The following is a 57,671-nucleotide window of genomic DNA, read 5'->3' as shown; positions in this document are numbered from 1 at the left end:
CCTGCTTACGAGCAGGTTTTTTTACATCCATGAAAAGTAAAAATCAGCGCAAATTCACAGGATTGGCATATATTTCGCTTACGCTTTTACATCATTGAATTGAATACTGCATTTTTTAATGCTGGAGTGCGATGAAACGAGAGTTTAAAAAAGTCGAAAACACTTTAGACCACATCGGGCACTATCTGGTGGAAGCCTTTCATTATCTGATGCTGGCGCTAATTGGCTGTATGGTGATTTGGTCTGCGGTACACACCACGATTGATATTTTTACCGTCAAGAAATTTGCAACGATTGATGATATTTTACTGCTCTTTATCTATTTGGAATTGGGGGCAATGGTTGGGATTTACTTTAAAACCAATCACATGCCTGTACGTTTCTTGATATATGTGGCGATCACTGCGCTGACTCGCTTGCTCATTGCTGATATTCAACATGATCACAAAGCCGATTGGGATTTGCTCATTGTCACTGGGGCGATTTTATTACTCGCTGTGGCGATATTAATCGTCCGTTTTGCTTCGTGGCACTATCCATCGGTGATTCGTGCCAAACATCGTGAGCATGAGCTTCCGCTAGGCAAAACGCCACGACCAGAAGATGACGAGCTGGCTTAGCCCATCATCTAAACAGCATATTTAATGCTTTGCTATTTTAGTAACCGTGACCGAGCAAAATGCTGGCAATCACACCTGTTACCACGGAAATCAGGATATATTCACCGTCAATCTCGACCCAACGATGTCCACGTGGTGGTTTAGACAAGTGATGATCACGCCAATCATCGACATAGTATCGGTTATTACGATATTGGCTTGGTAGGCGATCGCCCTTGCTAAAACGGCGGTCATCTCGATCATAGCGCCCACGATCATTATGACGGTCTTGATGGTCATCACGATCATCTCCACCGTGATTTTTATCATAGCCCCACGCTGGCGCATGTGATGGCGGTGCAGCAAAAGCAACGGTTGAACCCGCAAGCATGGTCAGACTGAGTACAATGGCACGCATTGGCTTATTCATGATGTTCTCCTCTTGGAATAATTCCACTATAGCGAAACAAATCTCAGCAAATATGGACGTTGGTTAAGCAGATACATTGAAATGTAAGGCTGTGTACAAACTCGGCGAATCATGAAGATTTATCAAATCGGCATGGTTTAAGCACGTAGATCACTCATCTGTGCGCTTTTGGGAAATTCGTAATACGCACATTTCTGCATCAAAAAAGCTGAATGTCCGAAAACATTCAGCTTTTTCAAATCGCTTTGGTTCGTGTTCCAACCAGATTAATTTACATATTACAACGATTCAAAAACGATATTAAGAACCTAGAATGATGCTCGCAATCACACCAGTCACGACAGATATCAATACATAGTCACCATCTACTTTGACCCAACGTTGGTTTTTACCTGGTTTAGGCAATTTGTGTTTTTTGTAGTCGACATGGTTATCACGATATTGCTTCGGCAACTTTTGACCACGTTTGTAATCGCTATGCTTGGTACTTTTTTTCACTTGGTGTTGCGGTTGTGATTTATGCGCACTTTGTTTTGGTTGAGATTTTTGCTGGGTTTGATGCTGTGCTGGTGCTTTATGGTCATTGCCCTGCTTTTTAGAATCCTGCTGTTTTGAATTCTGCTTTTTCGCATCATGTTGCTCATGCTGATTTTGTTCAGGACCTTGTGGTGCTGCAAACGCAACCGTTGACCCTGCAAGCATTGATAAACTTAAAAGTACTGCGCTAATTTGTTTGTTCATTAGATCACTCCTCTTGGATAAGCACAATTTAAATGAGAATCTCCGAGTGAATATGGATATTGGTTATGTTCATGCATTAAAATGTTAAACAATGTAGCTGATCTACATAAAATAGAGGTGTAGCGTTGAATTTTGAACAAATTACGGATTTTTTAAAGCGTATTCCGAGTATTGGCGATGATGGTCTCATCGCACATGGCGCAGATGGTGAGCATGCGTGGTGGGTCAAATTTAAAATTGATGTTGAGCATCCACTGGCTTGGCAGACGGTACAAGAGCTTGGGCATGTATTAAATTATCTGTCGACCAATGAACGCTTGCCAACGCAGTTTTTGCCTGTTTCACCGCCACCGTATATGAATGGCGAAGCGAAAGAGTTTCTCGCTTGGGTAATTCAGTGCAATCATGCCGAGTTTTCACCTGATGTGGTTTGTGAATGGCTTGAAGGTCGCTTGCCGAATCCTGTCGACGATCTGGAAAAGTGGAAAATCGAAACCGATATTAACAATCTCGATAAAATCATCGAAGATCAAAAAAGTTAAACCGTGCTGAATGCGTTTAATGTGAATACGCATCAAGATAGGCTTGAGGCGATTCACAATACGGTAAGATCAAATAATTATTTTCCAAGATCAATGTCTTGAGTTTATCCTGATCTGCCACAGCGAGCGGATACACTTGCGCAAGGTCGTGCAATATTGTCTCGACCTTGCTGTGATCAAAGCGCTCTGTTTTGATCCAGTACAGTAAACTTGCGCCAATCCCGATAAACTCAAAACCATAGGTTGCCAGATGACGAATTAATGTGAAGTTTTCAAAGCTATTAAAATCCGCACTGAAATAGCCGTTGGGAAATATCGCAATTTTTTCAGCATCATCTGTAAGTGTTGCCACTTTGACAATGATCTGAGTATCTAATACAGGAAGTGGATGCTCGTTGATGCGTAAAATCGCTTGGATATCGTCTGCATCGTAGTATTTGGTTTTTTCAGCAAGCTGTTTGAGTTGTTTTTGATTCGCCTGCGCATGCAATTGCTGAACATAATGTGCAACAGCTAAGGGCTGAATATTTTTATAGGCAATGTCCCACGCCTCATCGTCATCGCCAACATCCTCAAAATGAGCTTCACTGTCAAAATACAAGGCTTCATCTTCGATGGCATGCATCGAGGTATATTCTGCCTGTGGGATGTCATCTAAGATCAGCAAAACCTTTTTCGGCTGGAGTTGCTGTTTGATTGAGGCATAGTCATTGAGTATATCTTGCCAATTACTCAGCTCTGTGATGGTTGCATAGCGCTCAATATGCTGTGCTTCAAGATTAATACTTTCATCCGTTGCTGTAATCTGTATTTGCGTCATGCGATCTTCCCTTTGTGTGGCTATGCGTGATCTATACCGCTTTGCTATCGTTTATAACAAGCAGAATCACTTCTTGGAAGTCGTGGCAAGTTTTTTTAACACTTCAGCCACAGCGACCATGGCAAAGCTACTGGTCACCACCACCGCAGAACCATACCCACCACAGCGCAAACCTGCACTTGTATCAACATCACAGGCATCTACATTGGAAAAAGGATTATCCACTGAATACACGCAAGTAATGCCAAATTTTTCTTTTGGCTTTTTACAAATCCCTTTACTTCTAAGCTGTGTACGCAGTTTGGCAAGCATCGGGTCTTGTTCGGTTTTGGATAAATCCGCCACACGAATCTTCAGCGGATCCAATTTTCCACCTGCACCGCCTGATACGATCAACGGAATCTTGTTAAATCGGCAATGTAGCATCAACGCCAGCTTGGCTTTGACATCATCAATACAGTCTAAGATCACATCAGGACGATCTGCCAATAAATCGGCGACGTTATCAGGTGTGAGAAAATCATCAACCAGTTCAATCTGTATCTGCGGATTAATCTCACGGCAACGCTGTGCCATCACGTCAATCTTGGCATGTCCAAAGGTTGAACTGAGCGCAGGCAGTTGACGATTGACATTCGATGCGACAATCACATCCATATCAATCAAAGTCAGTTTGCCGACACCTGAGCGAGCCAATGCTTCCACCGCCCAAGAGCCGACACCGCCAATACCAATGAGCATGACATGACTGTTTTCAAACGTCTGAAAACTCGATTCGCCATAGATTTTATTGGCACCTGCAAAACGGCGTTCATAATCCGTTTGATCTATTGCTGATAGGTTGGAATCCTTTGGATTGTCTTGGTTTGAGTTTTCTGGGCTTGGCAATGTGTTAGACATAGGTAGAGTTTAAAGTTAGGCATTAAAACATGAAGCATGATTATACGTGAAAGCTATGTCGAAAAGCAGTGTGGTGAATCTTTAGCAGTTTTTTTAAATTTATTTTGTTTAATTTTTTACTGAACTATTAGGGTTTTGATAAATGCAAACATTCCAAACTATTTTGCCAAAGTTGCGCAGCCAGTGTGGCTTTGTTCATTTTCAAGTGTTTTAAATCCAAAGCCTCAGCCAAACCATCGAGCACATAAGGCAAATTGGCAGGCGTATTGCGGGTTCTAGTTTCTGTAGAAAGCTGACAACACAGTGGTGTCATATCAGGACAATCTGTTTCTAACACCAAATCTTCAACCGCTACACTACGCACCACATCGTGCAAGCGCTTGGCATTGGGGTTGGTGATCTGCCCTGTCACACCGATTTTAAAACCCAATTTGACAAAGGCTTTGGCTTCCTCCACGCCACCGCTAAAGGCATGCGCAATACCGCCATGTTTGAAATGATGTTGTTTTAAAATTTTCAAGACATCGCCATGTGATTTACGAATATGCAGTAATACAGGCTTGTCGAACTGTGTTGCTAAATCCAGTTGTGCTGAAAAATATTCGGCTTGAAGCTGTTTGACCTCATCGGTTTTATGACGTTTTTCAAAGCTGTCTAAACCAATCTCACCAACCGCAACACAGTCATGTTGTTTGAGAAAATTTTCTAAATCCTCCAAATGTTGTCGCTGATGTTGCTCGATATAGAACGGATGCAAGCCAGGCGCAAGATAACTTTTGGGCACATCCGATAACTGATCTAAAAATTGATGTATCGCCAAAAGGTCTGCAAAACGATTTTGTAAAAAGCCAATGAGAATCAACGCTTGCACACCACCTTGATACGCCTGTTCGGCGAGCTGTTGCCGATCTGGGTCAAAATCCTCCACATCAAAGTGAGTATGCGTATCAAACAGTTGAATCATCGTGATTCCGCCATCAAGGCTTTATTTCGATGCTGATTTTTCAGCTTGAACATGTGTACTATCAGCTTTTTGCTGTTCAGCTTTTGCCAATTCCGCTTTCGCTTGGATCGGCAAATATTGATCTTTAATCACACCGTGTAAATATTCATACGGAATGACTAATCGAGGTAATCCAACCACATAGGGACCGATTTCATATTCGCCATATTGCAAAATTAATCCTGTCGGACTCAAATAAAAATTATCCGTCGAGGTGAATTTCCACAACTTCTGATATTCATCGACATCCATATCAGGCTGAGTCGATTTGATCCATTGCTCAAAGGCTTGATGCGCAAGGTCATTAAACTTGGCACGTTGCCCTTGCTCTAAGATTTCATCCAAGCTCAATAAGGTTTCGGTCTCTAGCTCAAAGTTAAAATATTGCTGTGCAGCACTACCATGTGCACCGCCGACATAGTTTTCCGCATTGACCACCACGGTTGCGATAGGTCCTTTCGGATTGAGCACTTGGGGCTTCAAGAACAAGGTCAGCTTCGCCGCAGAGCCGAGTTGTTTCACTTCATTGGACAATAACAAAAATTGATCCAGATACGGTTGCAGCTCATTTGGTTGATTATTGGCTTGGGTCAGGGTTTCTGCTTTCTCAGCCTCGATGCGATTAATCGTTTTATTTTCTGCTGGTTGCGGTGCACTTTCAGCGGCTTTGGCATCGGCTACAGGATTCTTACCATCTGCATTTTGATCATCTTGACGCTGTTGATGGCTGACTGTGGTCATATCAAAGCCACGCACCAAATTTTTCACATAATTTAAAATATACAAATCCACCGCTTGATCGAGCTTTGGATAATTACTGCTGAGATGCTGAATGGTGATCTCGGGACAGACTTCGCCTTCACACGCTGGAATTTGAACTGGCACATCTTCAATCTTGGCTTGTAGACCGACTTCGGCAGTTTGCTCGGTGTGTGTGCTTTGCTCAGGTTTTGCTTCAGGCTTTTTTTGACAGGCACTGAGACTTAACGCCATCGCCAGACTAAGCGCCAGTAGCTGAAAGGGTTTAAATTTTTGTCTTGTCATTTGAGTTGCATGTTGTGTGTTCGCCAACCCATGACGTGATGCATGCTGGCGAGATGCTTGCGCTGTGCTTGGCACATGTTTCATAGTCAACCTTTTAATTTTAGAGCAATAAAATTTTTATTTAGCATAGCATTGCCGCGCATAATTACACGTAAAGTATTGTGTTTTAAGGTGCAAAATTGAGCTGTTTTCGTAGCCCTGCTTTGAACCATTGTTGTGATTGTGTAGGGTTGAGATAGATCGTGAAATCTTCACCCTGTATTTCTTCACATTGCTTACATAAATCGTCAAAGCGATAATAGATGGCGATACCCTGCTCATCAAAAAACCAATCTTGATTTGCCCAATAAATTTTTGCAGGCAGTTTGCTTTGGATCGCAGTCGATTGCTTGTCTCGCCATGCTTGATATTGAGTTTGTAGAAAGTTGCTAAAGGCAACACGTTGATTTTCATTGATCACATCATACAGCCGTAATTGTTGCTGTGCCTTCCGATCCACCACGTAAAAATATTGCCGCTCAGGCACGCTGTCTTCGCCAAGTTGATAGCTACTATTGATGATCAATAATGCCAGCTCGTTCTGTTGCATAGCGACTCGTGGCTTGAGATACATCGACCATGCTTGCGGTTTCTCATGTTTATTTTCGGCTAACTGTGTTTCACGCCATGCATCGGAGCGCTGCACAAATTCATTGACTGCTCGTTGTAAGCTGAGCTTCTGTGAAATCCCCAATTGCTGACGGATCAAATCGGCGGTTTGCGCTTTGACAAAAGTATTAAACCATTGATCCTTACTTTTAAAACCAAAGACTTCAACGTCGATACAATATTCATCTTCACAAAACGGCAGTGCATAATCGGCAATCACAGGCATCGCCACCAAATTGGCATAGCCTTGCTTTTGCACTTGTTCTTGTTCGACTTTTTCCTGCTTCTGCTCAGCTGTAGGCTCATTACAGGCGATGAGGTTCAGTATCAGTGGAATGATTGCAACTTTCAGCAGAAACCCATCAAAACTTGTTCGTTGATCGTGCGCCCGCCGATGAAGTTTTAATTTATTATTGATTTGACTAGATATTTTAATTTGACTAGATATTTTAAAATGCATGTTGTCCTGTTACCCCAATGCGAATTTATGACATTTTTCTAAATTCGCATGTCCAAATCGTATCATTTTTTGATTTTGTGTTTCGATGCAATGTATAACAAAAAAGAGTGTATTGTCACACTCTTTTTTGTACTTTACGGTCTTGATTTTGCCTAATAAAGCAAACTTCGATTAATGCTCACGTGTCGCACGGAACTGTATATCAGGATAACGCTCTTGCATCAGCTGTAGATTGACCCGACTCGGCGCAAGATAAGTCAGATGACCGCCACCATCAATCGACAATTGATCATGCGCTTTCTTCTTAAATTCATTGAACTTTTTATCATCATCACAATGCACCCAGCGCACGGTATTGATATTCACAGGCTCGTAAATACAATCGACCTTGTATTCTTCCTTCAGACGATACGCTACCACGTCGAACTGGAGCACACCGACCGCACCAACGATCAAATCATTGCTATTTTGTGGCATAAAGACTTGGGTTGCACCCTCTTCCGAAAGCTCCTTTAAGCCTTTTTGCAACTGCTTAGATTTCAAAGGATCTTTTAAACGGACACGGCGGAACATCTCAGGCGCAAAGTGCGGAATGCCCGTGAAATGCAGATTTTCACCGCTGGTAAAGGTATCGCCAATCTGAATCGTGCCGTGATTGTGCAGACCGATAATGTCGCCTGGCCATGCCTCTTCGAGTTGTTCACGTTCACCCGCAAGGAAAGTTAAGGCATCGCTAATACGCACGTCTTTGCCGATGCGCACATGATTCATTTTTAAGCCTTTTTCATATTTACCTGAGCAGACTCGCATGAAGGCAATACGGTCACGATGTTTTGGATCCATGTTGGCTTGGATTTTAAAGACAAAACCACTAAAGCCTGATTCAGTTGCCTCAACCACACGCTCTTCCGTTGGATGCGCTTTCGGTTCGGGCGCCCATTCCAAGAAGGCATCCAAGACATGATCGACGGCAAAGTTACCGAGTGCTGTACCGAATAACACAGGCGTTTGCTTGCCTTGTAAAAATAATTCACGATCCAGTGGTTCATTGGCAAGTTGGACTAATTCCAAAGATTCTTCAAAAGCAGCAAATGCGAGATCGCCCACTTTCTCCCGAATATCTGCATGGTCATAGCCATCACGTACTTCGATCTCGGTAATGGTCGAGCCAAAACCTGCCTTATAAATGTACAGCTTGTCTTCGAGTAAGCTATACACACCAGCAAAATCACGTCCCATACCGAGTGGCCAAGTGATCGGCACACATTGGATTTTCAGGACATTTTCGATCTCATCAAGGAGCTCAAGCGGTTCACGGATTTCACGATCCATCTTGTTGACGAAAGAGATGATCGGCGTATCACGCATCCGACACACTTCCATCAATTTAATGGTTCGTTCCTCGACCCCTTTTGCCCCATCGATCACCATCAAGGCAGAATCGACCGCAGTCAAGGTACGATAGGTATCTTCCGAGAAATCTTCATGCCCCGGTGTATCGAGTAGGTTAATGGTGTGATTTTTATATGGAAATTGCATCACCGAAGTGGTGATCGAGATACCACGTTCCTTTTCCATTTCCATCCAGTCAGAGGTTGCTGAGCGATCGGACTTACGGCTTTTCACCATGCCTGCGACCTGAATGGCTTTACCCCATAACAGTAATTTTTCTGTCATGGTGGTCTTCCCCGCATCGGGGTGGGAAATGATCGCAAAGGTGCGACGTGATTTAACTTCTTGAATGAGCTGTGTATTCGACATGGGTAAAATCTACAATAGCGATACCGCCATGTGTCAGCGATAGCCAACTAGAGCACGGTAAAATGAAAATTAAAATTGGCGCAATTGTAGCAGATTTCCATCACTTTTATGTGATGTTGATCAGTTCAGAATTATCCACAATTCATGCTCTTAATAAGAAGCAGAACAACCTGCTCCTTAACCTTATATCAGCTTGTCCAAGCATTCGATAACATTTCAGCCTGCTTCATTATTAGTTCAATCGCTTCAGCTGCTTTATCAGGTGGATATTTCCAACGTTGTAAAGTACGACGCACCAATATTTTAAGCTGAGCACGTACACTATCTCGAACTTGCCAATCTACAGTTGTCGATTTACGCAATCTCTCAGTGATTTCACGAGCAATTTGTTTTAACGTATCATCACCCAATTCACGCACCGCACTTTCATTGTTTGCTAAAGCATCATAGAAAGCGATTTCATCAGGATTCAAACCTAGCGAAGCTTCACGTTCCATTTCAGCTTGAAACTCTTTCGCCATTTGTATCAGTTCTTCAATGACTTGAGAGGTCTCAATCGCACGGTTGTTATATTTCCTTAGCGTTTCTTGTAAACGATCTGAGAAGCGTTTTTCTTGCACAAGATTATTACGAGTTTTTGCCTTGATACCATCATTCAATAATTTTTCTAATAATTCGACTGCCAAGTTACGATATGGCATTTGTCGAACATCTTCTAAAAACTCATCTGACAGCAAACCAATATTGGGTTTATCTAAACCACATAGAGCAAATACATCAGCCACACCATCGGCAACAACAGCATTATCCAAAATTTGTTTAAGCGTACTGTCCTTTTCAGCTTGTGATAATTTACGATCAACAGAAGTATGCTTACTAATCACCGATTTAATGGCTGAATAAAATGCAATTTCCTTATGTAGTGTTTTGGCTTCATCCAACGTACCACACAATGAAAAGGCTTTATTGACTGCAAGCACTAAATCCAAGAAACGTTTTTTGCCATCTTTAAGACTTAGCACATAGTTAGCTGCTGGAATGATCAAACGATGTGCTTGCGTTTCATAACCACTTAGATCTAATCCAGTTTGGTCATTGGTCTTCGCAAACATTCCACGAATGGCATCCATTTTTTCAGCAAGTACGGCATAGGCTTCTTCCGCACGTAAGGTTGGCTCACCTTTTCCTTTGGCATCAGTATAAGTTTTTAATGCCTGCTTTAACTCATTGGCAATCCCAAGATAGTCAACGACCAAACCACCTTGCTTGTCTTTAAAAACACGGTTGACTCGTGCAATTGCCTGCATGAGATTATGCCCTTTCATTGGTTTGTCGATATACATGGTATGCGTACATGGTGCATCAAAACCTGTCAGCCACATGTCACGCACAATCACCAAATGCAAAGGATCATTCACATCTTTAAAACGTTTCTCTAAACTTTTCTTCACTTGCTTATTATAAATATGAGGCTGTAGCAATGGCTTATCCGATGCTGAACCTGTCATCACAATTTTGATTTTTCCTTTTTTCGGATCATCATCATGCCAATCTGGGCGCAGAGCAATAATTTCATTATACAAATGCACACAAATTTCACGGCTCATAGTCACAATCATGCCTTTGCCTACTATAGCTTCAGTACGGGCTTCAAAGTGCGTCACCAAATCCACAGCAATCTGTTTCAGGCGTGGGGTTGCCCCCACTAATTTTTCTAAGCGACTCCATTCCCCTTTGGTCTTTTCACGATTACCGACATCTTCTTCATCTTCTACCACTTCATCGACTTGATCAGAGAGCGCCTCGATTTCAGCCTTATTAATATCCAATTTTGCCAAGCGGGATTCATAATAGATTGGCACGGTTGCGCCATCCTCTACCGCATCTTGAATATCATAAATGGAAACATAATCACCAAAGACAGCTCGAGTGTCTTTATCTTCACTGGAAATAGGCGTACCTGTAAAACCAATAAAGGCTGCATTCTTTAAAGCATCACGCATATGCTTGGCATAGCCAAATTTATAAGTCCCGTCATTAGACAGTTTGGCCTTGAGTCCATATTGGCTACGGTGGGCTTCATCTGACATCACCACAATATTGTGCCGACCATTCAGTAATGGATGCTCAGTTTCTCCATCAAGCAAAGCAAACTTTTGTACCGTGGTAAAAATAATTCCGCCTGATTCACGTTCAGCAAGGAGTTGTCTCAGCTCATCACGATTATTGGCTTGTACTGGCGTTTGTTTTAATAATTCTTGTGCTTGACTAAAGGTTTCAAATAGTTGTCCATCCAAGTCATTACGATCAGTGACAATCAATAATGTCGGGTTATGCATAGCGGGTTGTTGAAGTAGCTTGCCTGCATAGCAACACATCGAGATACTTTTACCTGAACCTTGGGTATGCCAAACCACGCCTGCTTTCTTACTACCTGTAGGATTAGCGGCGGCAATGGTGGCTTGAACAGCTTCACGCACTGCATGGAACTGGTGATAGCCTGCAATTTTCTTAATGGTCTTTTCGCCATCGGTTTCAAACAACACAAAGAAACGCATGTAGTCCAAAAACAATTCACGATCAAAAAAGCCACGTATGACGGTTTCTAGCTCCCATTCTAACTGAGGCTTATCATCTTCATTTTTAATGGTACGCCAAGGCAAAAAGCGTTCTTGGCTTGCGGTCAATGAACCGACACGCGCAGTCACGCCATCACTAACTACAAGGGCTTCATTAAAAATAAACAGATCGGATATTTCTTCTTTATAGGTTTGCAGTTGGTTAAAGGCATCCCAAATATCTGCATTTTCATCGGTGGGGCTTTTTAGCTCAAGTACAGCAAACGGAATACCGTTGATAAAGCAGATGATGTCAGGGCGTCTAGGTTGTTTGGTGCCTTGGATAGTAAATTGATTGATTGCGACAAAGCGATTTTGGTAAACATGATTGAAATCGACCAAAAAAGCATGGTCATTCACCCAGTCATCTTCTTTTTTATAGCTGATGGGCACACCTTCCAGTAACATGTGATGAGAAGCACGGTTATTGGTCACTAAGTCCAGACTTTCAGGCTGATTCAGCTTTTGTAAGACTTGCTCAAAACAGCTTGCAGGTAAATGCGGATTCAAGCGTTCAAAGGCAGCATTTAAGTCGGATTCAATTAAGACTTGTTTATAGTCTTTGCGTAAAGGGTTACTGCTGTCAGGGGCAATATCGACACCATGAACAACGTCCCAACCATTTTCGGAGAACCAGTCTAAGCATAGGTTTTCGAGTTGTGTTTCGTTCATAAATCAACCTTAGAGTGCATGCTACTTTTTATCATTTATAAAGCTCGCCTTTACTTTGACAATGTTTTCTGACTTCATCTAACCAACTTTCATACCAGTACCATTGTTTCCCACCAACCATTACTCCAAAATTATTTTTTTTATTCTTGGCATCTTTTAATTTCCAAAAATCTGTATGCTTATGCATCGTAAATTTTGAATAACCCTCACCTTGCATTATATCTATAATTTGTTTTGGTAAAAATTTCGCCTTCTCAGTTTCTTTAATTACGGTATATTCTTTATTAATAGCGCTCGCTAATGGGGAATCACTTTTCACAAATTCAATAACCCTATCTGCCTGCCCTTTTCTATTTGCAGTTTTAGCTACAAATAACACTCTATAAGCATAATTAGGATGTCCATATTCATCATCAGATAAACTTTCATCGAAATCTCTGATATAGCCCTGGATATTGCCAGGTAGATTACTTTGATCTTTTAAAAGATCTTTCTGTTCAGTGGAAATTGTTGAAAACTGTAGACTAAATGACAGATGTTGATCTATTCCAAAGTCATTTGAAAATAAATTTTTTATGTACTTATTATAATTCAAACAGCAAGCTTGAAATCTCGCACTCAATAGATCATCAATTCTCGATGTCATCTGATGTTCAATTTCATGACGCAACCCAATCAAAAATTTTAGGTTATTAATAGCATCCCTATCTATAGGACAAGCTGTATCATTTAAACATCTTTCAAGTTCCCAATGCTTACATGCACCGTACTTTGTTTTATCAAAGACTCTGCGCCTCCCTTTTAGGGTGAAAAATCTATATTCGATACCTTTGTCTCTGAAATAGGCATGTAACAAATAAGTCCAAGCAATTATGATGAGAACAGTGAATGCTTCAGCTTTAAATGTAATATTTGGATTATTAAAAATCTGTACAGCAGATAGCGCGGCCTCTCTCGATTTTTTTATTAATTCTAACTTTACTGAATTTACACGACGGTTTCTAGCCATCAATTACATCCCCTAGAGCTACCTCACCCGACAATAATTTTGGTAATAGAGTATCTCTTAACATTGCCAGATTTATAATTTCTTGTTTCAACAATGATTCTTTTTCATAGAAGGGAGCTACTATTTTTGCATATCTCAAAAAAAGATGCTCTTCTGGTTTAATCACCTGTAAGCTTTTCATATCTGCTACAGTAATATGACCCAATCCTGTAGTTTGCTTATTTGTAGCCAGACGAATTAATGTAGGTTTTAGATATTTCAATAAATAATAAACAAAATAAGTTTGTCCTTTATTTTTAGTGTTGATTTTAAAAATATGCTGATTTAACCAACCATCTCCACCAAACCACTTAAAGACGTCTAAAGAAGTCTCTGGGCTACCAGACCACGAGTAAAAAATGTCCCCAGAGCTAACTTTATATTTCTTATCAAAAGTTGAATTCGTATATTTTGTTTGAGCAGATAATCCTTGCTTCAACTCAGCAATTTTTATAATTGGTAATCCTTTAGTATTTGAAGAAAAATCTTTCGCTTTAAATGCAGCTCCATTTACAAACTCTGCTGTATCATAAAGTGATTGTAGTCCCCACCCCTTCGGCACTTCCCCCAACTCACTCTCTATCAACTCATCTGGAAATAATGCGGCAGTGGCTTGTAACTCAGCAAAATCTTCCTTTGCCATTTGCTCAAGCTCAGCTTCACTTTTACCACTAATCGCACACATAGCGGCAAATTCAGGGTCTTGCCCTGTTTGTTTTGCAGTAATTTTGGCACGGACAGGGTCAAAGTCGATAAACCAGCTTTTAAAGATAGCTTGGGCGATAGATTCTAAGGTTTGGTTGAGTTGATCATTGAGATGAATTTTGTCATCTAAAGTGGAAAGAACTTTAGCTATCTTTTTCTGTACATTTATAGATATAGGTATATTGACATTGATATGTAAAAAAGTTTCTTTAGTAATAGTATCAAATACAGCTCCATGTGTTTTCTGTTTTAACTCTCTAACCTTTATCTTTAATAAATAGTATAAATAATCATTAATAATTACATTATTTTTTCCTCTTAAACCATAACAAGATTGATTAAATGCCATTGGCATTGATAATTGAGCAAGACAACCGACAGTGCCTCTTGCAGATATAATTATATCTCCAGTATTTAATAATTTAGTACTACTACCAACTAAGCCTTGTTGAGTAATTCTTTCTACAGTCGATGCAACGTATCTCTTATCATTATTAAAATCTACAACTGACAACCATGGAATATCCCCTCCCCAAAAACTAGGATTATCTCGTTTTGGTGTACCTCCACCAATAATTTCTATAATTTCGTTTAATTGATAAGTAGCAAAATCATTCACGCTTCACCCCCAAATTCTTTCTTAATCGCCCAATAGCCACGAGTTCCACCCACACGCTCAAGCCAATCCGCATCTTTTAAATGATTCAGATGCTTTTGTAAGGCAGACTGATTAATGCCAAGTTGCTCTGCCAAAGAGCGATAAGAAACTTTCGGATTACGCTGAATTAAAACTAAAATTTCTTGTTGGCGTTCGGTGAGTTGATTTGCTTCGATTGCACCACCTAAACCCTCTATTACACCACTTGAATGATCAATTGCACCACCTATTGCACCACTTTCCAAATCAATCACAGGACGGTATAGCTTCACATCAAAAAAATCATTGGTTTCTAAAAATTCAGGTGTTGCCAGTTTTTCAGCTTCACACATCTGCCTGATCCGTTGCAGACCACTACCCCAATGCTCAATATAACCTAGCTCTCGGAATACACGAGCCAATACCCGATTACGAATTTCCGAACGTCCCTGTAACAAGTCCGCTTCAGTTAAACCATTGGGTAATCCACCTGGGGAAACGATATTGACCAAATCATCATACACAGCCACTTTAATATTGCGTCCAAAGTTGCTGTAATCTCGATGCACATAAGCATTGACTAAGGCTTCACGGATGGCATTTTCTGGAATTTCCAAAAAGTCATAACGCTTTAAGCCACGAATTTCGGCACGTAGTGACAAATGGTTTTTAATAAAAATTTCGGCTTGCTCAATTTGTGAAAACAAGTCACCTGTATATTCTTTACGGTCTAAAAACACGCTCATATTGGTGCCTTTAAATCGGGCGCATTGGGTCATCACATGCTCATATTGACCGAGCAAGATCAATAAACCATGACTGGCATAACGCTGTCCTTGCTCTTCAATCACCAGTTTCAGATTCAACATCTTTTCTAAAGTCAGTGTTTTATCAGCAGCTTTGAACGCTCCTTCCAAGACCGTTAAATCGAGCTTTTCTAAAGGATATTGATAATTGGCTAAGGCATCAAAACTGATATTCAACCTTTGCAATTCCAGTTGTTGAATATGCTCAGGCGATGCTACACGGTTACTCGCACCTAGGCGGATATATGTGCCTTGCTCACGTCCTACAGATTTAAGGTAATACGGAAATAAACTACCTCGTGCGACTTCCACAACCAATAGTTCAACACCATCTATATTCTCAATATAGATTTGTGCTGCAAGTTGTGGGGCACACAACTCATAAATCATGGACGTGATTTTATCTTGCAACTCAAAAATATCATCTTGAATCCCAACCAACTGCCGATCATCAGTGACTCCAACAATCAACTTACCGCCACTACTATTGGCAAAGGCAATTAATGTCTTGGCGATCTGCTGTCCTTTCGGTAACTGCTGTTTAAACTCTAGCGTTTTGCTTTCGCCTTTTTGAATCTCAAGTAGCAACGGTTGATCAGAACTCATAACCTAAGCCTTTTAAGTTCTTTTTGATTTCACTTTCCAGTACAGCACTTTCAGCAAATTGCTGTTTCAGTTGCCCTGTTAAGCGTGCCATCTTCTCGGCAAAAGGTTCTCCATCATCTTCCTGCTCGACTGCGCCCACATAACGTCCTGGGGTCAGTACATAATCATGCTTCTGAATGTCTTTTAACTCAGCCGAGAAACAAAAGCCTTTTTCATCCTGATAAGCTTCACCTTCAAAATTTTCACCTTGTTGCCAAGCGTGTAAGGCATTGGTAATTTTGGCAATATCTGCATCAGTAAAGTCACGCAGTACACGATCTTTCATATAGCCCAAGTTACGAGCGTCAATAAATAAAGTCTTGCCCTCACGATTGGCTTTCTTTTTATCTAGGGATAAACCATTCTTTTTATCTTTGGTCAGAAACCAAATACAGGCAGGGATTTGCGTATTGGTAAACAGTTGCCCTGGCAATGCCACGATACATTCGACCAAATCTGCTTCAATCAGGTTTTTACGGATTTCACCCTCATTGTTGGTATTGGAACTCATCGAACCATTGGCAAGCAAAAGTGCCATACTGCCCGTTGGTGATAGATGGTGCAGCATGTGCTGCATCCAAGCAAAGTTGGCATTGCCTTGAGGAGGTGTGCCGTATTTCCAACGTACATCGCTTTCCAGTGAAGCATGCCACCAATCTTTGATATTAAACGGTGGATTTGCCATGACGAAATCAGCACGCAAGTCTGGATGCTGATCATCTAAAAATGTATCGGCATTCTTTTTACCAAAGTTAAAATCAATGCCACGAATTGCCATATTCATGGCAGCAAGTTTCCAAGTAGTTGGATTGCTTTCTTGTCCGTAAATCGAAATATGCTTTTTCTGTTCAGATGCTTTGTAATGCTTTTCCTGTGCGTGTTGTTCAATGAACTTTTCACTCGACACAAAGAAACCACCTGAACCCATTGCAGGGTCATAGACTCGACCTTTATAAGGTTGCAGCATTTCTACAATCAAGGTCACGATACTTTTAGGTGTGTAATATTGCCCACCTTGTTTTCCCTCAGCTAACGCAAACTGCCCTAAAAAGTATTCGTAGACATGCCCGAGAATATCCTTACTGTGCAGACTGAGTTTTTCACCATTGTATTCAGGCTTGGTAAAACTTGTATCTGAAAATGTATTGATCAAATCCAACAGCTTGTCGTTATCTAGCTGATACTGCCCGATTCGATTCAGAATACCTTTTAATTTAGGGTTGGCTTTCTCAATTTCATCAAAAGCATTATCAACTAACCAAGAGATAGAACGTAGTTTGACATCTTGTCCATGTTCATCTTGCCAAATAATCGAACCAATTGCTAAAGCTGCTGTATTTTGTAATGTTGTCCAACGTGCTGCTTTTGGCACCCAAAACACATTTTTTTCTTGATAATAATCAATAATTTCTAATTCATCAGCGATTGCTTGTTGATATTCTTCTTCTGTGTCGTATTGATCACGAGGCATGTAATAGATGTTGTGATCATCCGCTTGAGCAAATAAATCTTTAAGTTCAGACTGACGTTCATCAAAAGCATCTGATACATATTTTAGGAAAATTAATCCAAGCACAATATGCTTGTAGTTGGCAGCATCTAAGCTACTACGTAATTTATCAGCGGCTTTCCAAAGCTTATCATCTAAGTCATTTAGAAACTTTTGTTCCAATGAGTTCATTCTTTATCCTCGATCAATGGTCAACCGCTGTGGTTTTATACTTAATGTTCAATAGTTTATTACGTTAGCACATCTAAGGCGAGAGAAAAGCCATATACCGCACAAAAAACAAAGAGATATACTATTTTATATTTTAATCGCTTGCTTAAGTACAAATTTTGGCACTTCTGCACTAGTACGACTGGACTGATCCCAGTATCTTAGACATAAGACAGCTTCACTTTGAAGCTACCTCAAAGGCTTCTAGACTCATTCCATTAAGATGCGAATGGTGCCTAATTCGATTGTAAAATAACTCGATGTAATCAAACAGATCGACTCAATATTTGGATCGTATTTTTTAATCAGATAGTAGATGCATATAGAAATCAGTAACACATAATTTGAGCATTCAAACCGTTACATTTACACCTTTGTCCTCTGTATCTGTGCAGACTATGATGGATTACATGGAAGATCAAAAATACTGAACACTCACAGAATAAGGCAAAAATAAAAATGGGATACGACATCAGCTACCATCCAATCGATGCACAAGATATACAGACTCGCTATTTCGAGGTACTCTCACAGCCAGAACGCTTGGGCACACTATGCCAAGATGCGCAGATTGATGCCTTTTATCAGGACAAATATCAACAGATCATCGACATTGCGAAGCAGGCAAGCTCTGAGCAATTCTTTGACAATACGCACGGCTATTATATTGCCAATATTCAGGGGCTATTTGCGCCGTATAACTATGTGCGTGGTGGTGCGTTTACATTTTTAATGGAAATTTATCCACATTATCAGCAGTATACCCAGCCGTGGTCAGTCCTTTTAGAACAAACTATCAATCGTCCAGAACTCATAACGCATCAGCATATCCCAAAGCAACGTATTGAAAATCGAATCAGTCAAAATTACAGTTCAGGTGTTTATCTCAGCCCTGACGCTGTGGTGCAGCTCTTGGCGGATTATGAAAATGACAACATGATTCGCTCAGAGCTAGAGACTTATTTTTCACATGGTCGAATTGCGGTATTTTTAAAGGCATTACAGGCAGCCAAAACTGCGCAAAAAGGGCTACTTGAAGCCACAGAAGTGATCGAACCAAATCCGTTTCAGCTTGATCAAAGCCAATGCTACTCCGACCTCAGTCATGTCGATCCTAGCGGACTCGCCCTCTATGCGCAGGCTGCACATGATCAGCTTGCACAAGTACAGGAGAGTGCGCAAGAAACAAGTCCCACACAGGCAAACGCTTTAGAGCAACAGTATCAGCACTATGTTACACAGATACTAGACGCTGATAGCGAACAACTTCCAGAGATTGAGCCCCAGCTTAAGACACTGCTTGCGGAATATCCAAATCAAGGCAAAATCTATTTTGCTTTAGGTTGGTTAAATACTTTATACGATACAGCACAGTCGTATCAGAAGAGTCTGGATTATTTTCAGCAAGCCATTGATCAAGGCTATCGGCATTTTTACTTAGATCATCTGATCGGTACGGCGCATCAAGCACTTGGCAAAAATCCAGAAGCCATCAGCGCATATCAGCATAGTCTGATGCTCTACCCTTATTTTGAATTAAACCATGTGCGTATCGGCGACATTTATGAACAAGCGAACGATTGGCAAAATGCCAAATCTGCTTATGAATCTGCGATACAGTGCAATGCTGGACGAGCTGAATATTTTAATAATCTCGGCGTGTATTGTGGCAAATTAGGCTTGGCAGATCAGGAAATCGCACATTATCAGCGAGCGCTGGCGATGTCGCCACATTATTATGATGCCTATAAAAATCTCGCTTGGGCACTGTATGCACAGCAAAACTATGTGCAAAGTCAACGGATTGCGACACAGGCTTTGGCGCAGACCACCGATCACATCGTTCAGTGTCACGATGTATTTTATGATGTGCTGGGTCGTAGTGCAGTAAAGTTAGGCGAAACGGCGCAAGCAGTCGATTATTTTCAGCAAGGTATTGCGAAATATCCACAATACGGCGCCAATTATTTTGAACTTGCCAGCATTTATGACCAGCAAAAGCAGTCGCAAAAAGCCCTTGAATTATTCAATCATTATCTCACGTTGAAACCGTCGGATGGCTTTGCCTATTATAAACGTGGCAAGTTATACAGCCGTGCTGAGCAATACGCTCTCGCCGAAGCCGATTTTCTCCAAGCGATTGCCCATCACGATCAGAGCGCAAATACCTATACCAGCTTAGGCTATGTTTATGATGCACTGAAACAACCTGAAAAAGCTGTGGAAGCCTATCAGCAGGCGGTGCTGCTTGAGCCAGACTATGCAATGGCACATGCCAATATGGCGATTAGCTACTGGGATTTGGGACAGCACGATTTGGCAATACAAAAGCTCAAAGATGCACTCGCCATTCAGCCTGACTACCAATCTGCTTTATTTAACCATGCGATTTACTTGCAGAAATTAAATCGTGTCGATGAAGCGATTGCTGCCTATTTAACGCTGATCACCCATTATCCACAGCACAAATTGGCGCACCTTAATGTCGCTTATCTGTACTATGATCGGCAACAGTGGCAACAAGCCATTGATCACTTTCAGGTGGTGTTAAACTTAGAGCCAAACCACTATCATGCGATTACCCATATTGCCTCGAGTTATTATCGCTTGGCAAATGATGAACAGGCGAAAATATACTACAGCCAAGCCATTGAACTGAAACCAGACATGGCGCAAAACTATTACAATCGAGGTCTGTGTTATCAAAATCTCAGTGAATCACAACTCGCCATCGCTGATTTTGAAACCGTGCTCAAACTCGATCCAAATCATGAAAAAGCCAAAGCCGCATTGGCAAAATTAAAGCCCCCAAAGAAATCATGGTTTTGGTAGGGAGAGATACATGATTCTAAAAATGGACTCTATGAAAAAGCACACAGCGCAACTGCTGATGCTTGCCCTGCTCTATGGCACTACCTTTGCCACATGGGCATGTGACCCTGCATCGGTGCAATGGGAACAATTGTACAAAGACTATGATCGCAATCATGATCAGCAATTCGATACTGTGGAATGGGTTTCATTAATAGAGCTTAAAAATCAATCTTATCAATGGCAAGAGCCATTGAATCCCCTTGATCCGACACGTAATAAAATTTTTCTCGAACTCGATCAAGATCACAACAAACTGCTCAGCCAAGAAGAAATGTACAATATTTATCGTTTTTTTCCTGATCCTTGCGCCGACTGGAACCGTGAGCAAAGTGAAAAACTTCATCAGCAAAATAAGACATTCAGCTGGTTAGACTGGCTGAAATCACACCTCAACTAAACAAAACTGCTTCGCCTTAAGTGTTTTTTAAGGTTCAAAACGTACATTGCCTCTATACCGTTGTAACGAGGCTGTCGTGTCTACTTCAAAAACTTTTCATTTATGGCAAAAACCAATTCGACTCAGTACGTTTATTTTGCTGTTTTCGATATGGTTGACCTTGAGTTTAAATTTTATTTTTTTCCAAAAACTATATACTTTAACACCTTATGGTGGCTTGCCTGCCTTGGGTTTTATCGTGGTGATGGTGATCGTACTGATCGCCTATTTCAACCTCATTTTCAACCTATTGATGTGGCGCCCGACAGCAAAGTTTTTTGCCATTTTTTTCCTCCTCATCGGTGGTGCAGCCAGTTACGTCAATAGCCTTGGTGTAGGCATCGACGCCTATCAAATCCAAAATCTAGTGGAAACCGATCCACGAGAAGCCATGGACTTGATGTCCTCACAGGTGCTACTGTGGGTTGTGGCGCTTTTGGCTGTGCCACTGATGTTTTTTCTACCGATCAAAATTCAAAAAAATAGTCTTGGAAATACTATAAAAAGCAAACTGATCATAGTGGTAGCGAGCTTTGCGGTGATTGCCTCAGGTGCTTTTATGTACTATGCCGATTTAGCAGCCATTTTTCGAGAACATCGAGATTTGAAAAGTTTTATCAGTCCGCAAAACGTCGTGGCTTCCTCATGGTCATATTATAAAAAATTACAGCCGAAGAAAAACTTACCCCTAGTCGCTTATGGTGTAGATGCGCATCAAGTCAAAACTGCCAGTCAAACTACACCTAAGCTGTTGGTGTTAGTGATAGGTGAAACTGCACGTGCAGAAAGTTTTTCTTTAAATGGTTATGCTCGAAATACCAATCCTGAACTGTCCAAATTACCCATCATCAATTTTAGCCAAGTCAGCTCGTGTGGCACATCCACCGCTGTTTCTGTACCATGCATGTTCTCGGGCATGCAAAGAGCTGACTATGACGCCAAACTGGCACGGCATCGGGAAAATTTACTCGATATTCTACAGCGAGCAGGCTATAAAGTGACATGGATTGATAATAATTCTGGCTGTAAAGAAGTCTGCAATCGCATCGAGCAATATCAGCCTTCAAAAGCACTACAAACCAAGTGGTGCAAAGATGGTGAATGCTATGACGAAATATTGAATGACACGTTGAAAGAATATGTCCGTCAGATTCCAGCCGACGATCGCCAGCCTCGGGTCATCGTCTTGCATCAAATGGGCAGTCATGGTCCCGCTTACTTTAAACGTAGCACGGCACCCTATCAATATTTCAAGCCATTTTGTCATAGCAATGCCATCCAAGGATGTTCCCATCAAGAGCTGATCAATGTCTATGACAATAGCATCGCCTATACCGATCACGTCTTAGCACAAACCATTGACACATTGGCGCAGTTTAAGCAGTATCAGACTGCGATGTGGTACCTATCAGATCATGGTGAATCCACGGGTGAGCATGGCTTATATTTACATGGCACACCCTATATGATGGCACCCTCACAGCAGACGCATGTGCCGATGATTCTTTGGTTTTCACCCGCTTGGCAAGCCGAACATGCGCAAGATGTACAATGTTTGAATCGCATCAACCAGCAAGCGCTCAGCCAAGATCATTTATTTTCGACCGTCATGAGCTTACTGCATGTCGATAGTCAGGTAAAGTCAAAACAATATGACCTCTTACAACAATGTCATCAGGTGAATGCTTAATATGAGCGACATGAACACTTTGCATCAGCCACTCAACATCTTGTTGATCGAAGATGACTTTCTGATTGCACAATCCGTGCAACAATTGTTAGAGCTTGAAAATATGAAAGTACACTGGGTCAACAATGGCATGGATGGCTTGAATCATCTGCAACATTTTGGCGTTGATCTGGTGCTATTAGATATTGGCTTACCGAGCATGAATGGCTTTGAAGTCTTGCGCAAGATCAGACAGCGCAATCAATTGCCCGTGATCGTGATTTCTGCACGAGATCAGATACGTGATCGTTTGGACATTTTGCAAAATGGTGGTGATGATTATTTGGTTAAACCCTTTGATTTTGACGAGCTCATTGCCCGCATCTATGCTGTTATTCGACGTAGCCGACCAGAACATCAATTGATTTCCGAGAGTCTGAGCTACCTCGATTTGCGTATGGATCTCAGTACACATCAAGCCTATTGGAAAATGGAAATGGTAGATTTTTCCAAAAAAGAATGGCTACTCCTCGAAAGTTTTCTCAGCACACCGTATAAAATCTTTAGCAAATCCGAGTTAGAAGAAAAACTCTACCAAGAAGATGATGATATTCAGAGCAATACCGTCGAAGTCTATATTCATAAACTACGGCAAAAGCTCGATAAACACTTTATCAAAACCATTCGTGGCATTGGATATAAATTGGGCGATGATTTATCACAGTGAGATAGGTGAAATACAGCATGACCAAGACCACTTATTCGATCCGAAAGCGTGCCTTGTTGATCAGTATCTTGATCAGCCTCTTGGTTTTTATTGCGATGTTCTTCGCAGCCTATCGCATCTCATATCATGAAACCGAAGAAATCCTCGATCAACGACTGCAAAGTATGGCAGAGTGGATCGCAGAAAATGCACCCAATCCACAGCAAAGCCATTTCGACACCTCAAAAACTTATCATGAAGAAGATGTTTTTATTGATATTACCCTCAACACCAAATTAAATTCGCCTCAAAACAGCATACTTTTCAAACAGCAACAACAAGCAGGCTTGTATCGTCAGCCACAAGATCAGCATCAATTTATCGCTTACATCATTCCTCTTGCCGATCGACAAATTCAAGTCGCACAGCCCCTCTATGTTCGTCGTGAGTTGGCAATCGAATTGGCAGGTTCGATGTTAATCCCTTATCTCATCGCCCTCCCTTTATTGTTTATTCTGTTGTACTGGGGGATCGATCGTGCTTTTGCACCAATTCGACAGTTACAAGGTGAGTTTTCTCGGCGTCAATATCATGATCTTAGCGCATTATCAAAAGAGGACTATCCGCAAGAGCTTTCTGCAATCATTGCCGAAACCAATGCTTTATTCTCAAGGATTGAAGTTGCACAGCACGCACAAAATGAGTTTATCGCCCACGCTGCGCACGAACTACGTTCACCACTGACTGCGGTCAATTTACAAATTAAAATGCTTCAAAAAGAAGTGCCTGATTCTAAAACAGCACAACAACTGATGAGCAGTATTTTACGTTTACAACATTTGGTACAACAACTGCTCGACCTTGCAAAGCAAGGCGAAACCACACAATTGGATGCGGAGCAAGTTACCCTACAAGCCCTGCTGCTCGATGTGGTACAAGACCTCTATCCGTTGATTCATAAGAAAAAAATTGACCTCTCGCTCGAGGCACCAGATGAAAAAATTGAACTTTTAATCAATCGCCATGCCCTACATTTAACTTTACGCAATTTGCTCGACAATGCGGTGAAATACACACCTGAGCTAGGTAAGGTGCAGATTAGTATCAACCCACCGAGTGTTGTTTCAGCGCGATCTATGATTGAGCTGATTATTGAAGATTCAGGGATAGGCATTGCTGAACATGAGTATGCGAACATCATGCAAAAATTCTATCGCATCAATAATGTGGGTATTGGTAGTGGTTTGGGCTTATCCATAGTCGAAAAATCGTTAGAAAAACTCAATGCCAAAATCCAGTTTGAAAAAAGCACCACATTAAATGGCTTAAAAGTTACTCTCTGGATTCCGCTACACTCTTAAAATTATGGCGACAGATGGTGTTTCTTTTTTGATACTGCGCTCGAACAAGCATGCCACAGCAACATAAAAATCCGACTAAAAAGCACAGCCACATCGTCCATAGGTTATGGCTCATAAAATGTGCACCACGCATCGTCTGTACCCACCCCATCCCTGTACCCAAAATCAACCCACTGAACAGATAAAATAATGCAAGCCGTTTTTGCACAGGATAAAAGGCAAAAAAACCAGTCAGCCACGCATAACCCAAACTCGCATGCCCACCTGGGAAGCAACCGCCCTCACCCAACTTCGGTAGAAATTGAACAATACCCGACGTCTGCAAACTGGTTTGATCCAAAATATCCCACGGACAAGAATGACTAGAATAGTGCTTAAAAATTGACACCACGCTCATACTCAGGAGTGCCATCATCAAAAAGGTCGCATATTGCGCACGATACCGAAGTTGTAACGATTTGGGCAAAATACGATGCAAACACAGACGCACTAGCAAAAAAACCAAGATAAAAGTCAGCCAATGTTTAAGATAACCATGTGCAAATTGATCATACCACCAATATTTTTTCAGCTGAAAACCCAAAGGCACATTGACAAAAGGATGGATGAACTGCTGATCTAAGGAACCACCCACAGGCATCAGCCACAGCAAAGCACATGCTGAACAAAGTAAAATCAGCGCATTGCACAATATAAATTTTCTTGACATCGTCTCACATCAGCACACCGTCGATGGCAGTACATTGTCCTGAGTTTTCTTAATTTTGACTTAAATACCAATATTTAAAACAAAAAAAGCACCGCTTATCGCAGTGCTGATTTCGTTCAGTTAAAAATCAATTAGCCAAAGAATTTTAATAAGGTCTGGATCACCACCACATTCACCAAGTCAATAAAGAACGCACCTGCTAGCGGCACGATCAAGAATGCTTTGTGCGAAGGACCATACATATTGGTAATTGCTTGCATATTGGCAATCGCCGTCGGCGTCGCCCCCATACCAAAACCACAATGACCCGCTGCAAGTACCGCCGCATCATAGTTGCTCCCCATGATTTTAAAGGTCACAAAGGCAGCAAAAAGCGCCATCACCACCGTTTGAAGTGACAAGATAATCACCAAAGGACCAGCCAAATCCACCAATTGCCACAATTTTAAGGACAAGAGAGCCATCGCTAAGAACAGACTCAATGACGCATTACCAAATACATCAATCGCACGGTCAAAAATCGGTACACGCACCACAGACTCAAGGAAGTTACGCACGATCACACCGCCGAGCAATGCCCAAACGAATGTTGGTAGTTCAAAGCTGGTGCCTTTGGCAATATCGGTCATCAAATTACCAAATGCCAAACACGCAGCAAACATCGCCAAGGTACTGATCGCATTATCTGCAGTAATCAGACGTGTCTTATGCGGAAACTCAAATGTCGTATGTTCACCCGTCGGCGCCACTGGAATTTTATCATCACGAATTTCTTCACGTACGCTACGACCAGTCGCTAGACCGTGACGCTCGATCAAGAATTTCGCCACAGGACCACCGATCAAGCCACCGATGACCAGACCAAAAGTCGCACTCGCCATACCCAGTGTGGTTGCGCCCTCTAGACCGTATTTAGTTTCGAGAATATGTCCCCAAGCACCTGCCGTACCATGCCCACCCGTTAATGTAATCGAGCCTGTGATCAAGCCCATCAATGGATCCAGACCGATGACACTCGCCAAGCCCATACCCACCAAGTTTTGAATCAAGATGTAGGCACTAATCGCCAACAAAAAGATAAATAATCCAAAACCACCTTCTTTGAGCTTAGACAGGTTTGCACCCAAACCAATCGAAGCAAAGAACACCAGCATAAAGCCCGTTTGTAACTCAGAACTAAATTTCCCACTGACCCCAAAGACCAAATACACCAAATATGCCAAAATCGCTGCAATCAATCCACCAGCAACAGGTTCAGGGATATTGTAGTTTCTTAAAAATGGAATCTTGTAGACCAATAATCGACCCAGCAACAATACGAATGTGCCTGCGATCAAGGTATAATATGCGTTAAAAGTGTATTCCACTCATAATCTCCCTATTTTCAATCTGCTGTAGCAAATAGCATGCAAAATACTCACCAGTTTGATCACGTCAACCGATAAGGCGCAGCTAAAAGGTTAAACATTTGATACAGACGCTCATCCAATCCTTTTATCACGAATATATTTAACCTTAACCTAGACTAACCAATGTCGATTCAACGAGCAAATGAATATTTTACAAATACAATGTTTCATCTAAAAAAAACGCACCGAGATGATGCGTTTTAAAAATTTGTGGCAATTCTACTCGAAAAAACAAGCAAAATGTCAAAGTGCTTTTTCTTTGATCAGCATTGTGCTGAACCTGTCATGCGATGTTCAGCGTTACTCCGCATGATACAGTAAATAGATTTCTGTCAGGTTATCAGGAATTTCTTGAGCTAAATCATCCATCAACTGACCATTACGGCGAAAAGATTCCATTTGTGGATCTTCTTCATCAATGCCGCTAAATACCATAATCGGCAAAGTGAGTTCGACTAAAGTTTCTTCAATTTCTTCGTTAAACCATGCTTCTTCATTGACGAACATGGCATCAACAAAGCCCACACTCCAGTCACCAAGACTCGAATCGACATCCGCCTCTTCAATCTCAAATGGAAATTCGATCAATTCCTCATTAGCCAAAGTCGATTGAAGCTCTTTGAGCCAGAGTTTGATTTGTTCGATGATTTCTTGAGGGACTTTCTTTTGATTTTGATCAAATAAATATCCAAGCCAATCGCTCAGTTCAGGACCCACCGCACAGGCACATAAAAAACCATGTGTTGCTGCAAAGTCCAAACCATACTCATTATTTTCGCCATCGAGGTAGTCACTCAATTGGTCTAAATCCAGCATTGCCATGTGTTGCCTTTTTCAATCATCGTGTTTAAAGGTGCCCATCATACCTGATTCAGGCTCGATTTTCATTGTCGACGATAACGCCTAGAATAGCTTATGCGTCTTCAAAATCATCTTCTTCAAAGTCATCGTCATAATCATTATCCAATGCTTTGAGCTCGCGTTCCAACTTGCGCTGTGCCAAGAGATCATCGATGAGACGACGCTTTTCTAAGGATTCTTTGGCGCTAATCTTTGCCGATGAATCATCAAAAGACGAGTCATCTTCGGCGTAGTTATCGTCCAGTTCAAAATCTTGTGTATCTGCCACGCAAACCACCTCAGCGAAAATAAAATAGGAGCTTTAAGCGCTATTTATAATTGCCACGTTTTTTTGTCAAGAAGTATTTACTATCACCTTGTTTTTTATCAGACTATTTTGGATTTAAAAGTCATTTTTTAAAGCTGTACAGATTTCAAATCGATTACTATCACCTCCATTGTAGATGGCATGATTGCGAATAAAAAGTTTTAACAGAAGATTGCAAATAAAAATTTCAACTGAAGATTACTAAGGCAGATTTTGAGGACAGATTTTTAGGAAAAATTTGATCGAAAATCTCAGCTGAATATTTCCCCCCAACTTTAAAGAAAGTCACTCGACATACAAGTATCGGAAAAAGCATTGGAAAAAACCATTGACACAAAGGCGCAAGTTTTACCCGCAGTGCTTGAAAATTTTAAAAATAGCCCAATATTGATCAATATTAGACACAAAGTGCCCCGTAGATCACAAGATAAAAATTCATTGCTACTAATTTTTCTGTCTTGTTTTTATGCTATGATGCGCTGTTTCACAGTCATTTGATTCAACCCCTTTTGATTCAAGCATTTTTTTGATTCAAAACATAAATAAAGTGAGCCAAGATGAGCGATATGCAATCCCCGACGACCTCTCAAATTGCGGTACTGATTAGCCGAGGCAAGGAACAAGGCTATTTAACTTATTCAGAAGTTAACGATCATCTCCCTGACTCTATCACTGAAAGCGAGCAAATTGAAGACATCATTCAAATGTTGAATGATGTGGGTATTCCTGTGCACGAGCGTGCGCCAGAATCCGACGACATGATGATGGAAGATTCACCTGATGCAGGTGATGATGTTGCCGCAGAAGAAGCAGCGGCTGTGCTGGCATCGGTTGAAACTGAACCTGGTCGCACCACTGACCCTGTGCGGATGTATATGCGTGAGATGGGTACGGTTGAGCTCCTGACCCGTGAAGGTGAGATCAGCATTGCCAAACGCATCGAAGACGGTATCCGTGATGTATTACATGCCATTGCCTACTGGCCAAAGACTGTTGAAGTCGTGCTCAACGAATATAAAGAAACCTTAGAAGAAGAACCACAACGTCGTTTAGCCGATGTGTTATCAGGTTATCTCGATCCTGAAACTGAAGAAGCAGTGCCTGAAATCGAAGACGACGCATCATTAGATGATGACGAAGAGAGTGACAACGACGATAAAAAATCGGGCAAAAAAGACGTCAATCTTGACGACGATCACGACGAAGATGGCGATGACGACGATTCTGATGACAGCGATGGCGATTCAGGTCCTGATCCAGAGATCGCACGCCAGCGTTTCGCCGAGTTAGAAGCGGCTTGGAATGAAACCAAAGCAGTACTTGCGGAACATGGTCGTCATAGTGACGTGGGACAGAAGCAACTCGAAGCGATGGCATCAGTATTTATGATGTTTAAGCTCACCCCACGTCTATTTGATTTGGTCGCAGAAATGATTCGTGGTACACACGATCAAATCCGTCACAGTGAACGAGAAATCATGCGTTATTCGATCCGCCGCGGTCGTATGAGCCGTGATGCATTCCGTCGTTCATTTCCTGGCAATGAGTCCAATATTGCATGGTTTGAAGAACAATTCTTGGCAGCAGACGATGCAATCAAACCGCATTTAGACAAAGTCCGCCCTGACGTTTTGGCATTCCAGCAAAAGATCGGTGATATCGAGTCTGAACTTGGTTTGAATGTCAAACAAATCAAAGAAATCTCAAAACGTATGGCAATTGGTGAAGCCAAAGCACGCCGTGCCAAGAAAGAGATGGTTGAAGCCAACCTGCGTTTGGTGATTTCGATTGCCAAGAAATATACCAACCGTGGCTTGCAATTCCTTGATTTGATTCAAGAGGGTAACATCGGTCTGATGAAAGCGGTAGATAAGTTTGAATATCGCCGTGGTTATAAGTTCTCAACTTATGCCACATGGTGGATTCGTCAGGCAATTACACGTTCAATCGCCGACCAAGCACGTACTATTCGTATCCCTGTACACATGATCGAAACCATTAACAAGATCAACCGTGTACAACGTCAGCTTCTTCAAGAAATGGGACGTGAGCCAACTCCTGAAGAACTCGGCGAACGCTTGGATATGGATGAAGTGAAAATCCGTAAAGTGCTGAAAATCGCCAAAGAACCGATTTCGATGGAAACGCCGATCGGTGATGATGAAGATTCGCATCTTGGTGACTTCATTGAGGACTTAAACATTACCTCACCTGTAGAAGCGGCAACCTCAGAAGGTCTACGTGAAGCGACTCGTGAAGTGCTTGAGAACTTGACTGAACGTGAAGCCAAAGTGTTGAAAATGCGTTTTGGTATCGACATGCCAACAGATCATACCTTGGAAGAAGTTGGTAAACAGTTTGATGTGACCCGTGAACGTATCCGTCAGATCGAAGCCAAAGCATTGCGTAAATTACGTCATCCATCTCGTTCTGAACACTTACGTTCGTTCTTGGAAAATGACTAATTGACTGCTTGCTAGAATGTGGTAATGCCCTTGAAAATCAAGCCATACACCCCATATAGTAAAGCATGAGATAAATCAGAAACGCCTGCATTTTTGCAGGCGTTTCAAATCAAACTATTTAATCATTTTCAAACTAGGAGAAGCATAATGATAGATCGCACCCCTTCTCGTGAGTTACAAGAGCATCTTTGGGTGTTCCCGATGGACTATCCGATCAAACTGATTGGCGAAACTTGCGATGAGCTGAACAATGCTGTAGTTGAGATTTTGGTCAAGCATTTTCCTGAGTTTGATGAAACGACGCTGAAATCACAGCCATCTCGTACAGGCAAATATAACTCGATCACCGCACAGTTGCGCTTTGAGGAGCTAGAACAAGTCCATGCCTTGTATGCAGATTTGGCAGCTTGTCCATATATCAAAACTGCGCTGTAATTATGCCCTATCACTAAACTCTCAATCCGTTGGGAGTTTTTTATTTTGTGCTTATTCATTCTCACTTATTTTGTCATGTTTAAAAATTTGATAACCTTAAGCCGAAATTTTCAAAAGCGTTTGAGTTAAAAAATGGAAAATAATCAGATGGAAAATCGGCAAGCCAACGCCGAGCAAATCAAGAAATATACTGCACTCGTCAAAACCTCTAAGATTAATCTATTCCTGACCCCAGTGATCTTGGCGATTCTCGCCTATTTTATCGGCTTAGATAAAATTCTTCGTGGCGATTCAATGTTACCTTTTGTCCTCGCCATTATGATCATTATCAATACATTGCAGTTTTTCTATTACCGCCATAAGTTAAAACAACTCCAGCAATCCGATAAACCCAAATCAGGCGGTGGTATCGAACGGATGTAATGCGCTTAAACTGCGTTACAATAGACCATCGCAGACAGGTTCATCCGACTATACTGTTGTTCAATGACGACTAAGCCGTATCGTTCAAATCAATGCTTTTAAAACCATCTTCCCAAGTTAATGTTATGCAAAATCAGCCCCAACTCATCATCAGAACATGTCGTGATCCGCAAGATTACACTGCACGCTTTGAAGCAATGAAGCGTTTTACCGAACAACGTGCTTTGCCAAGCAGCGATGCCGATATTCCCGATGAGCTGTGGCTATTGCAACACAACGATGTATTGACGCAAGGTCAGGCAGGAAAAGCAGAACATATCTTGATTCACTCTGATATTCCTGTGGTACAAAGCGACCGTGGCGGTCAAGTGACATGGCATGGTCGTGGGCAATTGATTGCTTATTTTTTGTTTGATTTGAATCGCTTGAAATGGCATGTGCGGGATTTGGTCGATTTTGCTGAAGAAATGATGCTGTGGTTATTGGCACAGTATGACATCAACGCTTACGCCAAAAAAGATGCGCCAGGGGTTTATGTCGATGAACGAAAAATCGGCTCACTGGGTTTTAAAATCCGCCGTGGGCGAAGCTATCACGGTTTTTCGCTCAATGTCGATTGTGATCTGAGTGGTTTTCAAACCATTAATCCTTGTGGCTATGCAGGATTGGAAATGGTGCGACTTTGCGACCTGCTAGATACAGCGCCCTCTTTTGAGGATTTATATGAAAAATGTCAGCAGTTCATCACTGAAAAACAGATTTTTGCAAATATTTCGGTAGAAGCTGATCAATAACACTTGCGTTCTTGTCAAAATCATTTAGAGTAATTACTCTAAATAAACATAATCTTTGACAAGGAACTGCATGTGATCAATAGCAAAGACGTCAAACCTCAATTACAACAAGGCTATGTCAAGCTGATGATGGATGTCATCGGGCGAGGTTTAGTGATGGCGAGCCAAGTCGATTCAGAGGTCAAATCTGAAATCGCAGGCTTTCCCGCCAACTTTACATTTTCCATGAGCGTGTTCCCTAATGGGCCGCAATTTGTGGCACGTGTCGATGAACAACATCGTTTAAATCTGGTGAAAAATCCGCAACAAAAGCCTGATCTAACCATCACCTTTAAGCATATTCATCATGCGTTTTTGGTCTTTTCATTCCAAGAAGGCACAGCGCAAGCCTTTGCCAATGACCGCATGGTGGCAGATGGAGAGCTGTCGCATGCCATTCGGTTGGTACGTTGCTTAAACAAAATGGAAGCGTTGATCTTGCCAAAAGTCATTGCCGACTTGGCAGTGAAAGAATATCCAAAACATTTATCATTAAAAGACAAGCTGACTGGTGCAGCGAATATTTATCTGAAAGTTGCTCAGTCATATTTTAAAGGAACTGCATAATGGCTAAACCATATTACGAATTTTTCTGCCCTGTCAAAGTCATTGCAGGCAATGCGGCGTTAGAACATATCCCCTTTGAACTTGCCACTTTGGGCGCAAAAAAACCACTGATCATCACCGATAAAGGCGTTCGTGCCAATGGATTATTGACGCCGATCGAAGCGGCTTTTGCTGAAGCAGATGCCAAGATTGCAGCGATCTTTGATGATGTACCACCCGACAGTAGTTTGCAGACCGTACGTGACGTGGCAAAAATGTACCGTGACAATGGTTGCGATGCGATCTTAGCGGTTGGTGGTGGTTCGGTGATTGATACCGCAAAAGCGACCAATATTCTGGTCTCCGAAGGCGGTGATGATCTGATGAAATACTCAGGTGCGCACAATCTTCCTAAGCCACTCAAACCATTTTTCGTGATCCCAACCACCTCTGGTACAGGCTCAGAAGTGACCATGATCGCTGTGGTGTCGGACACTGAGAAAAATGTCAAATTGCCATTTGCCTCATATTATTTGATGCCACATGCAGCGATTCTTGATCCACGCATGACCTTGACTTTGCCACCGCATTTGACCGCAATGACCGCAATGGATGCCATGACGCACGCTGTTGAAGCCTATACCTGTTTGGCTGCCAATCCGATCAGTGATGCCTATGCAACGGCGGCGATTAAAAAAGTCAGTCAGAATTTATTTAAAGTTTTGGAACGCCCTGAAGATGCGCAAGGTCGTCTTGAACTCGCTCAAGCATCGACCATGGCAGGCATCGCATTCTCTAACTCGATGGTTGGGGTGGTGCATTCGCTCGGTCATGCGCTGGGTGCAGTTGCGCACTTGCCACATGGCTTGTGTATGAATCTATTCTTGCCGTATGTGTTGGAATACAACCAAGATGTCAATGGCGACAAAATTGCCGACCTATTATTGCCACTTGCAGGTGCAGAAGTGTATGCGCACACCCCTGCTGATCAACGGGCTACTAAAGCAATCTCGGTGATCCGTGGCATGCGTGATGAGTTGCATAGTAAAACCAAGCTACCACGGACTTTGCAAGAAACGGGTAAGGTGAAGAAAGAACAACTGATCGACGTGGCGAAAAAAGCCCTCGATGACGGTTCGATTATCTACAATCCCAAAGAAGCCAATCTTGATGATTTAATGGGAATTTTGGAAAAAGCGTGGTAAGGCGAAATTAAAAAAGCATGCTGTAAAACAAAAGCCCTGATTGGTCAGGGCTTTTCATTTATGCTTTTCATTGATAGTTTTTTGTATAAATGCAAAATGAAAATACCCTGATCATTCACAGCATAAAATCATGTTTATTTTTGAGATGATTGATTAAAATCAATGTTCACCAATCACAATAAGAACCGCAGATTATGACCACCGCAATTCTCAACACCATCATCATCTATGCCAAAGACATGCAACGTACAGCGCTATTTTATCAACAACATTTTGGCTTGATCAGCACAGGTGAAATTGTGGATGGTTTAATTGAATTGAGTGCAGAATCTGGCGTGCAAATCTTAATTCATCAAGCTGCAAAATCGATCAAACTCGGTCAAGTTGCAGTAAAATTGAGCTTTAGCGTTACTGATGTCGAGCAGTTTATCCAACAGTCCACATTAAATTTTGGCAAAATTCATCAGGCAAATGGCTATCAGTTTGCCAATAGCAAAGACCCTGATGGTAACTTGATTAGTATATCGAGCAGAGCCTATCGAGTTCAATAGCTACTGATTAAAGCAGATCTGGAAACTCGGAATGAATCAAAACAACTCCGAGTCACCCCGTTCACCTGCGCTAGCACTAATTGCAAAACTGCACTTCTGAAAAATGATCTTTGAGGTGCAACGTAAAATAACGATCATAGTCCGCATGACTCATCTGCCCAAAGATAAAGTGCGGCTGCAACATTCCTTGATAGGATTGAAATTGCGCAATACTCTGTAACAGCACATCAATCGCCGACTGCGCATTGATTTCTATTGGCTTCGCCCCGACCAATGGTGCTTGCAAATTATGGCTCATCTTGCCACGAAACAAAAATATTTTTAAGATCAAGGCTCCGATACTATGCCGAAACCACAACGGCTTGAGCGTAGGATAACCCTGCATCGAACACAGTATCGTCTGCGCGCAGTGTTCGCAGATTTGCGCCAGAGTCCAATGTAGAGTTTGTGCAGTCTTGCCCTGTTGCGCCATTAAAAACTGCTTAAATTGCGCTAAATTTTGTATAGATGTCATGTCTTGCATAAACCACTCATTTTTCCAAATTACAAATGCTTCGGTTCATTTACACAGCGTGTTTGCTTGTCGCATTCAACTGACGGCGTATCTGAACCGCCTGTGTGGTGATGTCTTTTTCAAGCTGTGGACGGTAGCCAAGTTTGAACATGATCTCTGCCAGTACAAACATCGGACCAATGAGCAGACCTTTTAAATCATCAAAAAATGCAGGTTTCATTTTTTCATAAGCATGTCCGATAAACTGAATAATCCAACCCACTACAAATAAACCAAGCGTACTGCCCAACCAGATCATGAGCGACGCATCGGCTAAGGGCTGAATCAGATAAGCGGTGCTGATTAAAATCAAAAATAAAATCCCGCCCATCACCCGATCTAGACTTAAATAATAGATTGAGCTGATCACAATCATCAGCTGTGCAAAGTCCATCTCCAGCCCTGCGATACTCCACTGCCAACGGGCAAACAGCAAAATCACCGAAGTCACAATCAGCGGTACACCCACGATATGCGTGGCAACATTTTTTTTGCTTAAGTGATAGGCACCATACTGGCTCAGGTTTTGTGTTAATTTATCCATGATCTGCTCATCCTTGTATTTCAACATTGGCTTAGGTCTGGGCAGTATATGACGATGCAGAAGTGCCAGTTGTCAGTTGGATGACAACTCTGACCGATCGAAATATTTAGTAAGCCAAGTCAACAAAGGAACTGCATGACGACCTCATTACATCAACAGCTTTGCGCTAACGCATGGTATGCCACCCTACCTGAGGATTTTCAGCAATTTATCCTCAATATGCATAAAACCGTACAGCTCGAAAAAGGTCAGGTTTTGTTCTTTCGGGGCGATGTCGATGATGGCATGTATGCGATTTTAAACGGCGCAATTCAGCTCGGTTTTAGTGATGCCGAAGGTCGTGAATCACTGATGCTGATTGCTGAAGCCAATCTGTGGTTTGGGGAAATTTCTCTGATCGATGGCAAGCCCCGTACTCATGATGCGATAGCCTTACAATCCACCACGCTCATGCACTTACCCAAAGCCATTTTGCTGGATTTTTTACATCTACATCCTGATTATTGGCGCCACATTGCCTTATTACTCAGCCAAAAAATTCGTCCCCTATTACTCGAGATCGAAGTGCTCCAACACGGCTCCTTGACGCAACGCCTTGCACGTCGCTTATTGATGATTCTGCACAGTTATGATGATCGTAATGCCATTCAAAACAGACAGATCGAACTTTCCCAAGAGCGTCTGGCGCTGATGCTATCGCTTTCTCGACAACGGATTAACGGCTTACTCCATGAGCTCGAAGATGCACAGATCATCAAACGTGAATTTAAAAGTATTCACATTTTAGATATTGAACGATTAAAACAATTGGCAGAAGCAAGTACGGAAACAAATGATGAATAACTTTTATCGCCTTCTCTTTGAAAATCAGGTTGGCAATTTAAAATAACTTTGTCTTTTTAAAATCACTTTTCTTTTAAAATCCTAGATTCTCAAATGAAGTGCTCTTTTAAAACCAATGTATGTCTTGTAAAAGATGTGTGCTGGGATAAGCCACCGTCAGCATCGTATGTGCTGTGATGATATTTTGATAATAAAAACTGCCCAATAATTCGTGTTCCACCATACCAAAATCCCACGTCGGATGGGCATGGGTATTTAAGGTATTCAGTGATAGACGAATGCCCATACCATGCGCTTTGAGCACCGCTTCTTTGATCGTCCAGACCTTAAACCAAAATTGTCGATCATAATTTAGCGCTTGCCACGTGTGCATTTCTTCAGGATGAAAGGCATGCGCCGCCAATGCTTCAAAGCGGACTTGGCGCTGTAAATCTTCAACATCCACGCCGATCTGAGCAATCTCATCACTGATCGCCATCGCATAACTGTGCTGACTATGCGATTGATTAAACTGAAATGTGTTTGGACATTTTAAAATCGGTTTACCAAATTCATTGGCTTCGATCTGCAATTGTTCAACAGCTTTCCCTGTCACCTGTGCAATCAAACGCCGTTGATAAGAGCGCAACTGCGCACGCTGAGCCTCATCCAAACGACGACGTTTCATCGCTGGTGCTTCACCAACGATGTGATCTAAAGGCTGTATATGTAGATGAATCATAACAATGATCTTTTTTAAATTACCGATCTTTTTAAATAACCGATTTTAAATTTACCAACTTTTAAATTTACCAACTTTTAAATTTACCGATGTTTAGAATAAAAACTGCCGCCCCATTGCTGCGGCGAATATCCCTGCACTCATAGCAACAATGGGCATCTTAAACACCAGCATTAACACAAAAGTCGTGATCAGCGCCAATCGCCCTGCCATATCTGTTTCTAGCATGATCGGTGCAATTAAAGCAATAAAGACCGACGCCGACATCGCCTGAATAAAACGCTGTACCCGATCACTCAGTGGAATGTATGACATGATAAACACTCCGCCCCAACGGGTTGCCAGTGTCACAAGTGCCATTATCACGATGACCACGGTCATATTTGAGGTTTGCAAAATTGAGAACATGATTAGTCTTTCGCCTCGCTATGCTGAGTCGTCGTGTCGTGCTGGATCGTGGAATCGCCTTGAGTGGTATCGTCCTGAGTCGGTTTTTCTTTCCAGAGCATACCAATCACCCCGCCAATACAACTCGCCACCAAAACATGCATATTTTTTGGCAAATACAAATACGCCAAAATCGACACGCAAAAGACCACCGCCCAAATCGTCATCATGCGTAAATCTTGCTTACCACCTGTTGCCATGGCGAGCAGGAAACACGCCATCACCATATCCAGTCCCCAGCGCTCAGGATGGGCAACGATCCCACCCAAATACATACCGAGAATCGTCCCGATCAGCCACGCCAGCCACAGTCCAATCCCGCCACCAATCAGCAAGCCATAGCCCGAAACCTTATTTTCAAAGGACTGCTGTGCATAGGCCCAATTGGCATCAGTCAGTACCAGCAACATGCTATACCGCTTCACAGGATTGAGCGGACTGAGCCACGGATAGAGCGCAGCACCCATCAAAATATGCCGAGCATTGATAAAAAATACAGTGATGATCAGTGGAATGATTGGAATCGAGCTACTTTGCAACATCTCCAACACTGCAAACTGTGATGCACCCGCAAACACAAAGGCACTCATCGCCACGATTTCTGGATTGCTGAGCTGTGCTTGTACTGCAGCCAAACCAAAGGCACAACCAAACAGCACCACAAAGAATGAAATCGGTAATAATTGCACAAATCCTAGCCAAATTAATCGTCGACTAATCTTGGTGGAAACTGCTGGCGCAGTATAAGAATGGGAGGATTGGGCAAGATCATGATTGGACACGATGCACACTCGACATAACGGATAGAATAAGAACAAAATACAAAGGCAATAAAAATGCGCTGTGCAGTATATCGCAACAGCGCATCAAGACGGTTAAAGTCGCCGAAACTTACAAGATATTACAATTCAAACAATACGGATATAAAAGATCCTGATTTAACCGATACTGATACAAAAGATATTCCGTTAAAAACAACTCACAATAGCCAAGCTACATTGGCAGTACGCTAGAGGTATCGTCAGGCTGTGCCACCAATAGGGATGCAGTCGATACGCCTTTTTCAGTGGTGATCTTACAATCAAACATCCCAATCTTTTGACGGTTTAAGAAGTTCAAATGAATTTCCACACTCAACAACTCGCCCACTGTGAAAAATTCCTGCGCCATATCAAACTTCTTTGCCCCAAGCAAAAAGCCGAGTTTAGGTTCGTTACCCGCTAAACGCTGTTCAATCCCGCCATACATGGCAATGGTTTGCGCCATGATTTCAATACCAACCCAGCTTGGTAGACCTTCAGCTTGCATGAATGGCAATTGGTCGGTAATCGTCACTTTGGAAATACAGCCCTTCTCTGTCACCGTGACCAATTCATCAATCAACAGCATTGGCTTGCGATGTGGAATGTAATATTCCGCATGGTGAGGCAATTGTGCAACTTTTTGCGGATCGATAGCAAAACTGGCTTCTTTACTCATGATGTATACCTAAAATTTTCATAACTCTCTATGCCCAGCCACATTGGCTCAATGCATTAATTCTTGTGATGATGCGTGCTGTGTTGACATCGTAGACTGCGCTGCCAATTGTGTTTTAAACATCATGCGACCACTGGCTAGCGGCTCTTGCATGGCATTGCTGACTTTAAACTGAATACTGTGATCTTGTGGTTCAATCTGAATAAAAATATCTTGCTCAGGAAAAATAAAACCTTGGAAGCGTAATTGTTCAATTTTTTCTAAATCTTGAAAATTGGCAAAATGTTCTTCGACAATGGCTTTGACCATGGCAATTTGTGCCACACCAGGAAACACAGGACAGTTTGGAAAATGCCCAGCAAAGGCTTTTAAGCCAGCATCCAATCGTGCGGAAAATAAAAACTGCTGATCATTGGACTTAATCAAGTTACTGTGTGGAATATATGCACTCATGTCATACCCTTATATCAACTGCGATTCAGTTCACTGCACGACCTTATTTATGATTCTCAGTCTACTTATTTCAGTGAACATTTGTATTGTTTGTTAGATTACGTGTTTGGAAAACCTGTGCCAATGGCGAAATCAGGTCAATTCATCTCTTGGCAATTGATCAAATACATCAAGATTTCTACTTTGATTATGAACCTTTCAACATATTGCACAAGCACTATCAAACATCTCGACATACATTAAGCAGAAAATCGAGGTCAATAGATCAGCCAACTCATCAACTTAAAACACCAACCGAAATAAAAAGAAGCTGTCTCAAAACTATAAAACCCCCTTTAATTTCCCCTTCACAAGGGGAAGACCATTCAATAAAATCAAATGGTTAAAATTCCTCCCCTTTTTAAGGGGAGGCTAGGTGGGGTTGAAAATTGGATTTTGAGACAGCTTCTTTGAGTACGATCGCAAAGAAAATTAACGCTTATATTTTTTCTCAGCTTTTTTAAATTTTTGTACATAACGACGACGACGTGCCGCAGTGCGTTCATCGAGCTGAGATTTACGCCCTTCAAACGGATTAGCAGAGGTTTTAAAGTCGATGCGTACTGGTGTACCTTCGAGCTTATAGACTCTGCGGAAGACATTTTCCAAATAACGACGATAATCCGCAGGGGTTTTATCGACTTTATTGCCATGAATGACGATGGTCGGTGGATTTTGCCCGCCCATATGTGCATAACGCATTTTAATACGACGCCCTTGCACCTGTGGTGGCTGATGCTGATCAGTCGCATCATTCAAGATTTGCGTAAGTTTTGCAGGGCTGACTTTGAGATTCGCCGATTCATAAGCACGGTGAATCGATGGATATAAATCACCCACACCCGTACCATGTAGCGCAGAAATCAAATGAATCTTTGCCCACGGAATAAAATCAAAGCGACGCTCGACGTCATTCTTCACTTGTTTGCGCTCGTATTCGCTCATGCCATCCCATTTATTAATGGCAATGACCATCGCTCGACCTGCTTCTAAGGCATAACCAATCAGATGCAAATCTTGCTCAACAATGCCTTCTCGGGCGTCAATAACGATCACGACCACATGCGCATCTTTGATCGCTTGCAAGGTTTTCACGATTGAGAATTTTTCAATCGACTCATCGACCTTCCCTTTACGGCGCACACCTGCGGTATCGATCAAGGTATATTGACGTTCGTTACGCTCAAACGGAATATAGATCGAATCCCGTGTCGTGCCTGGCATGTCAAATACCACCACACGATCTTCACCGAGCAAGCGATTGACCAAAGTCGACTTTCCGACATTCGGACGACCTATCATGGCTAAACGAAGCCCAGTTTGCTTATCGAGCTCTTCAGGATTTTCATCTTCTGGTACATCAACCAAGACGTCCTCAAGCATCTGCGCAATACCACGACCGTGACTGGCTGCCACTTGAATTGGTTCGCCAAGTCCGAGTTTATAAAACTCAGCGACTGCCGCTTCGGCATGTGTGCCATCGACTTTGTTAGCAACCACGAATACTTTTTTACCCAAAGTACGCAGTTCACGAGCCACTTGCTCATCCGATGCCAGCAAGCCAGCACGGGCATCGACCACAAACAATACGATGTCGGCTTCATGAATCGCCGTTTGCGATTGCTCTGCCATGTAGGCATCAATGCCCTGCTCGCTTTCACCGATACCGCCCGTATCGACCACGATAAAGGATTTATTCTGATAGCTGGCGTCACCATACTTTCGGTCCCGTGTTAAGCCTGCGAAATCCGCAACCAAAGCATCACGACTCTTGGTGATTTGATTAAAAAGCGTGGATTTCCCAACATTAGGACGTCCAATAAGTGCGATAACTGGTTTCATAAACGACTGAACACGCTAAAAATTTTAAAAAACTAAAAAGCCAAAATGCGCTTGACTCCGATTTTACGTCGTCAAACGCATTCTGATGAATTTTAAGCATTATACAGCCATTCCAGACTGCATGCTTTGCAAGATTGGCTTTATTTCACCCCAGCAGGCTGAGGATTGAAATTAATTCACCAAATTTTGCCACACTGTATAATGCCCTTTGTCGGTTGCCACGTAGAGCAGGTTGTCTTCGACACGAAGATCACGCACCTGTCCTTTGGTTTCAGCACGACCATGAATCTGACCTGTGGCAGGGTCGATGAGATGCAATACGCCATCATAATCACCAACCACCAAAACACCGCCAAGCAATACTGGATTACTCAAGCCACGATGTAACAATTGATCATTTTCCCACAACTTTGAGCCATCAGCAAAATTGTATGCCACTAAGCGACCGTCGCTATTTGCCACATAGACGGCATTGCCATCCGCTGCAGGGCTAGTCAAACTGCTGGCATCTTCAGACCAACGCACTTGTTGCGATGCAAGGTCAACCATGGTCACTTGTCCTTGATAGCTCACCGTCACCATATTGCCGTTGACCACCACAGGACGACTGTCAATATCAATTAAACGTGCAATATCACCACGTCCTTCACTCACCGCAACACGACGCTGCCAACGTGGTACACCTGTAATCAAATCCAGCGCATAAACATAGGCATTGGCAGTTGCTACACCGACAGTACGGCTATCGAGCAAAGTTGGCATCGCATAACCACGCACACTCAGCGGTGCATTCGGCAAGTCAAACGTCCACACCATCTGTCCCGATGCAGCGTCATGGGTATACACCGTACCATCATTGGTAATGGTCACCACACGATTTTGCTCGATCAGCGATGGACTTAAAATCGAACCTGTTAGTTGTTGCGTCCACACGGTTTCACCCGTTTGTGCATTCAAGGCAATCAATTTACCTTGACGTGTACCGACCACAGCGATTCCGCTACCCACAGAAATTCCTGCGGTTAATTCTTTGCTTGGACGCACTTCCCAGAGACGTTTTTTGCCGTCATAGGCAGTCACTTCGCCATCTGGATCGACGCTATAAAACACATTATTGGCACGATCAAGCTGTAAATATAATGAGTCATGTTTTGGGCTAGACGAGACGCTACTCGAAAAAACTTGATTCAAACCTTGTGTGACTTGAATCTTTGGCAATGGGTTTGGTTTTGCCTCTTCGACTTTGATCCCACCTTTACTGGCACAGCCAATTAATGCTAACGAGAGAAGCGTTGCTGCAAAAGGAAGTTTGATCATATTTTTCATGTCTTAAGACTCACTCGCTGTATTGTCTGTGGCTGTGTTTTCTGTCGCAGCATTTGCATCAGAGTTTGCCGTATCTGCACCATTGTTCGGTGCAGATGCTGGCGCTGAAGTTTGAATTGGACTTTCAATTTCAGGATCTTCTACCATTACGCCAACATTTGCCAATTTAATTTGTAATAATTCACGAGGTTGCTTGCGTTCTAGCAAGACATCCCATGCTTTTTTGTAAGACTTTTGTGCCTCATCGATTTTTTTCTGCGCCACATAAATATCACCACGGGCTTCTTCAACCGTCGGTGTAAAACTTTCATTTTTCACCAATGCCAAGTATTTCAAGGCTTGATCCAATTGATTTTGCTCGATCTGAGTATAAGCAAGACGCAGATTAACAATGGCTTTTAAACCCTCATCATCGACTTTACTGCTTTGTGCTGCAGTGAGAATTTTGCTCGCTGTTTGATAATCTTTTTTGTCAAAGGCGAGTTTTGCCAAGACCAATTGTGATTGCAATGCTTGCGCGCTGTCTGGTGCCTCTTTGACGATAGCATTGGCATCGGCTTGCAATTTTTTGTAAGCGGCATCGTCAGCGCTGGCTTGTTCCTGCGCATTTAAAATTTGCTGATACTGCACGGTGCGATTTGCCGACTCGATGCTTTGTTTTTTGTGCCACCATTGCCAGCCAAAAAAAGCACACAATGCCAACAACACACCAATCACGATCGGCGAGCCATAGCGCCCCATAAAAGACTTGAGTTGTTCTTTCTGTTCTTCGTCAGTCATTGCAGCCATGAATCTGTCCTTTTCCCATCTGGGTTTACACCAAGCAAATGCGTGGTGATGTCAAAAAATTTAAATACCAAAAAATTTAGTTGCCAAAAACAGTCGATAAAAATGATGCCAGCTCAGCAATCGCTAGCTGTTGCTGTTCACCATTGCCCAGTTGCTTTAACAAAACCTGTTGATCTTGCCACTCACGCTCACCCAAAATCAAGGCGAATTTTGCACCTGATTGATCCGCCTTTTTCATTTGGCTTTTCATACTGCCTTGCGAACCCGTTTTCAGGCGAATCGTGCTGTGCGATTGCTCAAATTGATCACGCAACTGCTCAGCAAGTACCAAGGCTTTACCCTGATACGCAGGTTCCGCCAATAAGAACACATCACAATCCGTGGTTGATTCAGTGAGTTGCTGTTCGAGTAAAAGCAGTAAACGCTCCATCCCCATGGCAAAACCGACCGCAGGCACAGATTGATCCGCCTTGCCTTTGAGCTGTCCAACCAAGCCATCATAGCGACCACCCGCACAGACTGTGCCTTGCGAGCCAAGATGTGTGGTCGTCCATTCAAAAACGGTCTTGTTGTAATAATCTAAGCCACGCACCAGCTTTTGATTGATGACAAATTGAATGCCTGCATCGCTTAAATACTGTTTCAGCTGTTCGAAATGGTTCAAACTGTCTTCTTTTAAGAAGTCATGTAACTTCGGCGCATCGGCAATGATTTTTTGCGTCGACTCAATTTTTGAATCCAAAATCCGCAGAGGATTGGTGCTTAAACGACGCTGTGAATCTTCATCAAGTGCATCTTTGTGTTGCTCAAGATAAGCCACTAAAGCATTGCGATATTCAGTGCGCTCATCGACTTCACCCAAGGTATTCAGTTCAAGCTGTACTTTGTCCGCCACGCCCATACGTTGCCAGAGGCGTGCCGTCATCAAGATCACTTCAGCATCCATATCAGGTGTTGCCACGCCAAAAGTTTCTACACCAAACTGGTGGAACTGACGATAGCGTCCTTTCTGCGGCTTTTCATAGCGAAACATCGGGCCAACATACCAGACACGAGGGGTCGCACCACGTAGTAAATTATGCTCAAGCATCGCACGTACACAACCCGCCGTGCCTTCTGGACGCAAAGTCAACGACTCAGGAGGATTGCCCTTGTCCAGAAAAGTGTACATTTCTTTTTCGACAATATCAGTCGCATCACCGATTGAACGCTTAAAAAGGTTGGTTTGTTCAACGATCGGTAGACGAATTTGCTGATAGCCGTAGGCATCCATCAATGCCGACAAATGCCCTTCTAGCTTGCGCCAAGCAGGTGTTTGACTTGGCAAAATATCATTAAACCCTTTGATTGCGACGATTGAACTCATGATCTTTGATACACACTTTTTTTAAATACGATTTCAGTAAACGGTTTCAACTTCTACAAAATTTGCAGCCAGTGACTGATATTACTCAGAACTGGTACGGAGAATCTCTTTCGCTTTGGCCTCTTCTGCCACTTGAATGCGATGACGCACCATGCTTTCGATTTCATCGACCAATTGATCGGTATCAATCAAATGGCTCTTTTCACCATTTTGATAGACCAATGATCTTGGACTAGCACCGACCACACCGATATCCGCTTCTTTGGCTTCACCAGGTCCATTGACCTTACAACCAATTACCGAGACATCCATCGGCAGACGCACATCTTCTAAACGCTCTTCTAGCATTTGCATGACTTTGATCACGTTAAACTCTTGGCGTGAACAGCTCGGACAAGCAATAAAGTTAATGCCGTTGGAGCGCAAACCCAATGATTTTAAAATATCAAAACCAATTTTCACTTCATCTTCAGGTTCAGCTGCCAGCGAAATCCGCATGGTATCGCCAATGCCTTCGAGCAATAATCCGCCCAGTGCAATCGCTGATTTAACTGTACCTGTACGATAAATGCCTGCCTCGGTCACACCAAGATGCAATGGATTATCAATTTGTTTGGACAGCAAACGATAAGCATCCATAGTCAAAAACACATTGGATGCTTTGACACTGACTTTAAATTCATGGAAGTTTAAACGATCTAAGATATCGATATGACGCATTGCCGATTCAAGCAAGGCTTGACCTGTCGGCTCGCCATATTTTTTTTGCAAATCTTTTTCCAGTGAACCCGCATTGACGCCAATACGCATGGAAATATCGTGATGACGTGCTGCGGCAACCACTTCTCGGATTTTATCTTCTGAGCCAATATTGCCTGGATTGATGCGTAGACAATCCGCACCATGATCGGCAACCGCTAAAGCAATTTTATAATCAAAATGAATATCTGCAACCAATGGCACGTCGACTTGCTTACGAATTTTTCCGAAAGCCTCGGCAGCCTGCATGGTTGGTACAGAGACTCGGACAATATCCGCACCCGCATCAACACAACGGTTAATCTGTGCCACCGTGGCATCGACGTCACAAGTTTCAGTATTGGTCATGGTCTGCACAGAGATCGGCGCATCACCACCAACATAGACCGATCCGACACGGATTTTGCGTGTCGGACGTCGTTGAATCGGATTTTCAATCATGCCAAATTACCTTCTCTATTCGCTTCGCACTGTAATGGACAATGGGACAGATCCTGCTATTGTTCACGTTTAAGGTGACAATCTAAAGTCAGCAGAACCGCTGGCGTTGGTATAACTGGATAAACCAATATCTTCATTGTTCAGTTTCAGTTTGACCGCTTCTGCATCATCAAGCCGAATGCTAAAAGGCGCCTGACCAGATAATGTCAAACTTTCACTTTGGCGACCTTGTGCTAAGGTTTTGCCTGCGCCATCTTGAATCATGACTGAGGTTGGTCGACTAAAATCAAGCACCAATTGATCACCCGCAGTGCTGGTCGCACCCGCAGCTGTGGTCGCAGTCGCATTATCAAACTCGATCACTTCTACTGCATTATTTGCACCAGTTGCTGGCGCATCACTATGACGCTTACTTAACCAGTTGGATACCACTGACCACAATGCCCAAATCACTGCAATGACGATAATCGCAAGGATGAGTTTTTTCAGCCAGCCTTTAGCACCACGACGCTTACGACTTGAGAGCTTGCCCATGATTTTAATCGGTGAGTCTTTTAAAGCATGACTTGAGCTCAGCCCTGTATCACTGCTATAAATTTCATCGAACCGCTGGATCAATGCTGTCGCATCGGCATTGAGAAATTTCGCATAAGCACGATAATAGCCCTTGATAAACGGTGCTTCAGGCAAGGCGTTATAGTCGTCTTTTTCTAAGGCGATCAGTTGTTTTTCAGAGATTTTTAACTCATGTGCCACTTCTGCCAGTTCTTTACCGCGAGACATACGAATCTGACGCAAATATTCGCCAGGTCGCTGTGCGCTCCCAATGCTTAAAGGTGTGGATGGATTGCTTTTGGGAGTGTTCGTATCTATTTCCATACGGCCTCAGAACTGTGTTGTAACTCTAAATAACGTTTGTATTCTTGACTATCAGGGAACTGGGCACGTAGTTGATTGACCAACACTTTCATGCCCAAATCATCATTACGGGCACGTGCCAGACGTAGCCCAATCCACAACGCTCTCGCCCCTTGGTTGGTCTGCCCTGTATAGCGGACGTAATCTTCATACATTTGCCCCGCCAATGTAAAGCGTTGTTGAAAATAAAGCAATTCCGCCAGCTCCAATCGTGCAATCAATGAGTCACGATTGGCTTGCAAGGCTTGGGTAAATGCTTTTTCCGCATTGGCGGTGTCACCGACTTTTAGATAAGTCCGCCCAAGATTTTCCAGTGCAGCATAGCGCTGTTCATAGCCCAAAGTCGCCCCAGCGATTTTAAACTGGGCAATCGCTTCAGGATAACGATCCAGCAAATACAAATACGTGCCGTAGTTATTTCTTGCCTGCGCATTGCTCCCGTCAATCGAGACAGCACGCTTGAAGTAGTCCTCGGCTTTTTTCATATTGCTTGGACTGCCTTCTTGTTGCAACAAGACACCCATCATCAAATTGGCATCGACAGAACGGGAATTGGTTTCTAAGGCTTGATCAAGCTCTCGCTTGGCTTTGTCCAGCTCATTCGAGCGAATATATTCTGCCGCAAGTTGCGTGCGCAACTTCACTGCTTTCTCAGGATCTTTTTCACCGAGTTTTGACGCTGGTCCTGTGGTCACACAGGCTGACAATACGGCGACTAGACTGCCAAGCATCGCCATTTTTAACGCAATCTGACGTAAACGAGCAACATTCATCCAAGCAATGACCTCATTAATTGTGCCGTTGACCTGACATCTTCGGCATTAATCACTTTGTGTTCTTAAAATTTCATTGTGCTGACTGGCAACTTTCTGCTTCCATTTCTCAGCACGACGTGTGCGATCGGCAACCTGTCCCACCAACTGACCACAAGCTGCATCAATATCGTCGCCACGTGTCTGACGAATGGTACAGACAAAACCTGCATCTGACAAAGTTTTTTGAAATGCCATGATGCGATTACGGCTCGAACGTCCATATGGCGCATGCGGAAATGGATTGAACGGAATTAGATTGATTTTACTTGGTAAATCTTTGAGTAGCTTTAACAATTGCTGTGCATGTTCTGCTTTGTCATTGACGCCATCCAGCATCACATATTCCACCGTGATGTGCTTACGGCTACTTTCATTGCCATCTTTGGCGATATAGCGCTGACACGCTGCAATCAATTGCTCAAGCGGATATTTCTTATTAATCGGCACCAACTCATTACGCAGTGGATCATTTGGCGCATGCAGTGAAATCGCCAATGCCACATCAATGGTCTGTGCCAATTTATCAATCATCGGCACCACACCCGAAGTTGACAAAGTCACACGGCGCTTCGACATCCCGTAAGCAAAATCATCCAGCATCAATGACATCGACGCCACTACAGGATCAAAATTCAGCAGTGGCTCACCCATACCCATCATCACCACGTTGGTCACGGTACGAGTACGATCGCCGACAGGTACATCTTCCATATAAGATTGATTCGCCACCCAAAGCTGACCGATGATTTCCGCAGGAGTTAAATCACGTTGGAAGCCTTGTTTACCCGTTGAGCAAAATGAACAATCCAGCGCACAGCCGACTTGCGATGAAATACACAAGGTTTTACGTGCACCCGTTTTATCATCGGCAGGAATCAGCACTGTTTCGACTAACGAACCTTCTCCTTCGCCGACACGGAATACCCATTTCCGAGTACCATCTTTAGAATAGTGCCGATGTACCACTTCAGGTGCTTGAACTTCTGCAATATTGACCAGCTTCTCTCGAAGTTTGCCCGAAATATTGGTCATGTCTGCAAAATCAGTCACGCCAAACTGATGAATCCACTTCATCACCTGCCCTGCACGAAACTTCTTCTCGCCCATCTGCTCAAAAAAGGCTTCCAGCTCGGCTCGGGTCATGCCCAATAAATTGGCTTTTGAGGAGTTCGTTTGCACTGTTTTTGGCACAGCTTCTCCCTGCAAAGTCGCATCTTGCGCAAGCGTAGAAATGGATTGAGCTGTGTTCATGCAAAACCTGCCATGTAGAAATGAAGAAGCGACCCGAGGACGCTAAAGAAAATAGAGGGCGCAAATTATAGCGGTTTCTTGCCATTTCCCCTAGCAAAAAACACAAAAAAGCCAGATAAGTATAGCACCAATCTGGCTCTGCAACGATGAGATTTGTCAGCTAGGCACATGACTTAAAAGTGCATTGCCCTATTGCCGACTATCCTCAATCAGATTAACGCGTACGTGGCGCAATCTCGTCAGCATTGAAGAAATAAGCCACTTCACGCTCAGCAGATGCAACTGAGTCAGAACCGTGTGCCGCATTTTCGTCGATGCTTACAGCGAAGTCTGCACGGATTGTACCTGGTGCTGCTTCTTTCGGGTTTGTAGCACCCAAAATTTCACGGTGCGCAAGTACAGCATTTTCGCCTTCAAGTACAGAGACAACCACAGGACCTGAAGTCATGAATGCAACGAGGTCATTGAAGAAACCACGCTCTTTGTGCTCAGCATAAAAACCTTCTGCATCCGCTTGAGTAAGTTGCTTATATTTCATTGCAACTGGTTTAAGACCAGCTTTTTCGAAACGTGCAACGATGTCGCCGATGTGGTTTTTGCCTACAGCATCAGGTTTGATAATTGATAAAGTACGTTCAATCGCCATGAGTGGCTCCTTAAATGTTTAAGAACAATAAATAATGAAAACGAAAAATTTGGCGCATTATATACGAGCGACAGGCACAAGATATAGTGCCAATTGTCCTGATTTTGACTCAGCCTGTACTTTTTCGATCAAATACAGATGTACAATCGCCAAATTCAGAGAAATGAGTGAGTGACGCAATTAGCGTGCTTCATCGATCCATGCCATTTGAATGGCTTCTAAAATCCCTTCGCTAGATTTGTTTGGATCATCTTCAAACTCAGGCAACTCACAAATCCAACGGTGCAAATCGGTAAAACGGATATATTGCGGGTCAACATCAGGATGCGCCTCATAAAGCTCAATCGCAATATCCATCGAATCTGTCCAACGTAGTGCCATAGCGTACCCTTTATTTCTATTTACAAAGTCAATTTACGAGATCAATGCAGGCTACTTTAACAAAATTCGACACAGACGCAATGCCTATCCGACTTCAATCCAGTTTTTCACGATTTGTCTTTATGGTTTGATGGATTGACGAGCATGGCTTAAAGCACGACACCTAAGAACGGCGCACACCATAAACTCAGCATCGCCACCACAAAACCAATACTCGCCCCAACGATCACATCGGTTGGATAATGCAAGCCTAGAATCATCCGAGATAAGCCCACCAAAATGGTAAATGGCAACATGATCGCCAACAACATCGACTCGATACTTCCCAGCACGGTACACGCCAACACCGCATGCAAAGTATGCCCCGATGGAAAGCTAAAGTGATCCAGTGGGCGTTCACCCAAACTAATTACTTGATGCACCTGATAAGGGCGTGGACGTACCGTATGACGTTTTAAGAGTTTATAAATTAACGTCCCGATACTGCCTGCAAGGACAATGTAGATCACTTGGCTAAAGTACGCCAAACCATTCATGCCCCAGACGATGGCAAGCATGATGTACCAAAATGCACCATCACCAAGACGACTCACTACTTTAAAAAACTTTGCCACATAAGGATGTGACGACCAATGATTGAGGTAAACACAACCTCGTAAATCCCAATCCAGTATCGCTTTTTGCGCAATTTTCATCTTATTCATGCGACTGCTCCTTGATTGATCTGCTCGATAGTCATTGTGCGATCACGCTTTTATCGCACCCAATTTTACTTTCATCTATTTCTGCTTTACCTGTTTCTGCTGTACCTGTTTCGACTTAATCAACGCCGTCTTCATTTGTCTTGCAACTTTTAAACCAACGCATTCCATTCCCAAAACATTTCAAGGTATTCCGCTTCATCGCACCTTAAAACTGCACATACATAGTCGGTTTCTTGGCATATTGCAATAAGGCATCTTCAAAGTCTGCAACTGGTCGATCCCAACCACAATCACCCACTTTTTCACTGGCGATCTGTCCCATATGCGCCAAGTCTTTCAGCGATGGTAGATTCATTAACGTCTTTTGCCATGCTGCTTTATCCGCAAAAGGCAGCAACCAACCTGTCCGAGCCTGTTCAACCATCAACGCAGGTGCTGCATAATTATAGGCAAGCACTGGCAAGCCACTTGCCATCGCCTCTAACACCACATTGCCGAAGGTATCGACTTCACTAGCAAACAAGAACGCATCCGCACTGGCATAGCACATCGCTAAAGATTCACCGACTTGCTCGCCCATAAAAATCACATCAGGATATTGTTGCTGTAATTCTTCACGGATTGGACCATCACCGACCACCACCATTTTCAGCTTACGTTGCGGTTGATGCTTTTTTAGCGCATAAAAACTTTGCAGGATAAACGGTACTTCTTTTTCAGGAGAGACGCGTCCAACAGATAACAGTACCGTGGTATTTTCATCCGCCTGCCAACGATGACGCAAACCTGAACTGCGTAAGTTGTGATTAAAACGCTGATTGTCTACGCCACGCCCGATGATGCGCATCGGACAGCGCAGACCAAACTGATTCAGCACCTGCCGTGTATCTTCACTCGGCACAAGCGTGAGATCGGTTTGATTGTGAAACCATTTCAGATATTGGCGTACAGGTTTAACCAGAAATGCCATATCAAAATAACGGCTAAAATCATGAAAAGATGAATGAAATCCACTGGAAATCGGAATCTGACGTAGTTTGGCTTGATTGAGTGCCGCTAACCCCAGTGGGCCTTCGGTGACGATATGCACAATGTCCGCTTTAAACTGATCCAACGCCTGACCGATCTTGAAAATCTGTGGCCAACCAAATTGGAGCTGACTATACTTTGGAATCGACTGCGAACGTACCACGCACTCTTGATCGGGATAAAAGCTATGATTTTTTTCGCTTTGTTGTGGACGAATTAATAGAATTTTATGTCCACGACGTTGCAAACCTTTGGTTAATTGCATCACTGACAAGGACACACCATTGATCTCAGGTGGCCACGTTTCGGTGACGATGGCAATGCGTAATTTGCGGGCAGGTGAGCTCGACTCAGGCTGTTGTTTTTTGTTCTGTTGTAATTTTGCTTGTGCATAATCCAGCACGACTGCAGAGGAATTGTTCATTCAACTTCCGAATTAAGTTTTGTTATTTTGCGATATTAAGTATAAATTTTGACCATTTTATGATCAAATGATGACAGTTTTCTGACAAACATCTGCACCCCAACATTATATCTAAAGTGCATTCAAAGCATTTTAAAAACCAAATTTTAAACTTTAGCGCTTCAAGTTTTTTTGAATAACTCATTCTGTAACAGATTATATCTATTACATTTTTCCCACCAAGTAATACAGCATAAAAATTGCACTCTAGCGCTGATTTGCTAAGCTATTTATTAGCAACCGAGGTTTTATCAGATTCATTTTTTAGCGGTATAAACAACAAGGAAGCCAACATGTCAGATATTTTTGAGGTAAAAAGTCAGTTAGAAATCGACGGAAAAAATCACAGCTACTATAGCTTAGCCAAGCTGACCGAGCGATTTTCAAATATTCAAACCTTGCCCTATTGCATGAAAATCGTGCTCGAAAATCTACTTCGCAATGAAGATGATGGGCAAAGTGTTGGTAAAAATCATATTGAAGCAGTGGCGAATTGGGACGCCAATGCCGAGCCGAGCCAAGAAATTGCATTCATGCCTGCACGTGTGGTGTTGCAAGATTTTACGGGTGTGCCATCGGTGGTCGACTTGGCGGCGATGCGTGATGCGGTGGTCAAGCTCGGCGGTCGTGCCGAACAGATTAACCCCTTTATTCCCAGTGAGTTAGTCGTCGATCACTCGGTACAAGTTGATGTCTACGGACGTGAGGATGCGCTCGATTTAAATAAGCAAATCGAATTTCAGCGTAACCAAGAGCGGTATGAATTTTTACATTGGGGACGTCAAGCCTTTCAAAATTTCCAAGTCGTCCCGCCTGCTACAGGGATTGTGCATCAGGTCAATCTCGAATATCTCGCCCGTGTGGTGATGGCATCTGAGCAAGATGGCGAGCTGTACGCCTATCCTGATACGGTATTTGGTACAGACAGCCACACCACCATGATCAACGGGATTGGTGTCCTTGGTTGGGGCGTTGGCGGAATTGAAGCAGAAGCGGCGATGCTTGGACAACCCGCATCGATGCTGATTCCTCAAGTGGTCGGTTTTAATATTACGGGCAAACTCAATGAAGGCGTTACTGCCACCGATCTCGTGCTCCGTGTGACAGAAATGCTTCGAGCACATGGTGTGGTCGGCAAATTTGTCGAGTTTTACGGCGAAGGACTGCACAATATGGCGCTTGCAGACCGAGCGACCATTGCCAACATGGCACCAGAATACGGCGCAACCTGTGGTATTTTCCCGATTGATCAAGTTGCGCTTGATTATTTACGTTTATCAGGTCGTGATGAAACGCAAATTTCCTTGGTCGAGCAATACGCCAAAGCACAAGGTTTATGGCACGACGAAAGCTCTCCTACCGCAAAATATTCGAGCAATCTTGAGCTGGATTTAAGCACCGTTGTACCATCACTTGCGGGGCCAAAATTACCGCATCATCGCATTGCACTGTCTGATATGCATAGCAGATTCGTAGAGACATTGGGCGAGATGAGTAAATCCCGTCAAAGCAAAGATGATGAAGCTCGATTTGCCAGTGAAGGTGGTGAACAAGCCCAAGCACAGGACTTAACGGCGTCTCCGAACTCTGCAAAAAGTGCAGAAAAAAATGTGCTACAGCGCTTCTTCTCTAAGGTCACTTTAGACGATCAAGAGTTTGAGCTCAAAGACGGCTCGGTGGTCATTGCTGCAATCACTTCATGTACCAACACATCCAATCCTGCGGTGATGATTGGTGCGGGCTTAGTCGCCCAAAACGCCGCAAAACTCGGCTTGAAAGCCAAACCATGGGTGAAAACTTCTCTTGCACCAGGCTCCAAAGTCGTCACAGATTATTTAGAAAAAACCGATTTAATGAATGCACTCGAAGCAGTTGGATTCTATCTGGTAGGTTATGGCTGTACCACTTGTATTGGTAACTCAGGGCCACTGCTGGACGAGATTGAACAAGGTATCGAAGAAAATGATCTGGTCGTGGCATCAGTGCTTTCAGGTAACCGTAACTTCGAAGGGCGAATTCACTCGCATGTCAAAACCAACTATCTTGCCTCACCGCCATTAGTGGTTGCTTATGCACTAGCAGGCACAGTCGACATTGACTTGACCCATGATCCGATTGGGCAAGATCAAGATGGTAAAGATATTTTCTTAAAAGACATCTGGCCAAGCAGTGCACAAATCGATGAATTGATTGCCAATAATATCGATGCCGATATGTTTCACAAAAATTATGGCGAAGTCTTCCAAGGTAGCGAGGAATGGAATGCGATCAGCTCACCTGACTCAGAGCTTTATCAGTGGAATGAAGAATCAACCTATATCAAAAATCCGCCATTTTTTGATGGCATGAACATGGAAGCCGAAGGTGTGCCAGATATTGAGCAGGCACGCATTTTGGGATTATTTGGCGACTCGATTACCACCGATCACATCTCACCTGCGGGTAGCATCGAGCCTGACTCTCCTGCTGGATTGTATTTACAAAGCCGTGGCGTCCTTGAGCAAGATTTTAATAGTTACGGCTCACGTCGTGGTAATGATGCGGTGATGACACGAGGGACTTTTGCCAATATTCGTATCAAAAACTTGATGATGAATGGCGAAGAAGGCGGTAATACCCTGTATTTCAATGCGGATCAAGCCAACTTAGCCGACGGCGAGAAAATGTCAATTTATGATGCTGCCATGAAATATAAAGATCAAAATCGTACATTGGTGGTACTTGGCGGTGAACAGTATGGCACAGGTTCAAGTCGTGACTGGGCTGCAAAAGGAACGATTCTACTCGGTGTCAAAGCCGTGCTCGCACAATCTTTCGAACGAATTCATCGTTCAAACTTGGTCGGCATGGGGGTATTACCACTGACCTTCAAAGAGGGTGAGTCAATTCAGAGTCATAATCTTGATGGGTCTGAAGTGCTTTCCATCACAGGACTAGACAATGGTGAAAGTAAAGTCGCCACAGTCACCGCATTACGTGCTGACGGATCAAGTGAATCATTCGAGGTAAATGTGATGCTCCAAACGCCGAAGGAACGTGAATATGTCCGTCATGGCGGCGTATTGCACTATGTACTTCGACAATTAGCCAGCAAAGCCTAAGGTACTAATTTATATTTAGTACCCAAAAAAAACAGCCACGATCATGTGGCTGTTTCTCTAGGAAACAACTAAAATATTGCAATCACTACTACCCAAATTAGCTTAATATCAGAAATGAATAAAAACTATAGAATAGAAGAAATTCAAACTAAACCTCCTACTTGGTATAAAACTTATTGGACTTACTACCAAAATATCAGACATGAAGTTTTGCCAATAGATAAAACACAACATACCAATTCGACTGATTTAGGTAGTTTTTGGGAAATCATGCCATTATTGATGCCTAATCATTTTGAAAGCTATGCGATTGTACTTCATCAGCACTCAGATGCTGATACTGATCGAGCTCTGCCTAAAACACAAAGATACTCTCGTCAAGAAATCTATGCAAAATTAAATATCCCTTACTTATCTGAGGATATTTACGATTTGGATTCATATGCACTAGCCGATTCCAAATTGTGGAAAAGTGAGTTGCGAGAAGAACTTTTCACATCACTTTTACAGCTAAATGGAGATTGTCATCCAAAACAATATGATTTTATAGTAAATATTATTTCCACATTAGAATTGAATACAGAAGTCTTCTATCACTATGACTTGCTAAAAGTTTTAGATAACTCTATATATCAAGAAAATGATAAAATGTTTTTTGGTGAATTATTGCAATATTCTAACCTAGTAAAAGCAACCAATATCGCATGTCAACCGACTGCAATATTTGCAAAAGATTCTAATTGGGCAATGATTACGGACTATGATCTACCCTATACATTTATTGGAGGAAAGCTGAGTTTAATCAAAAAACTCATCAATACACAATATGATATTTATGGGATTAGTCCTAGATTTAAAATAATCACTCACTGATTCTGCTTAGCAAAACGATTTACTTACTGATCGCCATAATGTTGTCGTTTCCGTTTGATTAAGTTTATTGAAATTTCACAGATTTTAAAAGCTACTAGAAATGGTCACTACGTTTGGTTAACTCAACCCCATCGACAACCATTTTCCAACGCCCGTCCTCCTGATAAGGCGGTTTTGACACGACAAAAGTCGTCGCCACAGGACCAATACCCACCACAAAATTATCACCATCAAAAGATTTTAACGGTCCTTTAATTGATTTGTCCGCCCCACCTTGCTGTCGATAATAAGCAACACTACCATCTTGTGTGATGCGTAAAGACATCGCCAAACCATGCCACTCACCGACGTAGTTTAATTTATCTTGTGGCAGAGGTTTAGCGCATGCAACCAGCAGAGAAAAAACACATCCAACAATAAATAATTTAATCATTTTCATATCAACAGCTCCGTTCTGTAGTAATTTCATTATGCGACCAAACAATACCTACAACAAAAGTACCTGTGATTCGTAGCAAAAACATTCTGTGCTATCGAATACAACTCAAAAACATATTGAAAAACAGATTAAAATCACACGCCTGTTTTATCATTTTGAATGATTTTAACCAATTGCAATTTTTTCATGTATGCATTCACCTCAACCAGCTGATAGTCCGCAACAACCTTAAACCTCGACTCAGACTCATACTCCCCCTCATATGATATGCGATACTGATCATTTTTCATTGGGCGCCAAGATCCACTACGGAGATGAAAAGCGCCAATACCGCAATCTAATGGTGCAGTATCGTCCAAAACAACTGTATCCATGCTAAGTAATCCCTGTGGATGAAAAATAGCTTGAAAACTACTTACAGCATTGGGAAATGGTTTAATATTTAACTCAAAAGCAACCCCATTTTCTAACTCCTGATAGAAGTCACCAACAAAATATTCTCCGATCAAAGGATCATCTGCAGTATATTGCTCAAAATGAGGCGCTTTACTGAAAAAACCACCACCCTGTTGCTGATTACAGTCAACAGTGCATAGCATGATAAATATACAGATTATTAATTTACTCATTGAAATGTAAATCCAAGAAAATTTTAATTATTATTGCTATAAAACTGACCAAAGTATGTAGTACTTATAAAATATTCTGATTTTGAAATTTTCTGCAATAAAGAAAGCCCCCACCTTTTAGGTGAGGGCTTTGGAATTAAAAGCTGGCGATGACTTACTCTCACATGGGTAACCCCACACTACCATCAGCGCTAAGTGGTTTCACTTCTGAGTTCGGGAAGGGATCAGGTG

General features: G+C 42.6%; 55 protein-coding genes and 1 rRNA gene. 17 read left to right on the top strand and 39 right to left on the bottom strand.

Annotation, left to right across the window (positions count from 1 at the left end):
• Positions 1 to 131: 131 nt before the first annotated feature.
• Complete coding sequence (locus BLQ60_RS11490) at positions 132 to 620, top strand: phosphate-starvation-inducible protein PsiE (protein ID WP_092620587.1); 489 nt, start codon at positions 132 to 134, stop codon at positions 618 to 620.
• 37 nt (positions 621 to 657) lie between these two features.
• On the opposite strand, the gene BLQ60_RS11485 is transcribed toward BLQ60_RS11490, so the two are convergent.
• Both BLQ60_RS11485 and BLQ60_RS11480 read right to left on the bottom strand, forming a co-directional pair.
• Positions 658 to 1,029, bottom strand: coding sequence for an RcnB family protein (locus BLQ60_RS11485; RefSeq protein WP_092620583.1), 372 nt, complete (start codon positions 1,027 to 1,029; stop codon positions 658 to 660).
• Between the two features lie 300 nt (positions 1,030 to 1,329).
• Positions 1,330 to 1,770, bottom strand: coding sequence for an RcnB family protein (locus tag BLQ60_RS11480; RefSeq protein WP_092620580.1), 441 nt, complete (start codon positions 1,768 to 1,770; stop codon positions 1,330 to 1,332).
• Between the two features lie 140 nt (positions 1,771 to 1,910).
• Here BLQ60_RS11480 and BLQ60_RS11475 point away from each other — a divergent pair, with 140 nt between their 5' ends.
• Positions 1,911 to 2,312, top strand: coding sequence for a hypothetical protein (locus BLQ60_RS11475; RefSeq protein ID WP_378235232.1), 402 nt, complete (start codon positions 1,911 to 1,913; stop codon positions 2,310 to 2,312).
• Between the two features lie 16 nt (positions 2,313 to 2,328).
• On the opposite strand, the gene BLQ60_RS11470 is transcribed toward BLQ60_RS11475, so the two are convergent.
• The 11 genes from BLQ60_RS11470 to BLQ60_RS11420 all read right to left on the bottom strand — a co-directional run bounded on the left by BLQ60_RS11470 (position 2,329) and on the right by BLQ60_RS11420 (position 17,760).
• Positions 2,329 to 3,132, bottom strand: coding sequence for a hypothetical protein (locus BLQ60_RS11470; RefSeq protein ID WP_092620574.1), 804 nt, complete (start codon positions 3,130 to 3,132; stop codon positions 2,329 to 2,331).
• A gap of 66 nt (positions 3,133 to 3,198) precedes the next feature.
• Entirely contained in the window at positions 3,199 to 4,032 is an 834-nt protein-coding gene (locus BLQ60_RS11465) for a tRNA threonylcarbamoyladenosine dehydratase (RefSeq protein ID WP_092620571.1), read from the bottom strand.
• A gap of 127 nt (positions 4,033 to 4,159) precedes the next feature.
• Positions 4,160 to 4,996 carry a TatD family hydrolase gene (locus BLQ60_RS11460; RefSeq protein ID WP_092620568.1) on the bottom strand — a complete coding sequence of 279 codons (837 nt, stop codon included), beginning with the start codon at positions 4,994 to 4,996 and terminating at the stop codon, positions 4,160 to 4,162.
• Between the two features lie 21 nt (positions 4,997 to 5,017).
• Positions 5,018 to 6,163 carry an RsiV family protein gene (locus BLQ60_RS11455; RefSeq protein ID WP_092620565.1) on the bottom strand — a complete coding sequence of 382 codons (1,146 nt, stop codon included), beginning with the start codon at positions 6,161 to 6,163 and terminating at the stop codon, positions 5,018 to 5,020.
• A gap of 82 nt (positions 6,164 to 6,245) precedes the next feature.
• Positions 6,246 to 7,187: a hypothetical protein gene (locus BLQ60_RS11450; protein WP_092620562.1), complete on the bottom strand. Its 942-nt coding sequence runs from the start codon at positions 7,185 to 7,187 to the stop codon at positions 6,246 to 6,248.
• Positions 7,188 to 7,358: 171 nt separating this feature from the next.
• On the bottom strand, positions 7,359 to 8,948 hold the full coding sequence (locus BLQ60_RS11445) for a peptide chain release factor 3 (RefSeq protein WP_092620559.1): 1,590 nt from the start codon (positions 8,946 to 8,948) through the stop codon (positions 7,359 to 7,361).
• 188 nt (positions 8,949 to 9,136) lie between these two features.
• A complete protein-coding gene (locus BLQ60_RS11440; RefSeq protein WP_092620556.1) occupies positions 9,137 to 12,238 on the bottom strand; it encodes a type I restriction endonuclease subunit R in 3,102 nt (1,033 codons plus the stop codon).
• A 31-nt stretch (positions 12,239 to 12,269) separates the two neighbouring features.
• Positions 12,270 to 13,247, bottom strand: a complete 978-nt coding sequence (locus tag BLQ60_RS11435; RefSeq protein ID WP_092620553.1) for a DUF3644 domain-containing protein — start codon at positions 13,245 to 13,247, stop codon at positions 12,270 to 12,272.
• Complete coding sequence (locus BLQ60_RS11430) at positions 13,240 to 14,610, bottom strand: restriction endonuclease subunit S (RefSeq protein WP_092620550.1); 1,371 nt, start codon at positions 14,608 to 14,610, stop codon at positions 13,240 to 13,242. The genes BLQ60_RS11435 and BLQ60_RS11430 overlap by 8 nt, the downstream gene beginning before the upstream one ends.
• On the bottom strand, positions 14,607 to 16,040 hold the full coding sequence (locus BLQ60_RS11425; RefSeq protein ID WP_092620547.1) for an AlbA family DNA-binding domain-containing protein: 1,434 nt from the start codon (positions 16,038 to 16,040) through the stop codon (positions 14,607 to 14,609). Before BLQ60_RS11425 ends, BLQ60_RS11430 begins: the two co-directional genes overlap by 4 nt.
• Positions 16,030 to 17,760, bottom strand: coding sequence for a class I SAM-dependent DNA methyltransferase (locus BLQ60_RS11420; RefSeq protein WP_004678400.1), 1,731 nt, complete (start codon positions 17,758 to 17,760; stop codon positions 16,030 to 16,032). Before BLQ60_RS11420 ends, BLQ60_RS11425 begins: the two co-directional genes overlap by 11 nt.
• Before the next feature lie 498 nt (positions 17,761 to 18,258).
• Here BLQ60_RS11420 and BLQ60_RS11415 point away from each other — a divergent pair, with 498 nt between their 5' ends.
• The 5 genes from BLQ60_RS11415 (at position 18,259) to BLQ60_RS11395 (ending at position 24,845) form a co-directional block, all read left to right on the top strand.
• Entirely contained in the window at positions 18,259 to 20,631 is a 2,373-nt protein-coding gene (locus BLQ60_RS11415) for a tetratricopeptide repeat protein (protein ID WP_092620544.1), read from the top strand.
• A 10-nt stretch (positions 20,632 to 20,641) separates the two neighbouring features.
• Positions 20,642 to 21,070 carry a CREC-EF hand family protein gene (locus BLQ60_RS11410; protein ID WP_244516035.1) on the top strand — a complete coding sequence of 143 codons (429 nt, stop codon included), beginning with the start codon at positions 20,642 to 20,644 and terminating at the stop codon, positions 21,068 to 21,070.
• A 76-nt stretch (positions 21,071 to 21,146) separates the two neighbouring features.
• Positions 21,147 to 22,799 carry a phosphoethanolamine transferase gene (locus BLQ60_RS11405; protein ID WP_092620541.1) on the top strand — a complete coding sequence of 551 codons (1,653 nt, stop codon included), beginning with the start codon at positions 21,147 to 21,149 and terminating at the stop codon, positions 22,797 to 22,799.
• A gap of 10 nt (positions 22,800 to 22,809) precedes the next feature.
• Complete coding sequence (locus tag BLQ60_RS11400; RefSeq protein WP_092620695.1) at positions 22,810 to 23,505, top strand: response regulator transcription factor; 696 nt, start codon at positions 22,810 to 22,812, stop codon at positions 23,503 to 23,505.
• A gap of 17 nt (positions 23,506 to 23,522) precedes the next feature.
• Positions 23,523 to 24,845, top strand: coding sequence for a sensor histidine kinase (locus BLQ60_RS11395; protein ID WP_092620538.1), 1,323 nt, complete (start codon positions 23,523 to 23,525; stop codon positions 24,843 to 24,845).
• On the opposite strand, the gene BLQ60_RS11390 is transcribed toward BLQ60_RS11395, so the two are convergent.
• The 4 genes from BLQ60_RS11390 to BLQ60_RS11375 form a co-directional block, all read right to left on the bottom strand.
• The gene (locus BLQ60_RS11390) at positions 24,817 to 25,554 is read right to left on the bottom strand and encodes a phosphatase PAP2 family protein (RefSeq protein WP_092620535.1); all 738 of its coding nucleotides are present in this window, start codon (positions 25,552 to 25,554) and stop codon (positions 24,817 to 24,819) included. The genes BLQ60_RS11395 and BLQ60_RS11390 overlap by 29 nt on opposite strands.
• A 131-nt stretch (positions 25,555 to 25,685) precedes the next feature.
• Positions 25,686 to 26,921: a sodium/glutamate symporter gene (gltS, locus tag BLQ60_RS11385; RefSeq protein ID WP_092620532.1), complete on the bottom strand. Its 1,236-nt coding sequence runs from the start codon at positions 26,919 to 26,921 to the stop codon at positions 25,686 to 25,688.
• A gap of 342 nt (positions 26,922 to 27,263) precedes the next feature.
• Positions 27,264 to 27,785, bottom strand: a complete 522-nt coding sequence (locus BLQ60_RS11380) for a YecA/YgfB family protein (RefSeq protein ID WP_092620529.1) — start codon at positions 27,783 to 27,785, stop codon at positions 27,264 to 27,266.
• 91 nt (positions 27,786 to 27,876) lie between these two features.
• The gene (locus tag BLQ60_RS11375; RefSeq protein ID WP_092620526.1) at positions 27,877 to 28,092 is read right to left on the bottom strand and encodes a PA3496 family putative envelope integrity protein; all 216 of its coding nucleotides are present in this window, start codon (positions 28,090 to 28,092) and stop codon (positions 27,877 to 27,879) included.
• Positions 28,093 to 28,688: 596 nt separating this feature from the next.
• Here BLQ60_RS11375 and rpoD point away from each other — a divergent pair.
• The 7 genes from rpoD to BLQ60_RS11340 all read left to right on the top strand — a co-directional run bounded on the left by rpoD (position 28,689) and on the right by BLQ60_RS11340 (position 34,589).
• Positions 28,689 to 30,596, top strand: coding sequence for an RNA polymerase sigma factor RpoD (gene rpoD / locus BLQ60_RS11370; RefSeq protein WP_092620523.1), 1,908 nt, complete (start codon positions 28,689 to 28,691; stop codon positions 30,594 to 30,596).
• Between the two features lie 147 nt (positions 30,597 to 30,743).
• Positions 30,744 to 31,031, top strand: a complete 288-nt coding sequence (locus BLQ60_RS11365) for a YbeD family protein (RefSeq protein ID WP_092620520.1) — start codon at positions 30,744 to 30,746, stop codon at positions 31,029 to 31,031.
• Positions 31,032 to 31,163: 132 nt separating this feature from the next.
• Positions 31,164 to 31,454 (top strand): hypothetical protein, encoded by a 291-nt coding sequence (locus tag BLQ60_RS11360; RefSeq protein ID WP_092620517.1) that lies wholly within the window; start codon positions 31,164 to 31,166, stop codon positions 31,452 to 31,454.
• A 125-nt stretch (positions 31,455 to 31,579) separates the two neighbouring features.
• A complete protein-coding gene (gene lipB, locus BLQ60_RS11355) occupies positions 31,580 to 32,248 on the top strand; it encodes a lipoyl(octanoyl) transferase LipB (protein ID WP_092620514.1) in 669 nt (222 codons plus the stop codon).
• A 72-nt stretch (positions 32,249 to 32,320) separates the two neighbouring features.
• Positions 32,321 to 32,854, top strand: a complete 534-nt coding sequence (locus tag BLQ60_RS11350) for a hypothetical protein (protein ID WP_092620511.1) — start codon at positions 32,321 to 32,323, stop codon at positions 32,852 to 32,854.
• Positions 32,854 to 34,038 carry an iron-containing alcohol dehydrogenase gene (locus BLQ60_RS11345; protein WP_092620508.1) on the top strand — a complete coding sequence of 395 codons (1,185 nt, stop codon included), beginning with the start codon at positions 32,854 to 32,856 and terminating at the stop codon, positions 34,036 to 34,038. The genes BLQ60_RS11350 and BLQ60_RS11345 overlap by 1 nt, the downstream gene beginning before the upstream one ends.
• Before the next feature lie 194 nt (positions 34,039 to 34,232).
• Positions 34,233 to 34,589: a VOC family protein gene (locus tag BLQ60_RS11340; protein WP_092620505.1), complete on the top strand. Its 357-nt coding sequence runs from the start codon at positions 34,233 to 34,235 to the stop codon at positions 34,587 to 34,589.
• A 76-nt stretch (positions 34,590 to 34,665) separates the two neighbouring features.
• On the opposite strand, the gene BLQ60_RS11335 is transcribed toward BLQ60_RS11340, so the two are convergent.
• Positions 34,666 to 35,112 carry a DUF1569 domain-containing protein gene (locus BLQ60_RS11335; protein WP_092620502.1) on the bottom strand — a complete coding sequence of 149 codons (447 nt, stop codon included), beginning with the start codon at positions 35,110 to 35,112 and terminating at the stop codon, positions 34,666 to 34,668.
• 40 nt (positions 35,113 to 35,152) lie between these two features.
• Positions 35,153 to 35,686, bottom strand: a complete 534-nt coding sequence (locus BLQ60_RS11330; RefSeq protein ID WP_092620499.1) for an Mpo1 family 2-hydroxy fatty acid dioxygenase — start codon at positions 35,684 to 35,686, stop codon at positions 35,153 to 35,155.
• Between the two features lie 135 nt (positions 35,687 to 35,821).
• Between BLQ60_RS11330 and BLQ60_RS11325 the strand changes: the two genes are divergently transcribed.
• The gene (locus BLQ60_RS11325) at positions 35,822 to 36,529 is read left to right on the top strand and encodes a Crp/Fnr family transcriptional regulator (protein ID WP_092620496.1); all 708 of its coding nucleotides are present in this window, start codon (positions 35,822 to 35,824) and stop codon (positions 36,527 to 36,529) included.
• A gap of 106 nt (positions 36,530 to 36,635) precedes the next feature.
• Here BLQ60_RS11325 and BLQ60_RS11320 read toward each other — a convergent pair whose 3' ends face one another.
• The 17 genes from BLQ60_RS11320 to BLQ60_RS11240 all read right to left on the bottom strand — a co-directional run bounded on the left by BLQ60_RS11320 (position 36,636) and on the right by BLQ60_RS11240 (position 52,359).
• Entirely contained in the window at positions 36,636 to 37,250 is a 615-nt protein-coding gene (locus BLQ60_RS11320; protein ID WP_092620493.1) for a 4'-phosphopantetheinyl transferase family protein, read from the bottom strand.
• A gap of 93 nt (positions 37,251 to 37,343) precedes the next feature.
• Positions 37,344 to 37,658 carry an AzlD family protein gene (locus BLQ60_RS11315; protein WP_092620490.1) on the bottom strand — a complete coding sequence of 105 codons (315 nt, stop codon included), beginning with the start codon at positions 37,656 to 37,658 and terminating at the stop codon, positions 37,344 to 37,346.
• Positions 37,659 to 37,660: 2 nt separating this feature from the next.
• The gene (locus BLQ60_RS11310) at positions 37,661 to 38,479 is read right to left on the bottom strand and encodes an AzlC family ABC transporter permease (RefSeq protein ID WP_244516034.1); all 819 of its coding nucleotides are present in this window, start codon (positions 38,477 to 38,479) and stop codon (positions 37,661 to 37,663) included.
• Between the two features lie 211 nt (positions 38,480 to 38,690).
• The gene (locus BLQ60_RS11305) at positions 38,691 to 39,176 is read right to left on the bottom strand and encodes a hotdog family protein (protein WP_092620487.1); all 486 of its coding nucleotides are present in this window, start codon (positions 39,174 to 39,176) and stop codon (positions 38,691 to 38,693) included.
• Positions 39,177 to 39,224: 48 nt separating this feature from the next.
• Complete coding sequence (locus BLQ60_RS11300; protein ID WP_092620484.1) at positions 39,225 to 39,629, bottom strand: ApeI family dehydratase; 405 nt, start codon at positions 39,627 to 39,629, stop codon at positions 39,225 to 39,227.
• 471 nt (positions 39,630 to 40,100) lie between these two features.
• On the bottom strand, positions 40,101 to 41,510 hold the full coding sequence (gene der, locus BLQ60_RS11295) for a ribosome biogenesis GTPase Der (protein ID WP_092620482.1): 1,410 nt from the start codon (positions 41,508 to 41,510) through the stop codon (positions 40,101 to 40,103).
• A gap of 171 nt (positions 41,511 to 41,681) precedes the next feature.
• Complete coding sequence (gene bamB / locus BLQ60_RS11290; protein ID WP_092620479.1) at positions 41,682 to 42,836, bottom strand: outer membrane protein assembly factor BamB; 1,155 nt, start codon at positions 42,834 to 42,836, stop codon at positions 41,682 to 41,684.
• A gap of 3 nt (positions 42,837 to 42,839) precedes the next feature.
• Positions 42,840 to 43,625, bottom strand: a complete 786-nt coding sequence (locus tag BLQ60_RS11285; protein ID WP_092620476.1) for a YfgM family protein — start codon at positions 43,623 to 43,625, stop codon at positions 42,840 to 42,842.
• Between the two features lie 76 nt (positions 43,626 to 43,701).
• A complete protein-coding gene (gene hisS, locus BLQ60_RS11280) occupies positions 43,702 to 44,991 on the bottom strand; it encodes a histidine--tRNA ligase (RefSeq protein ID WP_092620473.1) in 1,290 nt (429 codons plus the stop codon).
• 81 nt (positions 44,992 to 45,072) lie between these two features.
• Positions 45,073 to 46,191, bottom strand: a complete 1,119-nt coding sequence (gene ispG / locus BLQ60_RS11275) for a flavodoxin-dependent (E)-4-hydroxy-3-methylbut-2-enyl-diphosphate synthase (protein WP_092620470.1) — start codon at positions 46,189 to 46,191, stop codon at positions 45,073 to 45,075.
• Between the two features lie 69 nt (positions 46,192 to 46,260).
• On the bottom strand, positions 46,261 to 47,070 hold the full coding sequence (locus tag BLQ60_RS11270; RefSeq protein WP_092620467.1) for a helix-turn-helix domain-containing protein: 810 nt from the start codon (positions 47,068 to 47,070) through the stop codon (positions 46,261 to 46,263).
• Positions 47,061 to 47,882, bottom strand: a complete 822-nt coding sequence (gene pilW, locus BLQ60_RS11265) for a type IV pilus biogenesis/stability protein PilW (RefSeq protein WP_092620464.1) — start codon at positions 47,880 to 47,882, stop codon at positions 47,061 to 47,063. The genes BLQ60_RS11270 and pilW overlap by 10 nt, the downstream gene beginning before the upstream one ends.
• A 48-nt stretch (positions 47,883 to 47,930) precedes the next feature.
• Complete coding sequence (rlmN, locus tag BLQ60_RS11260; RefSeq protein WP_092620461.1) at positions 47,931 to 49,175, bottom strand: dual-specificity RNA methyltransferase RlmN; 1,245 nt, start codon at positions 49,173 to 49,175, stop codon at positions 47,931 to 47,933.
• 214 nt (positions 49,176 to 49,389) lie between these two features.
• Positions 49,390 to 49,821, bottom strand: coding sequence for a nucleoside-diphosphate kinase (gene ndk / locus BLQ60_RS11255; protein ID WP_092620458.1), 432 nt, complete (start codon positions 49,819 to 49,821; stop codon positions 49,390 to 49,392).
• Between the two features lie 180 nt (positions 49,822 to 50,001).
• Positions 50,002 to 50,202: a Fe-S cluster assembly protein IscX gene (gene iscX / locus BLQ60_RS11250; RefSeq protein WP_092620455.1), complete on the bottom strand. Its 201-nt coding sequence runs from the start codon at positions 50,200 to 50,202 to the stop codon at positions 50,002 to 50,004.
• A gap of 149 nt (positions 50,203 to 50,351) precedes the next feature.
• Positions 50,352 to 50,906, bottom strand: coding sequence for a phosphatase PAP2 family protein (locus BLQ60_RS11245; RefSeq protein ID WP_092620452.1), 555 nt, complete (start codon positions 50,904 to 50,906; stop codon positions 50,352 to 50,354).
• Between the two features lie 205 nt (positions 50,907 to 51,111).
• Positions 51,112 to 52,359 carry a glycosyltransferase family 4 protein gene (locus BLQ60_RS11240; protein ID WP_092620449.1) on the bottom strand — a complete coding sequence of 416 codons (1,248 nt, stop codon included), beginning with the start codon at positions 52,357 to 52,359 and terminating at the stop codon, positions 51,112 to 51,114.
• A 332-nt stretch (positions 52,360 to 52,691) separates the two neighbouring features.
• Here BLQ60_RS11240 and acnA point away from each other — a divergent pair, with 332 nt between their 5' ends.
• Both acnA and BLQ60_RS11230 read left to right on the top strand, forming a co-directional pair.
• Positions 52,692 to 55,499, top strand: a complete 2,808-nt coding sequence (gene acnA / locus BLQ60_RS11235; protein WP_092620446.1) for an aconitate hydratase AcnA — start codon at positions 52,692 to 52,694, stop codon at positions 55,497 to 55,499.
• 114 nt (positions 55,500 to 55,613) lie between these two features.
• Entirely contained in the window at positions 55,614 to 56,372 is a 759-nt protein-coding gene (locus BLQ60_RS11230; RefSeq protein ID WP_092620443.1) for a hypothetical protein, read from the top strand.
• Positions 56,373 to 56,466: 94 nt separating this feature from the next.
• Here the strand turns inward: BLQ60_RS11230 and BLQ60_RS11225 are convergent, their stop codons facing one another.
• From BLQ60_RS11225 to rrf, 3 genes are all read right to left on the bottom strand, one after another.
• A complete protein-coding gene (locus BLQ60_RS11225; protein WP_092620440.1) occupies positions 56,467 to 56,811 on the bottom strand; it encodes a hypothetical protein in 345 nt (114 codons plus the stop codon).
• A 134-nt stretch (positions 56,812 to 56,945) separates the two neighbouring features.
• Positions 56,946 to 57,440 (bottom strand): hypothetical protein, encoded by a 495-nt coding sequence (locus BLQ60_RS11220; RefSeq protein WP_143005217.1) that lies wholly within the window; start codon positions 57,438 to 57,440, stop codon positions 56,946 to 56,948.
• A gap of 141 nt (positions 57,441 to 57,581) precedes the next feature.
• Positions 57,582 to 57,671, bottom strand: a 5S ribosomal RNA gene (rrf, locus tag BLQ60_RS11215); the annotation flags it as partial.

The organism is Acinetobacter marinus (assembly GCF_900096915.1).
Classification (GTDB): Bacteria; Pseudomonadota; Gammaproteobacteria; order Pseudomonadales; family Moraxellaceae; genus Acinetobacter; species Acinetobacter marinus.
This window is presented reverse-complemented; position numbering and strand designations above follow the sequence as displayed.

Bases quoted from the DNA above. Each gene is read 5' to 3' on its own strand.
- BLQ60_RS11490 (WP_092620587.1), top strand. From the start codon at position 132: ATGAAACGAGAGTTTAAAAAAGTCGAAAACACTTTAGACCACATCGGG.
- BLQ60_RS11485 (WP_092620583.1), bottom strand. From the start codon at position 1,029: ATGAATAAGCCAATGCGTGCCATTGTACTCAGTCTGACCATGCTTGCG.
- BLQ60_RS11480 (WP_092620580.1), bottom strand. From the start codon at position 1,770: ATGAACAAACAAATTAGCGCAGTACTTTTAAGTTTATCAATGCTTGCA.
- BLQ60_RS11470 (WP_092620574.1), bottom strand. From the start codon at position 3,132: ATGACGCAAATACAGATTACAGCAACGGATGAAAGTATTAATCTTGAA.
- BLQ60_RS11465 (WP_092620571.1), bottom strand. From the start codon at position 4,032: ATGTCTAACACATTGCCAAGCCCAGAAAACTCAAACCAAGACAATCCA.
- BLQ60_RS11460 (WP_092620568.1), bottom strand. From the start codon at position 4,996: ATGATTCAACTGTTTGATACGCATACTCACTTTGATGTGGAGGATTTT.
- BLQ60_RS11455 (WP_092620565.1), bottom strand. From the start codon at position 6,163: ATGAAACATGTGCCAAGCACAGCGCAAGCATCTCGCCAGCATGCATCA.
- BLQ60_RS11450 (WP_092620562.1), bottom strand. From the start codon at position 7,187: ATGCATTTTAAAATATCTAGTCAAATTAAAATATCTAGTCAAATCAAT.
- BLQ60_RS11445 (WP_092620559.1), bottom strand. From the start codon at position 8,948: ATGTCGAATACACAGCTCATTCAAGAAGTTAAATCACGTCGCACCTTT.
- BLQ60_RS11440 (WP_092620556.1), bottom strand. From the start codon at position 12,238: ATGAACGAAACACAACTCGAAAACCTATGCTTAGACTGGTTCTCCGAA.
- BLQ60_RS11435 (WP_092620553.1), bottom strand. From the start codon at position 13,247: ATGGCTAGAAACCGTCGTGTAAATTCAGTAAAGTTAGAATTAATAAAA.
- BLQ60_RS11425 (WP_092620547.1), bottom strand. From the start codon at position 16,040: ATGAGTTCTGATCAACCGTTGCTACTTGAGATTCAAAAAGGCGAAAGC.
- BLQ60_RS11420 (WP_004678400.1), bottom strand. From the start codon at position 17,760: ATGAACTCATTGGAACAAAAGTTTCTAAATGACTTAGATGATAAGCTT.
- BLQ60_RS11415 (WP_092620544.1), top strand. From the start codon at position 18,259: ATGGGATACGACATCAGCTACCATCCAATCGATGCACAAGATATACAG.
- BLQ60_RS11410 (WP_244516035.1), top strand. From the start codon at position 20,642: ATGATTCTAAAAATGGACTCTATGAAAAAGCACACAGCGCAACTGCTG.
- BLQ60_RS11400 (WP_092620695.1), top strand. From the start codon at position 22,810: ATGAACACTTTGCATCAGCCACTCAACATCTTGTTGATCGAAGATGAC.
- BLQ60_RS11395 (WP_092620538.1), top strand. From the start codon at position 23,523: ATGACCAAGACCACTTATTCGATCCGAAAGCGTGCCTTGTTGATCAGT.
- BLQ60_RS11390 (WP_092620535.1), bottom strand. From the start codon at position 25,554: ATGTCAAGAAAATTTATATTGTGCAATGCGCTGATTTTACTTTGTTCA.
- BLQ60_RS11380 (WP_092620529.1), bottom strand. From the start codon at position 27,785: ATGGCAATGCTGGATTTAGACCAATTGAGTGACTACCTCGATGGCGAA.
- rpoD (WP_092620523.1), top strand. From the start codon at position 28,689: ATGAGCGATATGCAATCCCCGACGACCTCTCAAATTGCGGTACTGATT.
- BLQ60_RS11365 (WP_092620520.1), top strand. From the start codon at position 30,744: ATGATAGATCGCACCCCTTCTCGTGAGTTACAAGAGCATCTTTGGGTG.
- BLQ60_RS11360 (WP_092620517.1), top strand. From the start codon at position 31,164: ATGGAAAATAATCAGATGGAAAATCGGCAAGCCAACGCCGAGCAAATC.
- lipB (WP_092620514.1), top strand. From the start codon at position 31,580: ATGCAAAATCAGCCCCAACTCATCATCAGAACATGTCGTGATCCGCAA.
- BLQ60_RS11345 (WP_092620508.1), top strand. From the start codon at position 32,854: ATGGCTAAACCATATTACGAATTTTTCTGCCCTGTCAAAGTCATTGCA.
- BLQ60_RS11340 (WP_092620505.1), top strand. From the start codon at position 34,233: ATGACCACCGCAATTCTCAACACCATCATCATCTATGCCAAAGACATG.
- BLQ60_RS11335 (WP_092620502.1), bottom strand. From the start codon at position 35,112: ATGCAAGACATGACATCTATACAAAATTTAGCGCAATTTAAGCAGTTT.
- BLQ60_RS11330 (WP_092620499.1), bottom strand. From the start codon at position 35,686: ATGGATAAATTAACACAAAACCTGAGCCAGTATGGTGCCTATCACTTA.
- BLQ60_RS11325 (WP_092620496.1), top strand. From the start codon at position 35,822: ATGACGACCTCATTACATCAACAGCTTTGCGCTAACGCATGGTATGCC.
- BLQ60_RS11320 (WP_092620493.1), bottom strand. From the start codon at position 37,250: ATGATTCATCTACATATACAGCCTTTAGATCACATCGTTGGTGAAGCA.
- BLQ60_RS11315 (WP_092620490.1), bottom strand. From the start codon at position 37,658: ATGTTCTCAATTTTGCAAACCTCAAATATGACCGTGGTCATCGTGATA.
- BLQ60_RS11305 (WP_092620487.1), bottom strand. From the start codon at position 39,176: ATGAGTAAAGAAGCCAGTTTTGCTATCGATCCGCAAAAAGTTGCACAA.
- BLQ60_RS11300 (WP_092620484.1), bottom strand. From the start codon at position 39,629: ATGAGTGCATATATTCCACACAGTAACTTGATTAAGTCCAATGATCAG.
- der (WP_092620482.1), bottom strand. From the start codon at position 41,510: ATGAAACCAGTTATCGCACTTATTGGACGTCCTAATGTTGGGAAATCC.
- bamB (WP_092620479.1), bottom strand. From the start codon at position 42,836: ATGAAAAATATGATCAAACTTCCTTTTGCAGCAACGCTTCTCTCGTTA.
- BLQ60_RS11285 (WP_092620476.1), bottom strand. From the start codon at position 43,625: ATGGCTGCAATGACTGACGAAGAACAGAAAGAACAACTCAAGTCTTTT.
- hisS (WP_092620473.1), bottom strand. From the start codon at position 44,991: ATGAGTTCAATCGTCGCAATCAAAGGGTTTAATGATATTTTGCCAAGT.
- ispG (WP_092620470.1), bottom strand. From the start codon at position 46,191: ATGATTGAAAATCCGATTCAACGACGTCCGACACGCAAAATCCGTGTC.
- BLQ60_RS11270 (WP_092620467.1), bottom strand. From the start codon at position 47,070: ATGGAAATAGATACGAACACTCCCAAAAGCAATCCATCCACACCTTTA.
- pilW (WP_092620464.1), bottom strand. From the start codon at position 47,882: ATGAATGTTGCTCGTTTACGTCAGATTGCGTTAAAAATGGCGATGCTT.
- rlmN (WP_092620461.1), bottom strand. From the start codon at position 49,175: ATGAACACAGCTCAATCCATTTCTACGCTTGCGCAAGATGCGACTTTG.
- ndk (WP_092620458.1), bottom strand. From the start codon at position 49,821: ATGGCGATTGAACGTACTTTATCAATTATCAAACCTGATGCTGTAGGC.
- iscX (WP_092620455.1), bottom strand. From the start codon at position 50,202: ATGGCACTACGTTGGACAGATTCGATGGATATTGCGATTGAGCTTTAT.
- BLQ60_RS11245 (WP_092620452.1), bottom strand. From the start codon at position 50,906: ATGAATAAGATGAAAATTGCGCAAAAAGCGATACTGGATTGGGATTTA.
- BLQ60_RS11240 (WP_092620449.1), bottom strand. From the start codon at position 52,359: ATGAACAATTCCTCTGCAGTCGTGCTGGATTATGCACAAGCAAAATTA.
- acnA (WP_092620446.1), top strand. From the start codon at position 52,692: ATGTCAGATATTTTTGAGGTAAAAAGTCAGTTAGAAATCGACGGAAAA.
- BLQ60_RS11230 (WP_092620443.1), top strand. From the start codon at position 55,614: ATGAATAAAAACTATAGAATAGAAGAAATTCAAACTAAACCTCCTACT.
- BLQ60_RS11225 (WP_092620440.1), bottom strand. From the start codon at position 56,811: ATGAAAATGATTAAATTATTTATTGTTGGATGTGTTTTTTCTCTGCTG.
- BLQ60_RS11220 (WP_143005217.1), bottom strand. From the start codon at position 57,440: ATGAGTAAATTAATAATCTGTATATTTATCATGCTATGCACTGTTGAC.